Source organism: Pseudomonas cedrina subsp. cedrina (assembly GCF_001983175.1).
In the GTDB taxonomy this organism is placed as follows: domain Bacteria; phylum Pseudomonadota; class Gammaproteobacteria; order Pseudomonadales; family Pseudomonadaceae; genus Aquipseudomonas; species Aquipseudomonas cedrina.
In genome coordinates this window covers 166,759-211,249 of sequence record NZ_MNPW01000013.1, presented here as the reverse complement: position 1 = coordinate 211,249, position 44,491 = coordinate 166,759, and the positions used below count along the sequence as shown (strand labels likewise).

Annotated in this window: 38 protein-coding genes (1 of these 38 cut by a window edge); 16 read left to right on the top strand and 22 right to left on the bottom strand. The window is 61.1% G+C overall.

Annotated elements, in window-relative coordinates; all coding sequences use genetic code 11:
• Positions 1-337: 337 nt before the first annotated feature.
• From BLL36_RS25010 to BLL36_RS24995, 4 genes are read right to left on the bottom strand one after another with little or no spacing between them, the layout of a single operon-like run.
• On the bottom strand, positions 338-1,111 hold the full coding sequence (locus BLL36_RS25010) for an enoyl-CoA hydratase (protein WP_076954275.1): 774 nt from the start codon (positions 1,109-1,111) through the stop codon (positions 338-340).
• A gap of 11 nt (positions 1,112-1,122) precedes the next feature.
• On the bottom strand, positions 1,123-2,250 hold the full coding sequence (locus tag BLL36_RS25005) for an acyl-CoA dehydrogenase (RefSeq protein ID WP_076954274.1): 1,128 nt from the start codon (positions 2,248-2,250) through the stop codon (positions 1,123-1,125).
• A gap of 9 nt (positions 2,251-2,259) precedes the next feature.
• Entirely contained in the window at positions 2,260-3,444 is a 1,185-nt protein-coding gene (locus BLL36_RS25000) for an acetyl-CoA C-acyltransferase (protein ID WP_076954273.1), read from the bottom strand.
• A 12-nt stretch (positions 3,445-3,456) separates the two neighbouring features.
• Positions 3,457-4,224, bottom strand: a complete 768-nt coding sequence (locus BLL36_RS24995) for an SDR family NAD(P)-dependent oxidoreductase (RefSeq protein ID WP_076954272.1) — start codon at positions 4,222-4,224, stop codon at positions 3,457-3,459.
• 188 nt (positions 4,225-4,412) lie between these two features.
• On the opposite strand from BLL36_RS24995, the gene BLL36_RS24990 reads away from it, so the two are divergent.
• The 4 genes from BLL36_RS24990 (at position 4,413) to BLL36_RS24975 (ending at position 13,087) form a co-directional block, all read left to right on the top strand.
• Positions 4,413-5,471, top strand: coding sequence for a tetratricopeptide repeat protein (locus BLL36_RS24990; RefSeq protein WP_076954271.1), 1,059 nt, complete (start codon positions 4,413-4,415; stop codon positions 5,469-5,471).
• A gap of 142 nt (positions 5,472-5,613) precedes the next feature.
• Positions 5,614-7,113, top strand: a complete 1,500-nt coding sequence (locus tag BLL36_RS24985; protein WP_076954270.1) for an ATPase domain-containing protein — start codon at positions 5,614-5,616, stop codon at positions 7,111-7,113.
• A complete protein-coding gene (locus tag BLL36_RS24980) occupies positions 7,113-8,792 on the top strand; it encodes an ATP-binding protein (RefSeq protein WP_076954269.1) in 1,680 nt (559 codons plus the stop codon). Before BLL36_RS24985 ends, BLL36_RS24980 begins: the two co-directional genes overlap by 1 nt.
• Positions 8,793-8,932: 140 nt before the next feature.
• Positions 8,933-13,087 (top strand): hypothetical protein, encoded by a 4,155-nt coding sequence (locus tag BLL36_RS24975; RefSeq protein WP_130925996.1) that lies wholly within the window; start codon positions 8,933-8,935, stop codon positions 13,085-13,087.
• Between the two features lie 51 nt (positions 13,088-13,138).
• Here BLL36_RS24975 and BLL36_RS24970 read toward each other — a convergent pair whose 3' ends face one another.
• From BLL36_RS24970 to BLL36_RS24950, 5 genes are all read right to left on the bottom strand, one after another.
• Complete coding sequence (locus BLL36_RS24970) at positions 13,139-13,516, bottom strand: response regulator (RefSeq protein ID WP_049713300.1); 378 nt, start codon at positions 13,514-13,516, stop codon at positions 13,139-13,141.
• 78 nt (positions 13,517-13,594) lie between these two features.
• Positions 13,595-14,788 carry a hybrid sensor histidine kinase/response regulator gene (locus tag BLL36_RS24965; protein WP_076954267.1) on the bottom strand — a complete coding sequence of 398 codons (1,194 nt, stop codon included), beginning with the start codon at positions 14,786-14,788 and terminating at the stop codon, positions 13,595-13,597.
• Positions 14,782-15,381 (bottom strand): chemotaxis protein CheB, encoded by a 600-nt coding sequence (locus BLL36_RS24960; protein WP_076954266.1) that lies wholly within the window; start codon positions 15,379-15,381, stop codon positions 14,782-14,784. The genes BLL36_RS24965 and BLL36_RS24960 overlap by 7 nt, the downstream gene beginning before the upstream one ends.
• Entirely contained in the window at positions 15,378-16,208 is an 831-nt protein-coding gene (locus BLL36_RS24955; protein WP_186689325.1) for a CheR family methyltransferase, read from the bottom strand. The genes BLL36_RS24960 and BLL36_RS24955 overlap by 4 nt, the downstream gene beginning before the upstream one ends.
• A gap of 15 nt (positions 16,209-16,223) precedes the next feature.
• Entirely contained in the window at positions 16,224-19,721 is a 3,498-nt protein-coding gene (locus BLL36_RS24950) for a response regulator (protein ID WP_076954282.1), read from the bottom strand.
• 239 nt (positions 19,722-19,960) lie between these two features.
• Here BLL36_RS24950 and BLL36_RS24945 point away from each other — a divergent pair, with 239 nt between their 5' ends.
• Both BLL36_RS24945 and BLL36_RS24940 read left to right on the top strand, forming a co-directional pair.
• Positions 19,961-20,320 (top strand): response regulator, encoded by a 360-nt coding sequence (locus BLL36_RS24945; RefSeq protein WP_076954265.1) that lies wholly within the window; start codon positions 19,961-19,963, stop codon positions 20,318-20,320.
• Between the two features lie 145 nt (positions 20,321-20,465).
• Positions 20,466-21,866 carry a DUF1254 domain-containing protein gene (locus BLL36_RS24940; protein WP_076954264.1) on the top strand — a complete coding sequence of 467 codons (1,401 nt, stop codon included), beginning with the start codon at positions 20,466-20,468 and terminating at the stop codon, positions 21,864-21,866.
• 53 nt (positions 21,867-21,919) lie between these two features.
• On the opposite strand, the gene BLL36_RS24935 is transcribed toward BLL36_RS24940, so the two are convergent.
• Together BLL36_RS24935 and BLL36_RS24930 are read right to left on the bottom strand one after the other, a co-directional pair.
• Entirely contained in the window at positions 21,920-22,591 is a 672-nt protein-coding gene (locus BLL36_RS24935) for a DUF3313 domain-containing protein (protein WP_076954263.1), read from the bottom strand.
• A gap of 106 nt (positions 22,592-22,697) precedes the next feature.
• Positions 22,698-23,192, bottom strand: coding sequence for a hypothetical protein (locus BLL36_RS24930; protein ID WP_076954262.1), 495 nt, complete (start codon positions 23,190-23,192; stop codon positions 22,698-22,700).
• A gap of 188 nt (positions 23,193-23,380) precedes the next feature.
• On the opposite strand from BLL36_RS24930, the gene BLL36_RS24925 reads away from it, so the two are divergent.
• Positions 23,381-24,073 carry an aspartate/glutamate racemase family protein gene (locus tag BLL36_RS24925; protein ID WP_076954261.1) on the top strand — a complete coding sequence of 231 codons (693 nt, stop codon included), beginning with the start codon at positions 23,381-23,383 and terminating at the stop codon, positions 24,071-24,073.
• Here the strand turns inward: BLL36_RS24925 and BLL36_RS24920 are convergent.
• The 3 genes from BLL36_RS24920 to BLL36_RS24910 form a co-directional block, all read right to left on the bottom strand.
• On the bottom strand, positions 24,070-24,582 hold the full coding sequence (locus BLL36_RS24920) for a GNAT family N-acetyltransferase (protein ID WP_076954260.1): 513 nt from the start codon (positions 24,580-24,582) through the stop codon (positions 24,070-24,072). The genes BLL36_RS24925 and BLL36_RS24920 overlap by 4 nt on opposite strands.
• An 80-nt stretch (positions 24,583-24,662) precedes the next feature.
• On the bottom strand, positions 24,663-25,805 hold the full coding sequence (locus tag BLL36_RS24915) for a glycerate kinase (RefSeq protein ID WP_076954259.1): 1,143 nt from the start codon (positions 25,803-25,805) through the stop codon (positions 24,663-24,665).
• 90 nt (positions 25,806-25,895) lie between these two features.
• Positions 25,896-27,002 carry a sugar diacid recognition domain-containing protein gene (locus BLL36_RS24910; protein ID WP_076954258.1) on the bottom strand — a complete coding sequence of 369 codons (1,107 nt, stop codon included), beginning with the start codon at positions 27,000-27,002 and terminating at the stop codon, positions 25,896-25,898.
• A gap of 162 nt (positions 27,003-27,164) precedes the next feature.
• Here BLL36_RS24910 and BLL36_RS24905 point away from each other — a divergent pair, with 162 nt between their 5' ends.
• Positions 27,165-28,475, top strand: coding sequence for an MFS transporter (locus BLL36_RS24905; RefSeq protein WP_076954257.1), 1,311 nt, complete (start codon positions 27,165-27,167; stop codon positions 28,473-28,475).
• A gap of 230 nt (positions 28,476-28,705) precedes the next feature.
• Here the strand turns inward: BLL36_RS24905 and BLL36_RS24900 are convergent, their stop codons facing one another.
• Positions 28,706-29,410 (bottom strand): SDR family oxidoreductase, encoded by a 705-nt coding sequence (locus BLL36_RS24900; protein ID WP_076954256.1) that lies wholly within the window; start codon positions 29,408-29,410, stop codon positions 28,706-28,708.
• 98 nt (positions 29,411-29,508) lie between these two features.
• Here BLL36_RS24900 and BLL36_RS24895 point away from each other — a divergent pair, with 98 nt between their 5' ends.
• The 3 genes from BLL36_RS24895 to rarD all read left to right on the top strand — a co-directional run bounded on the left by BLL36_RS24895 (position 29,509) and on the right by rarD (position 32,575).
• Positions 29,509-30,411 (top strand): LysR family transcriptional regulator, encoded by a 903-nt coding sequence (locus tag BLL36_RS24895; RefSeq protein WP_076954255.1) that lies wholly within the window; start codon positions 29,509-29,511, stop codon positions 30,409-30,411.
• A gap of 80 nt (positions 30,412-30,491) precedes the next feature.
• Complete coding sequence (locus BLL36_RS24890; protein WP_076954254.1) at positions 30,492-31,499, top strand: aldo/keto reductase; 1,008 nt, start codon at positions 30,492-30,494, stop codon at positions 31,497-31,499.
• Between the two features lie 194 nt (positions 31,500-31,693).
• Positions 31,694-32,575, top strand: coding sequence for an EamA family transporter RarD (gene rarD / locus BLL36_RS24885; protein WP_076954281.1), 882 nt, complete (start codon positions 31,694-31,696; stop codon positions 32,573-32,575).
• Positions 32,576-32,706: 131 nt separating this feature from the next.
• Here the strand turns inward: rarD and hppD are convergent, their stop codons facing one another.
• Positions 32,707-33,789, bottom strand: coding sequence for a 4-hydroxyphenylpyruvate dioxygenase (hppD, locus tag BLL36_RS24880; protein WP_076954253.1), 1,083 nt, complete (start codon positions 33,787-33,789; stop codon positions 32,707-32,709).
• Between the two features lie 243 nt (positions 33,790-34,032).
• Complete coding sequence (locus tag BLL36_RS24875; RefSeq protein WP_076954252.1) at positions 34,033-34,956, bottom strand: DMT family transporter; 924 nt, start codon at positions 34,954-34,956, stop codon at positions 34,033-34,035.
• A 76-nt stretch (positions 34,957-35,032) separates the two neighbouring features.
• On the opposite strand from BLL36_RS24875, the gene BLL36_RS24870 reads away from it, so the two are divergent.
• From BLL36_RS24870 to BLL36_RS24860, 3 genes are all read left to right on the top strand, one after another.
• A complete protein-coding gene (locus BLL36_RS24870; RefSeq protein ID WP_076954251.1) occupies positions 35,033-35,902 on the top strand; it encodes a LysR family transcriptional regulator in 870 nt (289 codons plus the stop codon).
• A 98-nt stretch (positions 35,903-36,000) separates the two neighbouring features.
• Positions 36,001-37,542: an EAL domain-containing protein gene (locus tag BLL36_RS24865; protein WP_076954280.1), complete on the top strand. Its 1,542-nt coding sequence runs from the start codon at positions 36,001-36,003 to the stop codon at positions 37,540-37,542.
• 197 nt (positions 37,543-37,739) lie between these two features.
• Positions 37,740-38,105: a histone-like nucleoid-structuring protein, MvaT/MvaU family gene (locus BLL36_RS24860; protein WP_076954250.1), complete on the top strand. Its 366-nt coding sequence runs from the start codon at positions 37,740-37,742 to the stop codon at positions 38,103-38,105.
• 110 nt (positions 38,106-38,215) lie between these two features.
• Here BLL36_RS24860 and BLL36_RS24855 read toward each other — a convergent pair whose 3' ends face one another.
• Positions 38,216-38,752, bottom strand: coding sequence for a DUF4946 domain-containing protein (locus BLL36_RS24855; RefSeq protein WP_076954279.1), 537 nt, complete (start codon positions 38,750-38,752; stop codon positions 38,216-38,218).
• 197 nt (positions 38,753-38,949) lie between these two features.
• Here BLL36_RS24855 and gloA point away from each other — a divergent pair, with 197 nt between their 5' ends.
• Positions 38,950-39,471, top strand: coding sequence for a lactoylglutathione lyase (gene gloA, locus BLL36_RS24850; protein WP_076954249.1), 522 nt, complete (start codon positions 38,950-38,952; stop codon positions 39,469-39,471).
• A 49-nt stretch (positions 39,472-39,520) separates the two neighbouring features.
• Here gloA and ahpF read toward each other — a convergent pair whose 3' ends face one another.
• The 3 genes from ahpF to BLL36_RS24835 form a co-directional block, all read right to left on the bottom strand.
• On the bottom strand, positions 39,521-41,086 hold the full coding sequence (ahpF, locus tag BLL36_RS24845; RefSeq protein ID WP_076954248.1) for an alkyl hydroperoxide reductase subunit F: 1,566 nt from the start codon (positions 41,084-41,086) through the stop codon (positions 39,521-39,523).
• 130 nt (positions 41,087-41,216) lie between these two features.
• Positions 41,217-41,780 (bottom strand): alkyl hydroperoxide reductase subunit C, encoded by a 564-nt coding sequence (ahpC, locus tag BLL36_RS24840; RefSeq protein ID WP_003191303.1) that lies wholly within the window; start codon positions 41,778-41,780, stop codon positions 41,217-41,219.
• A gap of 143 nt (positions 41,781-41,923) precedes the next feature.
• Positions 41,924-42,856: a site-specific integrase gene (locus BLL36_RS24835; RefSeq protein WP_076954247.1), complete on the bottom strand. Its 933-nt coding sequence runs from the start codon at positions 42,854-42,856 to the stop codon at positions 41,924-41,926.
• A 171-nt stretch (positions 42,857-43,027) separates the two neighbouring features.
• On the opposite strand from BLL36_RS24835, the gene BLL36_RS24830 reads away from it, so the two are divergent.
• Positions 43,028-44,035 (top strand): DNA-binding protein, encoded by a 1,008-nt coding sequence (locus BLL36_RS24830; protein WP_076954246.1) that lies wholly within the window; start codon positions 43,028-43,030, stop codon positions 44,033-44,035.
• Here BLL36_RS24830 and gorA read toward each other — a convergent pair whose 3' ends face one another.
• Positions 44,036-44,491: the 3' portion of a glutathione-disulfide reductase gene (gorA, locus tag BLL36_RS24825; protein ID WP_076954245.1), read on the bottom strand. The gene runs 903 nt beyond the window's last position; only the last 456 of its 1,359 coding nucleotides appear in the window; its start codon lies off the right edge, out of view; the stop codon is at positions 44,036-44,038.

Genomic DNA, 44,491 nt, shown 5'->3' with positions numbered 1-44,491 from the left:
CCGAAGGTACCTAAACCCAAAGAGTGGCTTGAAGGCAAAGCTGCGAATGCCCACGTGTCGACGGATCGGGTGCTCAAGGCCGCTAAAACCAAAAGACCTTGAAAGGGCTGGCCGTAAGGGCGGAACCCTAAGCCGCCGTTACCGCAGCAACGGATATGTACTCGGTCAAACCCAAAAAAACGGTCGGCCCGTAGGCCGCCCTCGCCACACACCGTCGAAAGTTGTGTAGATACCTATGCTGCGATGGCATCGCCTCGGTGAGACTGATGAACCGAGTCGTCTGCATCGCAGGCAAGCCAGCTCCCACATTTTGATCTCCACAGTTCTTGAGAACGGGTTACTTGTCCCTGAACTCCGGCGCCCGCTTGGCCACGAATGCCGCCATGCCTTCCTTCTGATCCTGCGTCGCAAATGCCGCGTGGAACACCCGGCGCTCGAAGCGCACGCCTTCGGACAGGCTCACTTCAAACGCGCGGTTCACGCTTTCCTTTACCATCATGCTGATCGGCACCGACTTGCCGGCGATCAGGGTGGCGACTTTCAGCGCTTCTTCCAGCAGCTCATCGGCCGGCACGATTCGCGCGACAATCCCGCAGCGCTCGGCTTCAACCGCGTCGATAAAGCGCCCGGTCAGGCACATTTCCATGGCCTTGGCCTTGCCGACCGCGCGGGTCAGGCGCTGGGTGCCGCCCATGCCCGGCAATACGCCAAGGTTGATTTCGGGCTGGCCGAACTTGGCGTTGTCACCGGCCAGGATAAAGTCGCACATCAGGGCCAGTTCACAACCGCCGCCGAGGGCGAAGCCATTGACGGCGGCAATGATCGGTTTGCGGCGGTTGGCCACACGGTCACTGTCGCTGAACAGGTCGTCGAGGTAGATCTGCGGGTAGGTCAGCTCGGCCATTTCCTTGATGTCGGCACCGGCGGCGAAAGCCTTCTTCGAACCGGTCAGCACGATGCAGCCGATCTCGGGGTTGGCTTCCAGTCCGTCCAGCGCGTGGTTCAACTCGCTGACCAGTTGCGCGTTCAGGGCGTTCAAGGCTTGGGGGCGATTAAGGGTGATCAGCCCGACGCGGCCCTGGACGTCGAGCAAAATGGTTTCGTAACTCATGTAGTGGCTCCTTAGAGATTGCGTGAGATGACCATGCGCTGGATATCGCTGGTGCCTTCGTAAATCTGGCAGACCCGCACGTCGCGGTAGATCCGCTCAAGGGGGAAGTCGTTCAGGTAACCGTAACCGCCCAGGGTTTGCAAGGCGCCGGAGCAGACTTTTTCGGCCATTTCCGACGCAAACAGCTTGGCCATCGAGGCTTCCACCAGCGCGGGCTTGCCGCTGTCGCGCAGGGCGGCGGCGTAATGCACCATCTGCCGGGCTACCGCGATTTGCGTGACCATGTCTGCCAGGCGGAAAGCTACCGCCTGGTGTTCGATGATGGGCTTGCCGAAGCTTTCGCGCTCGCGGGCGTAGTCGCGGGCCGCTTCAAACGCGGCGCGGGCCATGCCCACTGCCTGCGAGGCAATGCCCACACGGCCGCCTTCGAGGTTGGCCAGGGCAATCCTGTAGCCTTCGCCCTCCTGCCCGAGCCGGTTGGCAACGGGCACCTTCAGGTCCTCAAACAGGATCTGGCAGGTATCGGAGGCATGCTGGCCGAGTTTGTCTTCGACCCGCGCCACGCTGTAGCCCGGCGAATCGGTCGGCACGATAAACGCGCTGATCCCGCGCTTGCCGGCCGCCGGGTCGGTCACGGCAAACACAATTACCACCCCGGCGTTCTGCCCGGAGGTGATGAACTGCTTGCAGCCGTTGAGCACGTAGTGGTCGCCGTCCAGGCGCGCGCGGGTTTTCAGGCCGCTGGCGTCGGAGCCGGCCTGGGGCTCGGTGAGGGCAAAGGCGCCGAGCATGGCGCCGCTGGCCAGGGGCTCGAGGAACTGCGCTTTCTGCTGGTCGTTGCCGAACGTGAGGATCGGCACGCAGCCGACCGAGTTGTGCACGCTCATGATGGTGGAGCAGGCACCGTCGCCGGCGGCGATTTCTTCCAGCGCCATGGCGTAGGCCAGGTAGCCGGTGTCGCAACCGCCCCACTGTTCCGGCACCAGCATCCCGAAAAAGCCCAGTTCGGCCATTTCAGCGATGGCTTCCTTGGGAAAGCGGTGTTCGCGGTCCCATTCGGCGGCGAAGGGTTTCAGGCGCTCCTGGGCGAATTGCCGGGCCGCGTCGCTGATTTGCAGCTGTTCGTCATTGGGCAGCATCGGGGTTCCTCAATACAGGCATTCGACGGCCATGGCCGTGGCTTCACCGCCGCCAATGCAGATGGCGGCAACGCCACGCTTGAGGCCGTTCTGGCGCAGGGCCGAGAGCAGGGTCACCAGGATCCGCGCACCGGAGGCGCCGATCGGATGGCCCAGGGCGCAGGCACCGCCGTGGATGTTGACCTTGGCGTGGGGGATCTGCAGTTTGCTCATGGTCACCAGGCTCACCACCGCAAAGGCTTCGTTGATCTCGAACAGGTCAACGTCATCCAGATTCCAGCCGGTCCGGGTCATCAGTTTGCGGATAGCCCCCACCGGCGCTACCGGGAACAGTCCCGGCTCATCGGCGAAGGCCGCATGCCCGTGGATCACTGCCAAGGGCTTGAGCCCGCGTTTCTCGGCCTCGGACTGACGCATCAGCAACAAGGCCGCCGCGCCGTCCGAGATCGAGCTGGAGTTGGCCGCAGTCACCGTGCCGCCTTCGCGGAACGCGGGTTTCAGGCTGCCTATCTTGTCCAGCCTGGCCTTGGGCGGCTGCTCATCATGCAGGACTGTCTTCTGCTCTTTGCCCACGGTGACCTGCAGCGGAACAATCTCTGCGGCAAAGTTGCCGTGGGTAATGGCCTCTTGCGCGCGGGTCAGCGAGGCGATGGCGAATGCATCCTGGGCTTCTCGGCTGAAGCCGTTATGCAGCGCGCAGTCCTCGGCAAAGGTGCCCATCAGGCGGCCTTTATCGTAGGCGTCTTCCAGGCCGTCGAGGAACATATGGTCGAGCACCTTGCCGTGGCCCATGCGGTAGCCGCTGCGCGCACGGTCCAGCAGATACGGGGCGTTGGACATGCTTTCCATGCCCCCGGCGATGACCACGTCAACGCTGCCGCCCATCAGTGCGTCATGACCCAGGATCGCTGCCTGCATGCCCGAGCCGCACATTTTATTGAGGGTGGTGCAACGCGTGGCCTTGTCCAGCCCGGCGCCCAGGGCCGCCTGGCGTGCAGGTGCCTGGCCGAGGCCTGCGGGCAGTACGCAGCCAAACAACACTTCGTCCACGGCATCCGTGGCGATACCGGCACGCTCGACTGCGGCTCGAATCGCGGCGGCGCCCAGCTGCGGCGCGGTCAGGCCCTTGAGGTCGCCCTGGAACCCGCCCATGGGCGTACGCACGGCGCTGACGATAACGATGGGATCTGTCATGGAAAAACCTCCTTACCTGGCCGCCATGCGCAGGGCGCCGTCGAGACGGATCACCTCGCCATTGAGCATGCTGTTTTCAATGATATGCCGCACCAGCGCGGCGTATTCGTCGGGTTTGCCCAGGCGTGGCGGAAACGGCACGCCCGCGGCCAGGGATTCGCGCACCTGCGGGGTCATGCCGGCCATCATCGGCGTTTCGAAAATGCCGGGGGCGATGGTCATCACGCGAATGCCAAAGCGCGCGAGTTCCCGCGCGGCCGGCAATGTAAGGCTGGCAATTGCGCCTTTGGACGCGGCGTAGGCGGCCTGGCCGATCTGCCCGTCAAAGGCCGCCACCGAAGCGGTATTGATGATCACGCCGCGCTCGCCGTCGGCATTCGCCTCGGTCTGCGCAATGGCCGCCGCCGCCAGGCGCAGCAGGTTGAAGCTGCCGATCAGGTTGACGTTGATCACCTGGGCGAAGCTGGCCAGCCCATGGGGGCCGTCCTTGCCGAGGATTTTTTCGCCACGCACCACGCCGGCGCAATTGACCAACCCATGCAACCCGCCAAACGCTGCAACCGTGGCCTGCACGGCGGCCTCGGCCGCCGCTTCCTGGCTGATATCCGCGACGGCGCTGCGGGCGTTATCGCCAAGCTCCCGGGCCTTGGCCGCCACCGCATCCGCATTGAGGTCCACCAGCATCACCTTGGCACCCGCATCAATCAGCATCCGGGCGGTCGCCGCGCCGAGGCCGGAAGCGCCGCCGCTGACCAGGAAGATCTTGTTTTCAATCTGCATTATGGTTTCCTTGAACGGTCCGAATGGGTGGAATACTCGCTCCGGGGCGCCACGGCGGCAATGGTCAAAGCCTTCAAGCTGGCTGACTGTTTTGGCCATGGTTTCTACATAATGCGGGTTTGACACCTGCGGTGGTCTGACCGAAGCTGACGGCTTTGCATTCACTGCCCAAGTTCTCGGACGCCTGCATGTCAAAGTCACGCCGTTACTCCATCCTCGGCCTGTGCGCCCTGCTCTCCATTGCGCTGATCACCTGGTATTTCTCCCGCTCCACGCCGGCCGCGGTTGCGCCCGCGATTGCCCAGGGTTATTCCAAAGCCTTGAAACAGGCGCACAACGGTGAGCCGGGAGCCGCCCGCGTGCTGTACCAGCAACTCGGCCGACCGGACCTGTCGCCCGAGCGCCGCGCTGCGTTGCATGCCGAACTGCCCAACTACCCCAGCCCCCAAGCCTTGAAACTGGCCGGTAAAGACCTGAGCAGCCCATCACCGCAGGTTCGCGAGGCCGCCATCCATAGCATTGTCGGCCTGGTGCCCACCGGCCAGCGCACGCTGTTGCTCGGCCCGGTGCTGGATGATCCCGAACAAACCGTCCGGTTTGCCGCCGCCAACGCCTTGCTTGGCCTGTCGCCCGACACCCTGAGCCTGTATTTCGGGCCGTTGCAGCAAGTGCTGGATGAGTTTGTGAAAACACTCAAGGCCCAGCCTGAAACCGCCGAAGGCTGGATTCAACTGGCGCGGCTGTACATCCACAGCGCCCAGTTACCGGATGCCCAACATGCCCTGGAACAGGCCATGCGCCTGCAGCCGGACAACCTGCAGGCCGTGGTCGCGCAGATCGAGCTGCTGGATAAACAGGGCAAGACCGACGAGTCGCGCCAGCTGTTGGCGCGCCAGCTGGCGGCGCACCCGGAATCGGCTTATCTGCAACATGCGCTGGGGATGTGGCTGTTGCACCATGGCGAGCGGCCCTATGCCCTGCTCGGCCTGTCCAAAGCCGTGGAACTGGAACCGGACAATCAGGATTACCGCTACGACCTCGCCACCACCCTGCACGCTCAGCAGGAACTCGAAGCCGCCCAACGCCAACTCGAAGAAATCCTCCAGCGCCACCCCGCCAACCGCAAGGCGCGGGTGTTGCTGATCAGCTACTGGAAGGAAAGCGGCCAATTGCAAAACGTGCAGGTGCTGCTCGCGCAACTTGAGCAGCAGAACCCGGATGATCCCGCGCTGCAGCAAGGTCTTTAGCCCTGCGCCGGCGACGCTCAAGAACACGCCTGCGTTGTGCAATTTCTACAAAACGTTGAACGGCCACGGGCCGCTACGGTCAAGAGAATATGGCGCGCCCAAGGCGGTGCGCTCTTATTTGTTTGTGACCTGAGGGCACTCCTTGTCTATACCCAACGAGCTGTTCAGTGAAAAGGCGGCCACCGGCATTGAAGGTCTTGATGACATTCTTTCCGGCGGGCTATCGCGCGGCCACTTGTTCCTGCTGGAAGGTGAACCGGGTACCGGTAAGACCACCGTCGCCCTGCATTTCCTGCAGGCCGGCGCGAAAAACGGCGAGACGTCGTTGTACATCACTCTGTCCGAAACCGAGCGCGAACTGCGCCAGGGCGCCAAGTCCCACGGGTGGGATCTGGACGACAATATCCATATCTTTGAGCTGACCCCACCTGAAAGCCTGCTCAACGCCGAGCACCAGCAAAGCCTGTTGTACTCCTCCGACCTGGAGCTGGGCGAAGCCACGCGGCAGATTTTTGAAGCCGTGGAGCGCTTCAAACCGACCCGCGTGGTGCTCGACAGCCTGTCGGAGATCCGCTTGCTGGCGCAGAGCTCACTGCGTTATCGCCGGCAGATCCTGGCGATCAAGCACTACTTCGTGCGCTACGAAGCTACGGTGCTGTTGCTTGACGACCTGACCACCGAATCCCTCGACAAAACCGTGCACAGCGTGGCCCACGGGGTGATTCGCCTGGAAGAACTGACCCCCAACTACGGCGCTGAACGCCGCCGGGTGCGGGTGGTGAAATACCGTGGGCAAAAGTACCGTGGCGGTTTCCATGACTTCACCATCATGGGCGACGGTATACATGTGTTCCCGCGCCTGGTGGCGGCCGAACATCGTGGCGGTTACAACCGCCAGACCCTGTCCAGTGGCATCCCTGAAATGGACGCCTTGCTCGGCGGCGGTGTCGAGACGGGCTCAAGCAGCCTGATCCTGGGCCCGGCCGGTACCGGCAAATCCTTGATCTCGATGATCTTCGCCGCCGCCGCTGTAGGCCGTGGCGAAAAGGCGGCACTGTTCATTTTTGATGAAGAGCTGGGCTTGTTGTTCGAGCGCATGCACAACATGGGGATTGACCTTCAAGCGATGCAGGCCACGGGCAACCTGTTGATCGAGCAGGTGGACGCGGCCGAGCTGTCGCCGGGCGAGTTCTCCCACCGGGTACGGCGTTGTGTGGATGAACTCGGGATCAAAACCGTGGTGATTGACAGCATCAACGGCTACCAGGCATCGATGCCGGAGGAAAACGCGCTGATCCTGCACATGCACGAATTGTTGCTGTACCTCAACCGGCGCGGCGCGGCGACGTTCATGACCGTTGCTCAGCATGGCCTGGTCGGCGACATGCAAACGCCGGTGGACATCACCTACCTTGCCGATACCGTTATCCTGCTGCGTTACTTCGAGGCGCTGGGCAAGGTACGCCGCGCGATATCCATCATCAAGAAAAGAACCGGCTCCCATGAATCGACTATTCGCGAATATCGCATTGGCAATACTGGCATGACAGTCGGCGAGCCACTCGAGAACTTCCAGGGCGTGCTGCGGGGTATCCCGATCTACATGGGCGCTGGATCACCGTTGCTCAAGGACGAGGACTAGTGCCTACCCGTTCCCTTGCTTCCGAACGCGCGCTCATCCTTGCGCCATTGGGGCGTGACAGTTCCCTGGCGCAGATGATGCTCGGTGAGGCCGGTTACGTCGGCGTCATTGCCGACAACCTGGAAAGGCTCTGCGAGATGCTGACGCAAGGCGCCGGGCTGCTGATCATTGCTGCCGAAGCGCTGCGCGGCGCCAATCTGGAGCCGTTGCTGGAGCAGTTGCACGAGCAGCCCGCCTGGTCGGATTTGCCCATCGTGCTGATGACCCATCATGGCGGCAGCGGACAAAACGGCTCATCGCACTTGAGCGGGCTGTTGGGCAACGTGACGTTCCTGGAGCGGCCCTTCCACCCCGTCACGCTGATCAGCCTGGTCAGCGCAGCGCTGCGCGGCCGGCGTCGCCAGTACGAGGCGCGCGACCGCCTGGTCGACCTGAGCCAGAGCGAGCTGCGTTTGCAGCGCACATTAGAGACCTTGGAGCAGCAGGTCGAAGAGCGCACCGCGCAGCTGCGCAGCAACGAAGAAGCGCTGCGCCAATCGCAAAAAATGGAAGCCGTCGGCCAATTGACCGGCGGTATCGCCCATGACTTCAACAATATGCTCACCGGTATCATCGGCAGCCTCGAGCTGCTGCGCAGACGCGTGGCCCGGGGCAAATTGGATGACCTCGACAGCCTGATCGACCTGGGCGTCACTTCCGCCAACCGCGCTGCCGGCCTGACGCACCGCCTGCTGGCTTTTTCCCGTCGCCAGTCGCTGGACTCCAAACCGGTCAATATCAACGAACTGGTCAGCTCGATGGGCGAGTTGCTGCAACGCAGCATCAATGAAAGCATCAAGCTGGACATGCGCCTGATCGATCAACTATGGACAGCCGAAGTCGACCCCAACCAACTGGAAAGCGCCCTGCTCAACCTGGTGATCAACGCACGCGATGCAATGCCCAGTGGCGGCAGGCTTACGGTCGAAACCACCAACCGCCACCTGGACAGCGTATTCACCGCCGCCTATGGCTCCTTGAGCCCTGGCGACTACGTGGAACTGAGCGTCAGCGACACCGGCTGCGGCATCCCGGAAAATATCATGGGCCGCGTCTTCGACCCCTTCTTCACCACCAAGCCCATTGGTCAGGGAACAGGGTTGGGTCTGTCGATGATCTATGGGTTCGCCCGTCAATCCCATGGCCATGTGACCATTTACAGCGAGGTCGACAGGGGCACCACCGTCAGCCTGTTCCTGCCACGCTATATGGGCGAGATCATCAACCCTGAAGCGCCCAACCCCACGCTGGCGCCGTTCGCCAACCGCGGTGAAACCGTATTGATTGTCGAGGATGACCCGGCGGTGCGTGTCCTGGTCAGTACCGTGTTGAAGGAACTGGGCTACGCCTATGTCGAGGCTGGCGATGCCCACAGCGCAGTGCCGATCATCGAGTCGGGCCAGCGCATCGATTTGATGATCAGCGATGTAGGGCTGCCTGGGATGAACGGCCGGCAACTGGCGGAAATCGGTCGCCAGATTCGACCTGAGCTGAAGGTGCTGTTCATCACAGGCTATGCCGAACACGCGGCGGTGCGCGGCGGCTTCCTGGACCCGGGCATGCAGTTGATTACCAAACCCTTTACGTTCGACCTGTTGACGGCCAAGGTACGGGAGATGATCCGGCAGGCCGGCGCCTGAACGGCAACCAGATCACGCAGATGGTAACGATCTGATGTAAATAAGCATGGAATCGGGCAGTCACTCAACGACACCAACAGGCTGCGCTGTCCCGTCGAGACGGACCGCGCGCCTTCTGTAGCTTGACTGAGTGATTGCCGATGAGAACGACCTCTAGCGCCCATGGCCTGCCTGCTGTTCCCGTTACCATGCAGGTGGTTGAAACCGTACCGCTGGTGCCTCTTAGGCAAAGCACGTCGCACGCGGCCAAGCCGTCACCCCTCCTTGACAACGTCCTCGAAACCCAGAAAGCACTGCAAGGCAATATCGCTAACCGGCAGGCGTTCCGGCGCACATTGCTGGGCGAAGGGTTGAAAGAATTCGTTGAATTAAGCCAAACGGCCCGTGAAAGGGCCGCATTACCGTTCTCCGATCGGAACCACCTGAGCCAGGACGACTACCGACAGCAGATCAAGGACGTCATCGAACGTTGCCTGCATGCCACTTCGATGCCAATCGACACGGACTCCGCCTATCGTACCGAGAGAGGCATGGAACCTGGCAGCGAGGTCAGCCTCATGCGCTTTATCGAGGACAACGGCTGGCGCGTCCCCACGACCTACGATGAGCTGAAGAACCTGTTCGATTCTCTTGGAACGGTTGCGCCGACCACCCCGCCGCACGGTAATTTCAGCGGTGCCCTGGCCTGGCCCGTGCCATTGAGTCATGAGGACCAGTTGGGCCTCTATTACCATCCGATCCAGACCCTGCCAGGGGTTGAGCAGGATGGGCTGTTCAACGTGCTGACCCGCCACCTTGCGCTGGACAAGGCCACGCTGGCGCAACCGCGCAAGGTGCTGGAACGGCTGATCGCCTCAACCGCCGGGCAGGCATTGGGTGAAACACTGCAACGTAAATATGGGGGCGTGGTCACTACGTCGTCCAACGCTGACTGGTTGCTCGCGGCGCTGCACGCCTCCCTTGACGCACAAACCCTGCTGGGCTCTACGCCAACGCCAGCACGTAACAGTGTCGCCGGGTTTGACCTGGCCAAGGCCGATTACATCGGCAAGCCACCCGGAGCGGTTCTCCAGGCATTCACCACACACCTGGCCAGCCAGCAACACATTAGCCCCGAACTGGCGTCAGTGGCCGCACATTTGCTGCTTTCACGCCGGGCACCGGCTTTTCTGGTGAAGGACATCCCCGCAGGCGTGCAATGCGGCTCCCACGCCTGGGTCACGTTGCAGGTCGCTGTCGCGCGCCTGGAAGCCAAGGCTCCGGGCTCAACCGCGCGGATGAATTATGCCCAGGTCATGCGACACGCCGACCACGCCCCGATCACAGTAGAAGACCAGGCAGTGGAATACGCGGCCCAGCAGGCGGCGCTCAAGGACTGGGGGGTTGCCAACGGGGTCATCCGCGGTAATGCCAACGATCAGTACACAGAAGATCAGTTGAGTGCACTGCACACTGCATTCAATGCCCAGATCCAGGCGCTACGTGCCGGTTCTGAAGCCTACGCCAGTGAAATGCCGACGCGCCGGGAACTGGCGCTCAAGCACCTCAAACAGGCGTATGGCAGTGCAATCCCTTTCGAGAAACGCTGCATTTCACTGTACAGGGATAGCCGCGACCACCCTGGCCCCTACTCGTTGCTCGACCTTTATCTGCAGCAAGGAAACCTCGACGGCATAGGCGCTTCATGGGTCTCGAGCAGTGCGGATGTGCCGCTCAAGCAACTGTCTAGCAGCTATCGATTGCCCAATGTCGAAGCAGAATTTTCGAGCACCTTCGCAGGCTACTGCGAGGCGATGGACAAGGCCATCGCGACGCAGACCGCACACCTGATCGCAAGCCTGCCGTTGGATGACCGCCAGCACCTCGAGTCGGGAAAACTGACCATCGCCCGAAAGATATCCATCACTCGCGGCGGTTACCCGCCATTCCCCGAACGGCGAAAGCCGAACGATCACAGCCTTTATCTCAAGACCGAGCACCAGGGCGAGGTACGTACGTACGTGCTCAATCTCAAGGACAACATGATTCAACGCCAGGACGAACACTGGGAACTCGGCGATAGCCTGGGCGGCGACGGCCAGGTCTACGGACGCTTTGAGAAAGTCGCAGACAGCCCGGTCGGACCTGCGATGGAAGGCTACCCACCGAGCTATTCCAGCGCGCGGACAGCCTTGATAGGTTCGGCCATGGTCAAGGATGCGAACATCCGCCATTACGAAGGCGAAGCGCGCGGCAGGACCACGTTTGAGAGCGAGGTGCCGTTTTACAAAGCCGGACGAGAATTCTTGCTCAACCTTATTCCTTTGCGGTCGGCCATCGTTAATTTCCAGCAGGGCAACATAGGCGATGGCATCGCTGACTTAGCTTTCGACGCCTTCGGGTTCATGCTCGGGGCCGGTTCCGCAGCCAAAGGTGTCAAGGCATTGCAAGCGGGCGCGTCGTTAAGTGCTCGGGTTGCACGGGGCGGCAGGATTATGGGGCGCGCGGCAGTCGGCGCCCTGAACCCCCTGGACGGCACCGGCCAACTGCTGTTCAACCTGGCGCGTGGTGGGCAAAAAAGTACGCTGCACGCCTACCGGCTTCTTCGGGGCAGCGCAGACAGCTATGACTTGCTCAAGGCCAGCAAGCACTTCGATGCGGGCGCGGTGGGCACCTATAAGCTGCAAGACACTATTGTCGAAGGGACGGCAGTGCTGACCAACGGTAAATGGTATGCCTTCGACAACGTGAACGGTCGCCCTTACGGCAAAGCTCTGGATGATTTCCAGCCTTCATTACGCGCCACCGAAGCCCAATTGGGCACCTGGGGCAACGCGGCCCCGGTTGTTTCGCAGGACTCGGCTGACTTGCGTAAGCGTTGGGACGAGCTGGTTAAACAGCACAAAAACGCTGATGACCCCGCGGATTTCCTGCATGGATACAACGAAGGCGATCCCCGGGCCGTCAAGGGTTTTCGCTCGGCAATGAAAACTGAAGACATCAGGCAACTAGCGACCAGCGGGCGGTTGACCCCAGAAGAGATCGGCACCCTCGCGCGCCATGAGGAACGACTGGCGGTGCAACACGGTTTCAAGGGGGTCGATAGTGTGTATGAACATGTCAGCTCCGCCGGTGGCCGCTTCATACCCGCGCCGCAGGTGTTCTACCTCAGCCAGACCAATCCGCTGTCCCAGGGCCAGTGCGCGGCCATGTCGCGGCTGATGGCCAGCGCCATGGAGCAAGGCGCAGAAGCGACGTTCATCGGCAACCTGTTCACGGCCGCCGCCAACCCCGCCACCCAGGCATCGCGAGAGTTCGTCGCGCAATTGACGGCGGTACAGAAACAACTGATGGGCCCAACCCTGTTTCATGCTGCCAGGCCACGCCGAAAATTGGGTTACAAAGACGTTATTGCCGAGCTCACCAATACCCGCGAGCCCCGGAGCCTCATGCTTGGCACGCCGGGCCACGCAATGGCGGCGGGTACATTGGGCGAGGGGTCGAATAAAAAATTCTATTTCTACGACCCCAATTTCGGCGTCGCCATGTTCGACAGCCCCGAGGCGATGAAACGTGGCCTGGAGAAACTGTTCACGGATAAAAAGTTGCCGGTTCAGTACACGACCCACAGTGCCGACCCGAGCAAGTTGGAGTTCGAAGTCAGCGTCTACGATGACGCGTGGAAAAGTACTACCGGGGTCAGCGATAAAACCGTCAAGGACCTCACCGAAGTGCCGCTACTTGCCCCATCGAAATCGGTCACTGCGCCTGACGTGCCAAAAAAACCGCAGATACCGGTGCCACCACCCACGGTCATAACACCACGGCCAGTCGAGGTGCTGATGGGGCAGTCCCACACACTCACCGATCAAGTGTCCACCCTGAAAACGACCAGCCTCAGCGACTGTTCGGCGCTGGTCGTGCTGTCAAACCTCAAGGACGGCGTTTACCAGAAGCGGACGTTGGTGCATTTGACCGGGAGCAACCTGGGTCAGCCGGTCAATGGCACGAGCAATGGGTTCGCCTGGCTGCAACAGGCCAACAAGGATCTGGAAGGCGGTGGCAAGGTCTTGTTCGTCGGCGGCACCGATACCAAAAGCGTGGTAGGTGTAGCGGTCGTTATCGGACAGCAGGGCGAACAGTCAGGGCAACCCCTGCTGGACTTGCTGCAACGTAAGGATGTGTCCGTCACTTACGCCAGCTCCGCCGGCGTAGAGGTTTACCCGGACGGTACATTCAAGCTCAACGACAACGACGGTGCCGGCGTATTCAGCCAAAGCAAGGTCAAGGAAATAATCGATTTTGCCAAGGACTGATACGGGATCAGCTTTGCCAGGGTTCGCCCCAGCCCTGGCAGGCTCGGCGGTTCAGGCCAGCAACCGCTGGATATGCTCTTGCAGCGTATCCAGGTCGAACGGCTTGGCCAGGATCGGTGCATTGCGCGTAATGGGGCTGTTGCAGTCGAGGATTTCCTGCGGGTACCCACTGATAAAGATCACTTTCAGTTCCGGTCGCAGCTTCATCGCCGGCTCGGCGATCTGCACACCGGAGATGCCGCCCGGCAGGCGATAGTCGGTGACCATCAGGTCCAGGTGCGGCTTGGTCGCGAGGATCTCGAAGGCCTGCTCCCCATCGATCGCTTTCAATACGCGATAGCCCAGGCCCGCCAGGTATTCGCCCAGCACAAACATAATGGATTCGTCGTCCTCGACGATCAGAACGACATCTTGCGCATCTTCACTCATGGGAAGCCTTTGTCCGGTCAATTGCTGCAATTACGACCCTGGGGTCACGCAGAGGTTGCGTCGAGGTGACGATTGATTTCATGTCGACGCTTCGAGCGGCAAACACACGCGGAACAAGGCGCCCTCGCCTATGCGGCTCTCGACTTCGATGGTACCGCCATGGGCCGTGACGATCTGCTCGGAAATAAACAGCCCCAGGCCCAGGCCGGCGGCCACCTGGCTGGCGGAGACACGCTCGAACTGCTGGAAAATCCGCTTCTGGTTTTCCTCGCTGATCCCAATCCCGTGGTCGCGCACTTCCACCCGGGCTTCGCTGTGTTCGCTGTACACGCGCACCTCCACCGGGCTCTTGGCCCCGTAGCGCAAGGCGTTGGTCAGCAAGTTGGTGATCACCTGCTCGATACGGAACTCATCCCAATGGCCTTCCACGGGGCCTTCGATAGCCAGTTGCATGGAAGACTCGGCGGCCGCCACCTGAGGCGCGAAATTCTCCACCAGGTTGCTCACCAGTTGCGCCAGGTCGAAACGCGCCGGGCGTATCGATAATTTGCCGGTGCGGATGCGCGACACGTCGAGCATGTCTTCGATCAAGCGGATCAGGCTCTGGATCTGGCGTTCATCGCGGTCGACCATGGCGCGCATCTTGTCCAGGGTGAACGCCGCGGCGTTGTCCCGCGCCAGGTGCATCTTGCGCAGTTGGGTCTCGAGAATCAGCCCGTTGAGGGGCGTGCGCACTTCGTGGGCAACGATCGACATGAAGTCATCGCGCATGCGCACCGCCTGCTCCAGCTCGGCCTGAGTGGACTGCAGGCGCGTGAGCAGCAACTCCTGCTCGCGACGGCTGCGCTCGAGGGCTTCCACCTGCTGCTTCATGGCTTTGCTCTGGCGATACAGGTCGACGAAAATGTTGACCTTGCTCTTGACCGCATGGATATCCAGCGGTTTGTGCAGGAAGTCCACGGCGCCGCTTTCATAGCCCTTGAAGGCGTAGTTGAGTTCGCGCCCGGCGGCGCTGACGAACACGATCGGGATGTTCTTGGTCTTTTCGGTGCCGCGCATCAGCTCGGCCAGTTCGAAACCATTCATGCCGGGCATCTGCACGTCGAGAATCGCCATGGCGAACTCGTGTTCCAGCAACAGGGACAAGGCCTCGTCGGCGCTCAAGGCCTTGAATACCTGGCGGTCCTCGCGCTTGATCAGCGCTTCGAGGGCCAGCAGGTTTTCCGGCAGGTCGTCGACGATCAGCAGTTTGGCCTGGATAGGACTTAACATGGGGAATATTCCAGGGAAGCCAATAATGAGCCAATGCGGCTCAACGTAAGAATATGGTCGGGTGTATGCAGCGCCAGGGCTGCCAGAGGCATGACCGCGACCCGTGCTTCAGTGGGCTCTTGCACCACCGTGGTTCCACCCTGGCGCTTGACCTGCGCCAGGCCCCGCGCGCCGTCCTGGTTGGCGCCGGTCAACAGCACCGCCAGCAAACCCGCGCCATAGGCATCCGCCGCGGATTCGAACAGATAGTCGATGGACGGCCGCGAGTGGTGCACACGGTCTTCCTGGCTCAACGAGAGGCTGCGGTCGTGCTCTACCGACAGGTGGTAGCCGGGCCCGGCAAAATACAGGGTGCCAGGCTTGATCGACTCTTTGTCACGGGCTTCCACCACGGGCAGCGCAAGGCGTCGCGCAAACACCTCGGCCAACTGGCTGCGGCGCTCGTCCGGCAAATGCAGCACGGCAATGATCGGCAGGCCGAAGCCCTTGGGTAACCCACCAAAAACACTCAGCAACGCCTCGACACCGCCGGCGGACGCGCCGACGACGATGGCTTCAATCCCGCGAATGGGGCTGGATGCAGCGTCGTTCATGATTTTCGGTAGATCCGTTCCTGTTTGACCAAAGGCTCGAATTGTTTGCTGTAGGCGGAAAAATCCAGGGTTTCCTTGCTGCCCAGCACCAGGAAGCCGCGATGGCACAGCGACTCATGAAACAATCCAAACGCGCGATCCTGCAATTTTTTATTGAAGTAAATCAATACATTACGACATGAAATTAATTGAGTTTCTGAGAATACACTGTCCGTCGCCAGGCTGTGATCGGCAAAGGTGACATTCTCGCGCAGCGTCTTGTCGAAAATCGCGTAATCGTAGGCTGCGGTGTAGTAGTCGGCAAATGAACGCTGCCCGCCGGCCTGCTGATAGTTGGCAGTGTAGGCCCGCACGTTCTCCAGGGAAAAGATGCCCTGCTTGGCCTTGTCCAGCGACGCCGGGTTGATATCGGTGGCGTAGATGATCGTGCGCTCCAGTAAACCTTCCTCGCGCAGCAGGATGGCCATGGAGTACACCTCCTCCCCCGTGCTGCACCCGGCGATCCAGATCTTGATCGACGGGTAGGTCTTGAGCAGTGGCACCACTTCCCGGCGGATCGCCAGGAAGTGCGACGGATCGCGGAACATCTCGCTCACCGGGATCGTCAGGAACTGCAGCAACTGCATGAACGCCGCCGGGTCGTGCAGCACACGCTCCTGCAAAGCGGAAATGGTCGCGCAGTCGAATTGACGCAGGGCGTGGGCCACGCGGCGCTTCACCGACGCCCCGGAATAATCCCGAAAGTCGTAGCTGTACTTGAGGTAAATCGCCTCGATCAAGAGACGCAGCTCAATGTCGCCGCTTTTTTCCAAGAAGCTTTTTTCCAAGAAGCGTTGCTCCACTTAAATGCGTTCCATCTTGGGTAGCCATACGCGAATCAATGAAAACAGACGATCCAGGTCAATCGGCTTGGCCAGGTAATCGTTGGAACCGGCCGCAAGGCAGCGTTCCTGATCGTCCTTCATGGCCTTGGCCGTCACGGCGATGATCGGCAGTTTCTTCCAGCGCGGGTCCTGGCGGATCAAGGCCGTGGCCTCGTAGCCATCCATCTCCGGCATCATCACGTCCATCAGCACCAGATCGATGTCCTCGACTTCATTGAGTTTGTCGATGGCTTCACGCCCGTTACGCCCGATCACCACCACCGCGCCTTTGTGCTCCAGGGCACTGGTCAGGGCAAAGATGTTGCGCACATCGTCGTCCACCAGCAGGATCTTGCGGCCCTCGAACACCTTGTCACGGCTGCGCGCGGTCTTGAGCATCTTCTGGCGATCATGGGACAGCTGGGATTCGACTTTGTGCAGAAAGAGTGTGACCTCGTCCAGCAAGCGCTCCGGCGAGCGGGCGCCCTTGATGATGATCGAGCGCGAATACTTGCGCAGCTCGTTCTCTTCATCGCGGGTCAGGTTACGCCCGGTGTAGACGATAACCGGCGGGAACGAGCAGATGTCCTCGGTGGCCATGCGCTTGAGCAGCTCGTTACCGAGCATGTCCGGCAGCTTGAGGTCGATGATCATGCAGTCGTAGACGTGGGTGCGCAGCAGGTCGAGGGCGGCCTGGGCGTACCCGACATCGGTGATTTCGATATCGTCGTCACCGATCAGACGGGCAATGCTGTCACGTTGCAGGTCGTCGTCTTCCACCAGCAGCACGCGCTTGACCTTCTGGGTCAGCTTGGCTTCCAGGCGGGCGAACACGTCCTTGAGTTCTTCGCGGGTGGTCGGTTTGACCGCATACCCAATGGCGCCCATGTGCATGGCGGCTTCGACGCGGTCTTCCACGGAAATCACATGCACCGGGATGTGCCGGGTATTGGCATGTTCTTTCAGGCGTTGCAGCACCGTCAGCCCGGAATGGTCCGGCAGGCGCATGTCCAGCAGGATCGCGTCGGGAATATATTCCTCGGCCAGGCTGTAGCCTTCGTCCGCGCCATGGGCCACCAGGCAGTTGTAGCCCAGTTCGTGGGCCAAGTCGAAGAGGATACGGGCGAAGTTCGGCTCGTCTTCCACCACCAGAATGCAGCGGGTGGTGAACGGGGCCTTGTCGCGATCATCGGCGAAACGCGGGATTTGCTTGGTTTCGACCACCGGCAGCGGCGCCGCCTTGATCGGCGCGGGCGCGGGTGCTACCACCACTTGGCGCGGCTGCTCGACCGGCGCGGCGTCTTCCTCGCGCTCGACATACTGCTCCGGCAGGACCAGCGTGAACACGCTGCCCTTGCCGGGTTCGCTGGCGACGCTGATGTAACCGCCGAGCAAGGTGGCCAGGTCGCGCGAGATCGACAGGCCCAGGCCGGTGCCGCCGTAACGGCGGTTGGTGGTGCCGTCGGCCTGGCGGAAGGCCTCGAAGATGCTTTCCTGCTGGTCCGGCGCAATGCCGATGCCGGAATCGCGCACGGTAAAGGCAATGCCCTCCCCAGGTGCGCGCGACACCGACAGGCTGACTTCGCCCTGTTCGGTGAACTTGATCGCGTTGGACAGCAGGTTCTTGAGTATCTGCTCCAGGCGCTGGCGATCGGTAAACAGCATGCCCGGTGCGTCTTCCTGCACCTCGACCTGGAAGGCCAGCTTTCGATCGGCCGCCAGCGGTTCGAACATGCCGCGCAGGCCGTCGACCAGTCGCGCCACGCTGGAATTTTCCGGACGCACCTCGAGCTTGCCGGCTTCGACCTTGGAAATATCCAGGATGTCGTTGATCAGGTTGAGCAGGTCGTTGCCGGCCGAATAGATCGACTCGGCAAACTTGACCTGTTCGGCGCTGAGGTTTTCCTGGGGGTTCTCGGCCAGCAACTTGGCCAGGATCAGCGAGCTGTTGAGCGGCGTGCGCAGCTCGTGGGACATGTTGGCGAGGAATTCGGACTTGTACTTGCTGGAGCGCTGCAATTCGTCGGCGCGGTCTTCCAGTTCCAGCTGCACGCGGTTGAGTTCGATGTTCTTGCGGTCCATGGCGTCGCGCTGTTCGGCCAGGGTTTCGGTCTGTTCCGCCAGTTGCTCGTTGGTTTGCTCCAACTCGGCCTGTTGGGTTTCCAGGTGGGCCTGGGACTCCTTGAGGATGCGCGACTGTTCTTCCAACTCTTCGTTGGCCGTCTTGAGCTCTTCCTGTTGCACTTGCAGCTCTTCGTTGAGCTGCTGGGTCTCGGCGAGCACCTCCTGCAGGCGCTGGCGATAGCGCGCGGCTTCGATGGAGGTGCCGATATTGCCGGCAATCAGCTCCAGCAGCTCTTCATCACGCTCCTCAAGCGGGCGCAGGAAGCCCAGCTCGATCACACCGTTGACGCGGTCATCATCCGTGGTGGGCACGACCAGCACACTGCGGGTATGCCCTTCGCCCAGGCCGGAGCTGACCTTGAAGTAGTCCACCGGCACATCATCGAGGCGAATCAGGCGATCCAGCTGGGCCGACTGGCCGATGATGCCTTCGTCGCTGTAGATCGCCTGCTCCTGCTGTTCCTGGTCACGGGAGAAACCATAGGTGGCCACGCGCCGCAGGCCGCCGTGTTCTTCACGTACATACAGCGCGGCCACGGCCGAGCCCATGTACTGGGCAAAGAACTGCAGGATGTTGCGCCCGAGCATGTTCAAGGTGAGCTGGCCGAGCACCTGTTCGGCCAGTTCAGTCTGGCCGTTGCGCAGCCAGGCTTGCTGTTCCAGGCGTCGAGCGATCTTCTTTTGTGACGCGAGGTTTGCGCTGTAACTGTCTGACAAGGCTACCAAATTCTTTCGACCGATATACGCCAGCAAGCCGCTCAGGCCGAGCACAAACACCAGGTACAAAGTGACGCTGATCACCGTGGTGCGCGTGACTTCGGCATTGCGCGTGATGCGGAACTGCTGCTCCATCGCCACCGCATCGTCGTATTCCCTACGGATTTCGTCAGTCAGGCGCTTGCCGCGACCTGCCTTGACCGCGCTGCGGTAATCGCCGCTGTTGCGCTGCATATCAATCATCGACTGGGCGTATTTGTTCCACTCCACCTGCAAGGCTTCCAGGCGCTTGAGGCGGTCCACCTGCTGGGGGTTATCCGCCACCAGCTCCTGCAGGTTGCGCAGGTCGGCAATGATGCGCGGCTTGGCCACCTCGTAAGGGTCGAGGAAGTGCTCATCACCGGTGATCAGGAACCCGCGCATGCCGGTTTCCAGGTCGACGGTCAGCTTGGACGTCTCATTGAGGTTATTGATCACCCGGTCGGTGTGCTCGACCCATTGGATCACCGACAACAAATAGGTGATCAGGCAGACGAAAAACACCGCACTGAGCACGCCCACACCCAGGGGCAGCGCAACGTTTCGGCTCAGTAGGGTACGAAAGCTCTTTTCATCGACGGACGACGCGGGAGTCATGGGCATGCCTTGGCCAAAGGTGGAAAAACCGGAAGTTTGCCCCAAAGTGGCAGGCAAGACCATTTTTCCAGGACGGTTTTGTACAGATTCCTACGAAAGAACCGGCTATTCTCTCTGGTCTTCTGTATCGCATTGTTTTTACGGCCGGCGGGAACTTGTCATGAGTGCGCGCTTACTCAAGGAAGAGGCCTGTCAGAACGGCCGCGTGTAAACCTCGCCTTTTTTGGGAAACCCATATTATGTCCGCAGTCACCTCCACCATCCTTGTCGTCGAAGACGATGCCATCGTGCGCATGCTGATCGTCGATGTTCTGGAGGAGTTGGAATTCAGCGTACTGGAAGCCGCCGATGCCGAAGAAGCGCTGGCGCAGGTGCGAAACACCGCACAGGTCATCGACTTGATGATGACCGACGTCGGCCTGCCGGACATGGACGGCAAGCAACTGGCAACCAAGGTGCGCGAACTGCGCCCTGCCCTGCCGATCCTGTTCGCCAGCGGTTATGCCGAAAACATTGAGGTGCCGGCCGGCATGCAGGTGATCGCCAAGCCGTTTTCCATCGATCAGTTGCGTGACAAGGTCAAGTCCATGCTGCCTTGACGCTAGCGTCGCTCGAATGCCGCCTGCCTGGGCGGCATTTTTGTGTCAGGTGCGTAGAGATTTGCGTGACCTGCGACGCGGAAAACCGGAAACTCTGCGCTTTATCGCCCGCCCCATAAAAGCACTCTTGGAAGGACGCAACATCATGATTGGAAAACCGACGCGCCTGCTGTTGGCGAGCCTCTCGATACTCGTCAGCACCGGCGCCTGGGCCGACTTCACCGCGACGCCGAGTGAAGCGCGGGCCATTGCCAAGGACGCCTACCTGTATGGCTTCCCGGTGGTGGAGATGTACAAGACGCTCTACACCCAGGCCGTCGACAAGGGCGGTGCCAACTTCAAGGCGCCGCTGAACCATATCGGCCATGGCGCGCAGGCGCTGACCCCGAAAGACACGGCCGTCGCGACACCCAACCCGGATACGTCGCTCTCCTTCGTCTGGATGGACCTGCGCACCGAGCCCCTGGTGCTGACGCTGCCCAAGATAGAAGACAACCGTTATGACTCGGTGCAGTTGATCGACCTCTACACGCATAACATCGCGTACCTGGGCACCCGCAGCACCGGCAACAACGGCGGCCACTACATGATCGCCGGCCCCGACTGGAAAGGTCAGCAGCCCGTGGACGTGGACCGGGTGGTCTACAGCGAAAGCAATATCGCCTACGCCCTGTATCGCACCCAGGTGTTTGATGAAAAGGACCTGAACAAGGTCAAGCAGATCCAGAACGGCTACACCGTGCAGCCGCTGAGCCGCTACGTGAAGCAGGCGCCACCGGCCAGGGCCGCCCGCATCGAATGGCCCAAGCCCACGGCGACCATGAGCGACAGCCCGCAACTGTTCCGCTACCTGAACTTCATGCTCGCCTTCGCGGCGCCCCAGGACAGCGAAAAAGAGCTGCTGGCACGGTTCGCCAGTATCGGTATCGCGCCGGGGGCCCCGTTCAAGGTCAACCAACTGAGCGCCGAACAGCGCAAAGCGCTGGAAGATGGCATCGCCGACGGCCAGGCAGCGTTTGCCGCGTTCAAAAAGGAGCGGGTTGACACACGCCAAGTGTCCAGCGGCGAGCTGTATGGCAGCCGCGACCGCCTGAAAAACAACTATCTGTATCGTTATGCCGGGGCCAACCTGGGTCTGTTCGGCGGTTCCAGCGACGAGTTTGCGTCCTTTACCTATGTTGACGACAGCGAGGGCAAACCCGCCAACGGCGCGCGCCATAGCTACACCGTGCATTTCGCCAAGGACCAATTGCCCCCGGCGGATGCGTTCTGGTCCCTGACCCTGTACGACGCCAAGACCCACCAACTGGTGCCCAACCACAAGAAACGCTACCAGATCAATTCGCGCATGCTGCCGGACCTCAAGTGGGACGCCGACGGCGGCCTGACGCTGGCGCTGCAGCATCACGAACCGCCGAAGGCTGAACAGAGCAACTGGCTGCCGGCGCCGCCCGCGCCCTTCTACGCGGTACTGCGCATGTACCTGCCTGAGCCGCAAGTGAACAGTGGCCAGTGGAAGCTGCCGCCGTTGACGCCGCTCAAGTAGCGCCACCTGGCCGGCGGTTGCCACAGCCCGCCGGCCAGACTTGCGTTTAGAGTTCAGCGTTTTTTCAGTTTCAGGTAGGACTGGTGCAAGTCCGCCGCCCAGCCATCGACAACCCCTTTCATATCGTCGGCCCGCATCACTTGCGAGTCGTTGGCCAACGGCTTGCCGGTGCCTTTGCGCACCACTTGGGCCAACACTTTGCCGCTGGCGCCATCAAGGAACTGCGCCTCGGTGCCCAACGTGGTTTCCTGGTCGCGAATGCCTGTACCGGTACTGACCGCCGCCGCCACCAGTGCCACGGGAACAAACTCATAGGGCTTGAGCCCTTCGGTCTTGCTGCTGACTGCGGTGATTGCCGCGCGCACCACGATCACGCCTGGCCCGGGCCCGTCAGCCAGAGGCAGCGACTTGGCCAACTCGCGCTTGAGCGCGCGGTTGAAGTCATCGTTGATACCACGCAGGGTGCTGTCCGGAATCTTCGCGGTGGCCTGGGGCTTGGGGTAGAACTGCGTCGGTTCGACGTACACCGCGCTGTAGCGGCTCAGGTCGAGCTTGGGATCGACCCAGCGCATCACTTCGGCGCCGGACGGCGACTTGGCTTGCTTGAGTTGACTGTAGTCGGAGAGAAACCCGGAGTATTCATCCGGTTGCGTCACCTTGCTGGCGCAGCCCGCCAGCCCAAGCGAGGCGACGCACAGCACGGTCATCATTTGCCCAAGTCTCATCTTCGAACTCCCTGGCGGTCGGCGTTGGAACGTTGAGCTGTAGGTATAGCCAATTCCTGGAAAATAGCTCTGTTTCCTACGCCGGCTCGACAGGTAGGCGCAAACCTCAGGCGCGTTCGCGCGGAATCAGGCTCTGCAACTGCGAGGCCAGGAAGTTGGCGTCGAAGCCAAAGGTGTCCGGGTCTTTCAGGCCGTTGGTCTTCTTCCACAGCCAATCGTTTTTATCCGCGGGCAGCACCAGTGAAACGCTGCCGTGGCGTGCCGCGGTCAAGCCCATGACAGACACAGAGATCAAGCCGCCGGCGCCCATCACGTCCGGCACGAACTCCACGGATTTGCCGGTGATCTGCACGGTGAGTTTCTCGGTCTTGAACGGCGACGTCTCCACCGGCACGCTCGGGCCGCTGGCCACGTAGGCTTCACGATGAACGTCCAGCAGCCCCACGGTCTTCACCGGCGCCAGCCACAGCTCGATCTGCCCGAACAGCTCAGCGAGCTTTTGTGCCCAGCGGGCCGACTGCAGGTCGAATTGCTGTTTTTTATGCGCTTCGCTATCGGCGTAATGACGAAGCATCTCGCCCAGTTGCTGTACATCGTCCATTGCGGATTTCCTTGGGTGAACCAAATTTCAAAGCCCGATCATGGCAGATGCGGCGGCTCAGCGTACGGCTTAAAACCTGGGCCAGCCAGGCATCACACACTGCACCGGTCATTTGGCGGTCAACTGCGTATGACGAATCCGCCGCCGATGGGTAAGGTGAAGCGACTTTCCTTTGTCAGGAGCATCGCATGCGCACCATTGGTCTTATTGGCGGCATGAGCTGGGAGTCCAGCGCCGAGTACTACCGCATCATCAACCAATGCGTGCGCGACAGGCTTGGCCCGCTGCGCTCGGCGCAACTGTTGATGTACAGCGTGGATTTCGGCCCGGTGGAACAGGCTCAACATGCCGGTCGCTGGGATGACGCCGCGCTGATCCTGGAAGCGGCCGCGCGTCGCTTGCAGGCCGGTGGTGCCGAGTGTGTGGTGCTGTGTACCAACACCATGCACTTGGTTGCGCCGCGTATCGAAGCGGCGGTGTCGATTCCGTTTCTGCATATTGCCAATGCCGCCGGCGCGGCGGCGGTGCAGGCCGGCACGCTCACGGTCGGCCTGCTCGGCACTGCGTTCACCATGGAGCAGGATTTTCTCAAAGCGCGCCTGACGGCACAGGGCCTGACGGTGCTGGTGCCTGAGGCGCAGGAGCGCCAGGCCGTGCACCGGATCATTTATGAGGAGTTGTGTGTCGGCGTGATGAGCGATGCCTCACGCAAGGTCTACCAGGGCGTGATCCAATCCCTGGCCGCACGCGGCGCCCAGGCGATCATCCTCGGCTGCACGGAGATCAGCCTGCTGATCAAACCCGAACACAGCGACCTGCCGCTGCTCGACACCACCGAGCTGCATGCGAAGGCTGCGGTGGCGTTTGCCTTGCAGGACTAAGCCGGCGTGCGCAGGCGTGCCATGCTCACGGTGTCGACAAACCGGCCGTCACGCACGGCGTAATCGCGCAGCACGCCCTCGACCTCAAAACCGAACTTGCGGTACAGCGCCTGCGCCGCCTGGTTGTCGGCGTACACCGTGAGTTCCACGCGGTGCAGGTTCATCCAGTTGTCGGCCACGTCCAGCGCGGCCGTCAGCAGACGCGAGCCGATCCCCTTGCCCTGCCATGCCGTCGCCACCCCCATGCCGAACGAACCGACATGGGCCTGGCGCACGCGCAGGTACTGTTCCAGGCCAAGCTGGCCGACCACTTCACCGCCGTGCACAGCCACCAACTGCAGCCGTCGCTCATTGTCCATCACCAGGCGCTTGCGCCACACTTCTATGGACTGGAAAGGCATCTGCAATACCTGGCGGCACACGGCCGGCTCGTTATAGAGCGCAGCGACGCCTTCAAGGTGGGCTTCGGTGAAGCGCTGGATGACGATAGCGGGTTCTGGCGGGTGCATTGTGTTTCGTCCTTTGAAAAACAAGTGGCCAAGTACTTTAAAGCATTGACAGCTATCCCGGCAGCAGGGTTGTCGGCGCTCTATCGAGCTCGTGTTGCCACGCGCCAGAGCCGCGCGATATCGGCCGCTCGCGCCTGCAACAAGCGCGGTGCCTCGCTGCATGCCTGCTCCAGGCTCGTGGGGCCGGATGGCAAGGCGAAGGCGGCGTCCACACCATGGGCATACATCTGTTCGTAGCCCTCGCCGAGGGTACCGGCGATGACGATCACCGGCACGCCATGTTGTTGTGCGATGCGCGCCACGCCAAAGGGGGTTTTGCCGCGCAGGGTCTGGGCGTCGAAGCGGCCTTCGCCGGTGATCACTAGGTCGGCGCCGCGCACGGCTTGCTCCAGGCCGACCAGTTCGGCCACCACCTCTACACCGGCGCGGAACTGCGCGCCCAGAAAAGCCTTCGCCGCAAAACCCAGGCCGCCGGCGGCGCCGCTGCCGGGTTCGTCGCGCACATCCTTGGGCAGCACCTTGGCGCAATGGTCGGCGAAGTGACCCAGGGCGGCGTCCAGCTGTTGCACCTGCTCGGGACTGGCGCCTTTCTGCGGGCCAAAAATAGCAGAGGCACCGTGGGGCCCACACAGCGGGTTGTTTACGTCGGCGGCGATTTCAAAGCGGACCTGGGCCAGGCGTGGGTCGAGCTGTTCCAGCTCGATGCGAGCCAGGCCGGCCAATGCGAGGCCGCCGGGTGCGAGGCTGCGGTTTTCGGCGTCGAACAGCTGCACGCCGAGGGCCTGCATCGCACCCGCGCCGCCGTCGTTGGTGGCGCTGCCGCCGATCGCCAGAATGATGCGCTGCGCACCCTGGTCCAGAGCGGCGCGGATCAGCTCGCCGGTGCCATAGGTGGTGGTTTTGCAGGCATCACGTTGCCCCGGCGGCACCAATTGCAGCCCACTGGCTTCGGCCATTTCGATGATTGCGGTGTGGCTGTCGGCCAACCAGCCCCAATGCGCTTGAACCGGTGCACCCAGCGGGCCCCGCACAGTGTGATGGCGCAACTGGCCATTGCACGCCGCCAGCACCGAATCCACCGTGCCTTCACCACCGTCCGCCATCGGGCATTGGGTCACCTGTGCGTCCGGCCAGACCTGGGCCAACCCTGCCGCAATGGCGTGGGCGACGCCTTCGGCGCTCAGGCTGTCCTTGAACGAGTCGGGGGCGATGATGACTTTCATGGGCGTTCTCCAGTTTTTATCCACCCATGCTGCCAGTTGGCAGGGCCGCTGACGCCGGTCCGATGCACAAGTACGGATACACTTTGTTGTTCATTGCGACAAAGCCTGGGGCAGCAGCTGTACGCCCAGGTAGAGCGCGAGCATGCCGTCCAGGGTCAACGGGTCGACGCCGCTGAGCTCGGCAATGCGCTCCATGCGGTAGCGCAGGCTGTTACGGTGAATGCCCAGCGCATCGGCACATGCCTGGCTTTGCCCGTCGTGTTCGCACCAACTGCGCAACGTGGCCAGCAGCTGTCCATTAGCGTCCTTGGCGAGCACCTTGCGCAGGGGGTTGAGCAACTCGTCGAGGGCGTCGTCGTTTCGATGACGCCAGAGCATCACGGGCAAGCGATAGCGGTTGAGCGTCAGCAGGCGCGACTGCGGCAGCACATCGCGGCCATAGGCGAGTAAATCTGTGACGCGTCGATAGCAACGCCGTAGCCCCGACAGCCCCTGCGCTTGCCCGCCAACGGCCACGCGCAGGATGTTCCAGCCGAGGCCTTCGAGTTTTTCCAGCAGCCGTGGATTGTCCACCGGTACCGCCGCCGGCCGGCACCACAACAGCGAGTACTGCGCCGAGCTGACACACCAGCTGTCCGGGTAGCGCGAGGCCAGCCAGGCGCTCAAAGCGTCCGCCGATTGCCCCGCACCCAGCTCGAACAGGTAGGGCGTGCGCGCCAGTTGCGGCTTGAGCCCCAGTTGCTGGGCTTCGTCCACCAGGCGCGGCGATTCACCGGCGTCGGCCAGCAGCAAGGCCAGCAGGTCATCGCAGCGCTGGCGTCGCCATTGTTGCTCGGCCTGCTGGTGGCGGTGGCTGACGAGCATTTCGGCGGTCATGCGCACCAATTCGGCGTAGGTACGCAGGCCCTCCGGTTCGCCGGTGATGCCCAGCACGCCGATCAGGCGCCCGTCATGCATCAGCGGCAGGTTGATCCCCGGTTGCACGCCCTTGAGGTGCTTGGCGGTCTGGCCGTCGATTTCCACCACGCGGCCATTGGCGAGCACCAGTTGGGCGCCTTCGTGCCGGGTATTGATCCGCTCAGGTTCACCGCTGCCGAGGATCAGGCCCTGGCTGTCCATGACGTTGACGTTGTAGGGCAGGATCGCCATGGTCCGATCGACGATATCCTGCGCCAGGTCATGATCAAGCTCGAACATGCGATTTAAGTTTCCTTGAATGCGTGGTTGTTCACCGGCACAGCGCAAAGCTCGGGTGGCTGTGCGCGAGCACAAAGACAGCGGCCTGCCGGGTGGCCGAGACTCAATGGGCGATCAACGTTACCCTCGCATCGCGAAAAATCATAATAAAGAGAGATTGCCATGTCACAGAGCGCCGCGACCCCCTTGGCCACCGATGACGATAAAAACGCCATCTACAAGCGCATCACCCTGCGCTTGATCCCCTTCATTTTCATCTGCTATCTGTTCAATTACCTCGACCGGGTAAACGTCGGCTTTGCCAAGTTGCAGATGCTCGACGCCTTGAAATTCAGCGAAACCGTATACGGCCTCGGCGCCGGGATCTTCTTTATCGGCTACGTGCTGTGTGGCGTGCCGAGCAACCTGGCGTTGAACAGGTTCGGTCCGCGGCGCTGGATTGCGTTGATGATGATTGTCTGGGGCACGCTGTCCACTTGCCTGTTATTCGTCACCACGCCGACGCACTTCTACACCCTGCGCCTGTTCACGGGCGCCGCCGAGGCCGGCTTCTTCCCCGGTGTGGTGCTGTATCTCTCGCAGTGGTTCCCGACGTTCCGCCGTGGGCGGATCATGGCGCTGTTCATGTCGGCCATCCCGGTCTCCGGATTGCTCGGCAGCCCGTTCTCCGGCTGGATCCTCAACCACTTCGCCGCCGGCCAAGGTGGCCTGGCAGGCTGGCAGTGGATGTTTCTGCTGCAAGGCATCCCCACCGTGATCCTCGGCGCCCTCGCCTACTTCCTGCTCAGCGACAGCTTCGCCCATGCCAAGTGGCTCAAACCCCATGAGCGTGCGGTGCTGGAAGCCGACCAGGCGACCGACTTGGCGAACAAACCCAAAACCAGCACCGACTCCCTGGCCGAGGTGTTCAAGAATCCGGCGATCTGGGCGTTCGGCCTGATCTACTTCTGCATCCAGAGCGGCGTGTACGCCATCAACTTCTGGTTGCCGTCGATCATCAAGAACCTGGGGTTCAGCGATAACCTGGTGATTGGCTGGCTCAGTGCGATTCCCTATCTGCTGGCAGCGTTGTTCATGCTGCTGGTGGGGCGTTCCGCCGACTTGCGCAAGGAGCGCCGCTGGCACTTGGTGGTGCCGATGTTGATGGGTGCTGTCGGCCTGGTGATCGCAGTGAATTTCGCCACTACCCCGGCCGTTGCAATCCTGGGCCTGACCATTGCGACTATGGGTGCCCTGACCGGCTTGCCGATGTTCTGGCCAGTGCCTACCGCCATGCTCAGTGCGGGCGCGGCGGCGGGTGGCCTGGCGTTGATCAACTCCATGGGCCAGATGGCCGGCTTCCTCAGCCCGTATATCGTCGGGTTTGTGAAGGATGCCACCGGGTCCACGGATATGGCGTTGTACCTGCTGGCGGCGGTGATTGTCGGCGGCAGCGTGTTGGCGCTGCGGATGACGCGTACCCTCAAAGGCTAGTGAGATCAGTGTGGGAGCCGGGCTTGCCCGCGATAGCCATAGGTATCTACACATCGATCGTTCCCACGCTCTGCGTGGGAATGCATCCCGTGACGCTCCGCGTCTCCTTGCGCATTACTTGAAACAGGCGCCGGCTTCGGGACGCAGAGCGTCCGGGGCGGCATTCCCACGCAGAGCGTGGGAACGATCGCCATCGCAGGCAAGCCAGCTCCCACCTGGTCGTACAGTGTTTACAGGAGACCGCCGCCGTCGATGTCGATCACGCTGCCGGTCATGTAGCCATTTTCCATGGCCAGCACATACCCCGCCGCCACTTCCTGCGCCTGCCCTACTCGCCCCACCGGCAATGCACCGCCCGCCTTGGCGAACATCGCCAGGCGCTGGTCTTCGGCCAGCCCTGCATACGCGGGGGTATCAATCACCCCAGGGCTGATCACATTGACCCGTCGTGGCGCCAGCTCTTTGGCCAGTTGCTTGCCCAATGCTTCTGTCGCGGCGTTGATGCCGACCTTGACGAATTGTCCCGGCACCAGCTTGCGCCCCAGTTGCCCGGACGTCAGGCTGATGCTGCCGTGTTCGTCGAGAAACGGCAGTGCCAACTGGATGGCCCGCAGCGAGCCCCAGAGTTTCACGTTGAAGTTTTCCTGCGCCTCATTCAGGTCGGTTTCGATCAATGGCTTGGCACGCACACTCGGCCCCGAGGTGTAGACCAGGTGATCAAAACGCCCCACGCGCTCGAACAGACGTTGCAGGGACGCGGCATCGGTGACATCCACCGGTTCGCTGCGCAGGCCGTTTTCAACGCCGGACGCCAAGCGTCGCCCGGCCAGCACCACCTGTGCGCCGCGCGCAGCGGCGGCCTTGGCCACTGCAGCACCGATACCGCTGCTGCCGCCGATCACAATGACCGTTTTGCCGTTGAGAGGAGAAGTCATGGGAGATTCCTGGGAAGAAAGTGAGCGTTCATCTTCCCAGCTTGGCAATCGACGAAAAATCCGGGTAAAACGACAAGATCTTTAAAGGATTTTTACAAATGAGCTCGATCCTCGACCTTGAAGTCTTCGCGCGCACCGCCGACACCGGCAGCCTGTCGGCCGCCGCACGTGGCCTGGGTTTGACGCCGGCGGCCGCGAGCATTGCGCTCAAGCGCCTCGAAACCCGACTGGGCATTCGCCTGCTGGCGCGCTCTACCCGCAGCATGCGCCTGACCGAAGAAGGCCGGCGCTACCTGGACAGCGTGCGCGTGGCGCTGGCGGCCTTGTCCGAAGGCGAACAGGCGCTCAAGCAGCAAGGCCAGGGCCTGACTGGGTTGCTGCAGTTGGCCGCACCGTCGGACTTCGGGCGCAATGTGGTGCTGGGTTGGCTGGATGAATTCAAAGCGCAGCACCCGAATATTCGCTTGCAGTTAATGCTCAACGACAGCAACGCCGACCTGTTCCGCGAAACCGTGGACATCGCCCTGCGTTTCGGCGTGCCCCAGGATTCCAGCCTGGTGGCGCTGCCCATTGCGCCCGAGCATTGCCGCGTCGCGTGTGCCAGCCCGGCGTACCTGGCGCGCCACGGCATGCCCCGTGAGCCGATGGAACTGGCCCGGCACAGCGCGCTGCGGTACATGCGCCAGGGCCAGGTGAGCAAAACCTGGCGCTTTCGCCAGGGCGCGCAGTTGCAAGAGGTCGACGTGAGCGGGGATTTTCTCAGCGATGACGGGGAAATCGTGCGGCGCTGGGCGTTGGCGGGCCACGGTATCGCGTACAAGGCCAGGCTCGATGTGGTCGGGGATATTGCCGCCGGCCGGTTGGTGCCGCTGTTCGAGGATTGGACGGGGGAACCTGCGCCGTTCAACCTGATGTGCCCCCACCGCCTGCAAGTATCGGAACGGGTGAAGGTGCTGCATCGCTTTTTGCTCGAGCGGTGTCAGGCATTGCTGGGCACCTGAAGAAATCCCCGCAGGGCTTGTCCCAGAGCCTCTGAGTCTGGTATTGCATGGAGCACATTTGCTGCCGTGAGGAGTTATCCATGATTTACCGCACATTGGGCCAGTCCGGTTTGAAGGTCAGCGCCTTGACCCTGGGCACCATGATGTTTGGCGAACAGACCAGCACCGAGGACTCGCTGCGCATCATCGGCAAGGCCTGGGACCAGGGCATCAATTTTATCGACACGGCGGACGTCTACACCGCCGGGCGCTCCGAGGAAATCGTCGGTGAGGCCATCGCGCGGCAGCGTCAGGACTGGATCGTGGCCTCCAAAGTCGGATTCGGCCCGGCCGACGGAGTGCCCAACCGCAGCGGCCTGAGCCGCAAGCGCCTCTTTAATGCGCTGGACGCCAGCCTGGCGCGGCTCGACACCGATTACCTGGACATCTACTACCTGCACCGCGAAGACCACAACACCCCGCTTGAAGTGACGGTGTCGGCGATCGGCGACTTGATCCGCCAGGGCAAGATCCGCTATTGGGGCCTGTCCAATTATCGCGGCTGGCGCATCGCCGAAGTGATCCGCGTGGCTGAACGCCTGGGGGTGGACAAACCTGTCATCAGCCAGCCGCTGTACAACATCGTCAACCGCCAGGCCGAGGTGGAGCAGATCACCGCCGCAGCCGCCTACGGCCTGGGCGTGGTGCCTTACAGCCCACTGGCCCGTGGCGTGCTCAGCGGCAAATACGCCCCGGATGTCACGCCCGAGGCCGGCAGCCGCGCGGCGCGCCAGGACAAACGCATCCTGGAAACCGAATGGCGCGTGGAATCGCTGCGCATCGCTCAGCAGATCCAGCAATACACCCAGGGACGCGGCGTGGGGATCGTGGAGTTTGCGATCGCCTGGGTGTTGAACAATTCGGCGGTCAGCTCGGCGATTGTCGGGCCGCGCACCGAGGCGCAGTGGGACGCCTACATCGGCGCCCTGGACGTGAAGATCACGGCTGAAGATGAGGCCTTCATCGATGCGCTGGTGACCCCGGGGCATTCGTCCACACCTGGCTTCAATGACGTGGGCCACTTTGTCTCTGGCCGAATCGCGCTGTAAGCACAGGATTCAATCTGGGGACTGTCGAGCTCCGGCGAGGCGGCCCTCACATTCTATCGGCATTGTTCAAACCGACCCTCTTGGGTCATTTTCCGTCCCTTGCCCCAAAACAGCGCACCCCTCGCCCACTAAAAGCACCATAATCCGTCACCTATCTTTTTTGTTTGTTTCAAATCGGCTTTCGCGAGGACAGTGTGTCTAAAGGTGTTGTGTTATCGGTCTTGGCCTCGGTGCTGTTTGCCGTGATGTATTACTTCACATCATTGCTGACGCCCTTGAGCGGCCTGGAAATTTTCGGCTGGCGCATGTTGCTCACCATGCCCTGCATGACGGTATTCATGATCGTCAGCGGCGAATGGCGGCGTGTGTGGCAGCTGGTGCGCAGGCTGGCTGGCAAACCGCGCCTGATCGGGGGCGTGCTGGTGTCTTCAGCCTTACTGGGTGCGCAGTTGTGGTTGTTCATGTGGGCGCCGCTGAACGGGCGCAGCCTGGATGTGTCGGTCGGCTACTTCCTGCTGCCGCTGACCATGGTGCTGACCGGGCGCCTGGTGTGGGGTGAACAGCTGTCGTACCTGCAGAAGATCGCGGTGTTCTTCGCCGGGCTCGGGGTGCTCAACGAGCTGTACCAGGCCGGTGGTTTTTCCTGGGCCACGCTGGTAGTGATCATCGGTTACCCGCTGTACTTCATCGTGCGCAAGATCCTCAAGACCGATCACCTCGGCGGACTCTGGCTGGATATGGCATTGATGCTGCCGGTGGCCTGGTGGTTTGTGCAGAGCGGCGAGCAAGGTTTTGCAGTGATGGACGCACACCCGAAGCTGTACGCATTAATCCCGATGCTCGGCCTGATCAGCGCATCGGCGCTGGTGAGCTACATCATTGCCAGCCGATTGCTGGCGTTCAGCCTGTTCGGGCTGCTCAGCTACGTGGAACCGGTACTGTTGCTGGGCGTGGCGCTGATTCTGGGGGAAGGGATCAAGGGCGGCGAATGGCTGACCTACATCCCGATCTGGCTGGCGGTGATGGTGCTGGTCTTTGAAGGGTTCAAGCATTTGGTGCGTCAACGCAAAGCCTGATAAAGGCAGCGGACTTGGCCTGATGCCGATCAGAAATGTGGGAGCGGGCTTGCCCGCGATGATGTCAGCCCAGCAAACATTGATGTTGGCTGGCCCACCGCTATCGCGGGCAAGCCCGCTCCCACACGGATTTACGCCTCGTCGGTGTTCAATACACCACGACGCACCTGGTCGCGCTCGATGGATTCGAACAGCGCCTTGAAGTTGCCCTCGCCAAACCCATCGTCGCCCTTGCGCTGGATGAACTCGAAGAACACCGGGCCCATCAGGGTTTCCGAGAAGATCTGCAGCAGCAGGCGCTTGTCGCCTTCGACGGAAGAACCGTCCAGCAGGATGCCGCGCGCCTGCAACTGATCCACCGGCTCGCCGTGATTCGGCAAGCGGCCTTCGAGCATTTCATAGTAAGTGTCCGGCGGCGCGGTCATGAAGCGCATGCCGATCTTCTTCAACGCGTCCCAGGTCTTGACCAGGTCATCGGTCAGGAACGCCACGTGCTGGATGCCTTCGCCGTTGAACTGCATCAGGAACTCTTCGATCTGCCCGGCGCCCTTGGATGACTCTTCGTTCAGCGGGATGCGGATCATGCCATCCGGCGCGCTCATGGCCTTGGACGTCAGGCCGGTGTACTCGCCCTTGATATCGAAGTAGCGTGCTTCGCGGAAGTTGAACAGTTTTTCGTAGAAGTTGGCCCAGTAGGCCATGCGCCCGCGATAGACGTTGTGGGTCAGGTGGTCGATGACCTTGAGGCCGGCACCTTGCGGGTTGCGCTCCACGCCTTCGAGGTAGACGAAGTCGATGTCATAGATCGAGCTGCCTTCCCCGAAACGGTCGATCAGGTACAGCGGCGCACCGCCAATGCCCTTGATCGCCGGCAGGTTGAGTTCCATCGGGCCGGTTTCGATGTGGATCGGTTGTGCACCCAACTCAAGGGCACGGTTGTAGGCTTGTTGCGAGTCCTTGACGCGGAACGCCATGCCGCACACCGACGGGCCGTGCTCGGCCGCGAAGTAGGAGGCGATGCTGTTGGGTTCGTTGTTGAGGATCAGGTTGATCTCGCCCTGGCGATACAGGTGCACATTCTTCGAGCGGTGGCTGGCGACTTTCGTGAAGCCCATGATCTCGAAGATCGGTTCCAGGGTGCCTGGGGTCGGCGATGCGAACTCAATAAATTCAAAGCCCATCAGGCCCATTGGGTTTTCGTATAGATCTGCCATGGTGGCACCTCATCATTCTTGTAATAAAGACTGTTATTTGCGAGCAAGGATGAGGTTGCGGGGTGGCGCGCAGGAAAGGCCTCGCACGCTGCGGGCGAGGAAGTCACCAAAGATGAGGGCGCAGCCAAATAGCTTCATGGTGTCATCAGTCTCTGACGGCTTAGGCTTGCGTGAGCGCAAGTCCATATTCTTGTATGCGTAAATCGATTCTACACAGCGTAACCGTATTTGTCCGTACTCTTATCAAATCCCCATTGCCTTGGCCTTCGCAAGGGGTTTGTTGCACAGGTAGATACCCAACAGGATCACGGCCCCGCCGGTCATCATTGGCAGGGTCAACTGTTCACCCAGCAGCAACGCGCCACAGATCACGGCGGTGAGCGGGTTCAGCGCAATAAACACGCCGGCGCGTGTCGCGCCGATTTGGCGGATGCCGTCGTAATAGCCGATATAAGCCAGCGCCGAGCCCAACACACCGAGGTACATCAGGCTCAGTACTTGGGGGGAATGCAGGCGGCCCATGGCCTCCAGGCTGAAACGCCCCATGACCAGCGTAACGACGATGAGCATCAGGGTGCCCAACAATATCGACCAAGTCACCGTCTGCAACGGCCCGAGGCTCTGGTTCAGTTCGCGGGAAAGCAGCGAGTAGACGCCCCACCCCGCTACGCAGCCGAAAATCAGCAGGTCCCCACGCCAGGTGCCGGGTGCTTCGCTCAGCACCTGGGGGCTGTGACTGACGATAACCAGGGCGGCGCCCATCAGGCATAGCGCAATACCCGTGACCTTGCCGGCACTCAGGCGCTCCTTGAATAACCACCATGACGCCAGTGCGATGACCGCCGGGTTCAGCGCCACGATCAGCGAGGCCCGGGATGCATTGATGTACTGCAACCCATAGAAGAAACACAGGTTGTAGAAAAAGATGCCGGAGAAACCCAGCATCGCCAGGTACGTCATCTGCCGCAGGCTCGGGCGGGCCAAGGGGATGCGCGCGAACCCCATAAACGCGAGCAACGCCAGGCTGGCCAGCGCAAACCGCAGGCTGGCCGCCAGCAAGGGGTCGACTGCCTCGCTCAGGTAGCGACCGGCCACGAACGTCCCGCCCCAGATCATGGTGACGGCGGCCAGCTTCAGGTAAGTGATGCGGTCCGAAGGTAAATGCACGGGAGTTGACTCTTATGACTTGGGATTGGCCCATTCTTCTGGTAATACGTCCTCATCGTAAAATGAGTGATGACTCATGACCTTGACCCAACTCGAAATTTTTTCCCTGGTCGCCGAACTGCAAGGTTTCACCAGCGCGGCCCACCGCCTGGGTATCAGCCAATCGGCGGTGTCCCATGCAATCAAGGGCCTGGAGCAGGAACTGGGAGTGTCGCTGTTCAGGCGTCACCAAACCCAGGTGGAACTCAGTGATATTGGCGCGCAGTTGCTGGGCCGCGCCCGGGCCATGCTTGGCCTGGCCAACACCTTGCAGCAGGAGGCGGCGGATGCGCGGGGCATGAAACGCGGCACGCTGCGCATCGGTTCCTTCGGGCCGACCGCCTCGACCTGCCTGCTGCCGAAAATCCTCAGCCGGTTTCGGCTGCAATACCCAGGTATCGAAGTGCATATGGACGAGGGGCCGGACAGGCAAGTCATCCAGTGGCTCGACGAGCGCCGTATCGACATCGGCTTTGTGGTGCTGGAACAGGAACGCTTCGACACCTTCGCCCTGTTCGAAGACCAGATGGTGGCGCTGTTGCCGGCAGGGCATCGGCTGGCCGCGCGCGAGCAGGTGAGCCTCAAGGACTTGTGCGACGATCCATTCGCCCTGACCGAGGCCGGCTCCGCTGAACTGGTGGTGCGCCTGTTCAACGAGGCGCGGTTGACGCCGAACGTGCGTTATCGCTGTTCGCAGTTGTTAAGCACCCTGGAGACCGTCAGCCTGGGCGATGCCGTGAGTGTGGTGGCGCAGGCATCCTTACCGATGGCGGGTGATCCGCGCTATGTGCAGCGAGCGCTGTCACCGCGAGTGCCACGTCGGGTTGGCCTCGCCGTACTCGACCGACGCCAGTCTTCGCCGGCGACACTCGCCTTTATTCGTATTGCCCAGGGCCTGGCGCTGTAGCGCTGCATACTGGCCAAATGGCTAGGTACCGCGAGCTAATTTGGAGCGAGCCATCTATCATCGATTGAATCTGACCTTTGCAACAGGCCGTTCACTTCATGCCCCTGACCGTCAACGGCCCGCGAAAACGCGCCAGTCGTTACCTGATCACCTCCTTGAGTGCCTTGCTGCCCGTTGCGCTCGGGGTGGTCATCTTGCATTGGCAAGCCGAGCGTACCCTGCAACAAAACACCGCCCAGACCGCCCAGGAAGCAGTGCGCCAGTTCGACCTGATGCTCGACAACGCCGCACTCGCCGCCCAGGCGCTGCTGCCTTTGGCCGGGCAACCATGCGACAACGCCACGCAATTGGCGCTGCGCGAACAGGTTACACGCGGGCCGTTCGTACGTGCGACCACCTTATCCTGGCAAAAAAACATCTATTGCAGTTCTTTGTTCGGCGGCAATTATGAGTCGCCGGTCAACCCGCAAGACTATGTGGATGGCCAGTTATGGCTGATGAATGGCAATCCGGTTACGCCGGACACCGCCGTGCTGGTTTATCGGCTGGTAGACGGCGATAAAGCAGCTTTTGCGTCGATTGACGGTTATCACCTGACCAACACGCTGCGCCTGATCAGCCGTTATGCCCACCTGATGCTGCAAGTGGGCCCGCATTGGCTGGCGGCCGATGGCACGGTACATGAGAGCCCGCTGCCGGTATTTGCGGTGGCCCATCACCAGTTGGCATCCGAGCGCTATCGCTACCGTGTCGAGGCGGGCATGCCGGCCGGCGAGGTGTGGCGCTACATGCAAGCCCGATACCCAGCGCCGTTCAGCCTGGTGGTGTTCTTTGGCGTGCTGGCGGGCCTGTTGGCGCATTGGCTGCAAAAGCGCTCATCGGCACCGACCCATGAACTGCAACGGGCGCTGGGCGCCAACGAGTTCATTGCTTACTACCAACCGGTTGTACGCGGCGATACCCGCGAATGGGCCGGCTGCGAAGTGCTGATGCGCTGGCAACACCCGAAGGAGGGGCTGGTGCGCCCCGACCTGTTTATTCCGCTGGCCGAGCACTCGGGGCTGATCGTGCCGATGACCCGCGCCCTGCTGCGCCAGACTGCCGCGCAACTGGCACCTCACGCAGCGCGCTTGCGTCCTGGGTTCCACATCGGCGTGAATATCACCGCCCGCCATTGCCAGGACCTGGCGCTGGTGGATGACTGCCGTGAGTTTCTCGGTGCGTTCGCCGTGGGCCAGGTGACTCTGGTGCTGGAGTTGACCGAGCGCGAGCTGATCGTGCCCAGCGATATCACGCGCCAGCTGTTCGACGCGCTGCATCAACTGGGGGTGATGATCGCGATTGATGACTTTGGCACCGGCCACTCAAGTCTGACTTACTTGCGCAACTTCAATGTGGACTATTTGAAGATCGACCAGAGTTTTGTCGCCATGATCGGCGCCGATGCACTCTCTCGGCATATTCTGGACAGCATCATAGAGTTATCCGGCAAGCTCGACTTGGGCATCGTTGCTGAAGGTGTGGAAACCGCTGAACAGTGCGAATACCTGGCCGCACAAGGTGTGGATTTCCTGCAGGGCTATCTGTTCGGCAGACCGTTGCCGTGCGAAGAGTTCATTAAATTACTGGGCAGCCATTGATTAGCCATACACTCAACGCGCTGAAATAATGTTGTTTAGACAAAAGACGTGATTTACTCACGGCGGATTAACTACTACAATTTTCCTGCCTGTGCAGCATTCGCAGGACGACTTCTTTCCTGGGTCGCCTTAAAGCGCTTGGCTTATAGCTTTGTCTGCCGTTGATATCAGCCAACTACACTATTGGAGTACAGATTTTGTCCAGACTCGCCGAATTTCGCGCAGCAGAAAAAGCCCTTCAAGAGCAGCTTGCGCAGCTGGAATCCCTGAAGAACGATGCCGGCCTGAAAAAGGAAATCGAATTCGAAGAAAAGCTTCAAGCCCTGATGAAGTCCTACGGCAAAGGCCTGCGCGACATCATTTCCATCCTTGATCCAAACCCGGGCAAGTCCAACGTCAGCGCCGCTGCCGCACCAAAACAGCGCCGCGCACGCGTGGTCAAGGTTTACCAGAACCCGCACACCGGCGAGCTGATCGAAACCAAGGGCGGCAACCACCGGGGCCTCAAGGCCTGGAAAGAAGAGTACGGCGCCGCCACCGTAGACTCCTGGCTTCGCGGCTGATCGCACCGCACTAACAAAAAGCCCCGCACATGCGGGGCTTTTTTATTCAACGATTCCAAAACGAATTAAATAACTTTTCATCGTGTTCAGAATCATCGGACATTGCACAACTAAAGTTTCAGGCTATCGCGCACCGAACTGACTTCATCCTTGCTTGCCTCGTAGGCATCAGCCTGCCCTGCGTATGAAAAAACATAGGCTTTATCGGTATCGACCGCACCCACTAATGTTTGAGAAAGCACATGGCGGCCGTTTTCTGTAATCACACAAGTAGTTTCCAGCGCGTCAAGACGGCTCAATGTTGTCGGGCGCATCTTGCTGCACACACTTTGATAACCGCCCTGGGCAAAATCCTTCTGGATGGACTTGCGCATCTCCAAGAGCACGCCTTGCAGGTTAACCTTGTGCCCCGCTTCAATTGGCGTACCGGTCAATTCCATGACCATCAAGGTGGCGCCATTTTCATCGCTCTTGATTGCTCGCTGCCGAGACGCCGGCTGAGGCTTTGCAGGGGCCGCCTCGTCAGGCACCACGTCTTCGATCTGCCAGCCGCTGGGCCAATGAATTTGCGGGTCGGCCGCCAGTACGAAGGAACTGCCCAACAGCAAACACACAGCACTCAACAGTGGTTTACGAAATTCGATCATTGCCAACACTACCCAAGGTTCAAGCACAGAAGTCTGAGCCTCGGCACCCTTGGGTCGCAAGGCCTGCGTGGGCTTTTTCATTTGGCGCCCGGCGCAGGCCTTGCGTATCATGGCCGGGTTGCACGGATGCCAGCCGCAAGCCAAGGAACCGCTCATCTCTTAGAGCAGCGTTTGCCCCACTTTTTTCTGGAGGGCCCATGAGCCTGCACGAACTGAACACCTTCCCGGGCGTCACTGCCCAACCTGACAGCGCCACCACGAATTTTGTGTTCAACCACACCATGCTGCGGGTCAAGGACATCACCAAGTCGCTGGATTTCTATACCCGCGTCCTGGGTTTTTCCCTGGTTGAAAAGCGCGACTTCCCGGAAGCCGAATTCAGCCTGTACTTCCTGGCCCTGGTGGACAAATCCCAGATCCCGGCCGACGCAGTCGAACGCACCCAGTGGATGAAGTCGATCCCGGGCATCCTGGAACTGACCCACAACCACGGCACCGAAAACGATGCCGACTTCGCCTACCACAACGGCAACACCGATCCACGTGGCTTTGGCCATATCTGCATCTCGGTGCCGGACATCGTCGCCGCCTGCGAACGCTTCGAAGCCCTGGGCTGTGACTTTCAGAAGCGCCTGAGCGATGGTCGCATGAAGAGCCTGGCCTTCATCAAGGACCCGGATGCGTACTGGGTCGAGATTATCCAGCCCGCACCGATGTAAATAAAAAACCCCATGATCGCTCATGGGGTTTTTCATTTCCGGTTGGCATTTACGCCGGCGCGGAGGTGCGAATCAAGTGATCGAAAGCGCTCAGGGAAGCCTTGGCGCCCTCGCCCACCGCAATCACGATCTGCTTGTACGGCACCGTCGTTACGTCACCCGCTGCGAACACACCTGGCAGTGAAGTCTCGCCACGGGCATCGACGATGATCTCGCCGCGCGGAGTCAGTTCTACGGTGCCTTTGAGCCAATCGGTGTTGGGCAGCAGACCGATCTGCACAAAGATCCCTTCCAGGTCGATGGTGTTGAACTCACCGCTGTCGCGATCTTTGTACGCCAAGCCAGTGACTTTCTGGCCATCACCTTTCACTTCGCTGGTCAGCGCACTGGTGATCACGTCAACGTTCGGCAGGCTGTGGAGCTTGCGCTGCAAGACAGCGTCGGCGCGCAACTTGCTATCGAACTCAAGCAAGGTCACGTGGCTGACGATGCCCGCCAGATCGATGGCCGCTTCAACGCCGGAGTTACCGCCACCGATCACCGCCACGCGCTTGCCCTTGAACAACGGACCGTCGCAGTGCGGGCAGAAGCACACGCCCTTGGCCTTGTATTGCTGCTCACCCGGTACACCCATTTCGCGCCAGCGCGCGCCGGTGGCCAGGATCACCGTCTTGGACTTGAGGCTCGCGCCGCTTTCGAAACGGATTTCGTGCAAGTCGCCGGCGTTTTTCGCCGGGATCAGGCTGCTGGCACGTTGCAGGTTCATGATGTCCACGTCGTACTGGCGAACGTGGGCTTCCAGTGCGCTGGCCAGTTTCGGGCCTTCGGTTTCCTGTACCGAGATAAAGTTCTCGATGGACATGGTGTCCAGCACCTGGCCACCAAAGCGCTCGGCGGCAACGCCGGTGCGAATGCCTTTACGCGCGGCGTAGATGGCTGCCGAAGAACCGGCCGGGCCACCGCCGACAACGAGGACGTCAAAGGCCTCCTTGGCGCTGATTTTCTCGGCGGCTTTTTCGATGCCGCTGGTGTCGAGCTTGGCGAGGATTTCTTCCAGGCCCATGCGGCCCTGGCCGAAGTTCACACCGTTCAAGTAGACGCTTGGCACTGCCATGATCTGGCGCTCGTCGACTTCCGCCTGGAACAACGCGCCGTCGATGGCGACGTGGCGGATGTTCGGGTTGAGCACGGCCATCAAGTTGAGCGCCTGGACCACGTCCGGGCAGTTCTGGCAGGACAGTGAGAAGTAAGTCTCGAAGCTGAACTCGCCTTTGAGGCTACGGATCTGTTCAATTACTTCGACACTGGCCTTCGACGGGTGGCCACCGACTTGCAGCAGGGCCAGCACCAACGAAGTGAATTCATGGCCCATGGGGATGCCGGCGAAACGCAGGCTGATATCGGCACCCGGGCGGTTGACGGAAAACGACGGCTTGCGCGCATCATCGCCATCGGTGTTCAGGGTAATCAGCGTGGTGAGGCTGACTACATCCTGCAAAAGGGCAAGCATTTCCTGGGATTTCGCACCGTCGTCGAGGGAGGCGACGATCTCGATCGGCTGGGTGACCCGTTCCAGGTATGACTTCAACTGAGCTTTAAGATTGGCGTCCAACATACGGGCGATTTCCTGTTAATTCGGTTTAGTACAGACAAAAAAACGCCCGAGCGAATATCGCCCGGGCGTTTCGAGGGCGGTGCAGCTTACTTAAGGTGCGGCAAATTCCGCCCTGAGGTGTTTCACAGACTTAGATCTTGCCGACCAGGTCCAGGGACGGAGCCAGGGTGGCTTCGCCTTCTTTCCACTTGGCTGGGCACACTTCGCCCGGGTGGGCAGCTACATACTGAGCAGCCTTGATCTTGCGCAGCAGCTCGGAAGCGTCACGGCCAACACCGCCGTCGTTCAGTTCAACGATCTTGATCTGACCTTCCGGGTTGATCACGAACGTGCCGCGGTCCGCCAGGCCAGCTTCTTCGATCAGTACGTCGAAGTTGCGGGAGATGGTCAGCGTTGGGTCGCCGATCATGGTGTACTGGATTTTGCCGATGGCTGGCGAAGTGTTGTGCCAGGCAGCGTGGGCAAAGTGGGTGTCGGTGGAAACGCTGTAGATTTCGACGCCCAGCTTCTGGAACTCGGCGTAGTTGTCAGCCAGGTCTTCCAGCTCGGTCGGGCAAACGAAAGTGAAGTCGGCTGGGTAGAAGAAGACCACCGACCACTTGCCCTTCAGGTCAGCGTCGGTCACATCTACGAAGCTGCCGTTTTTGAATGCGGTGGCTTTGAACGGTTTTACTTGGCTGTTGATGATAGGCATCGTTGACTCTCCGTCAGGGTTTAAAAAGGCTTGATAAGTTGATGAGGTGAATCCTACCCACTCTCTCGGCCGATGGCTCATTGGCAAACCTGATGCTCACGATTGGGTTTCTCTATCAGGTGACTGTATTAATAGAAGAAATCTCAAAGCAGTGGTGGAGCCGCCAATGTCATCCCAAGGAAGGGCGTTGCTTCAACATAGCGCATGGCGGATTTCATGTCGCTCCATCCGACGTAACTCATCAATGACTTCAAATCCCAACCGCTGCGATGGGCCCACGTCGCAAAACCCCGGCGCAGCGAGTGACTGGTGTATTGCTCGGCGGGGATGCCGGCGCGCTCAAGTGCCTGGCGCAGCAGAGGGATCACGCTGTTGGGGTGCAAGCCCTCTTCCCCCAGATTGCCCCACCGATCGATACCGCGAAACACCGGCCCCCGTACCAACGCCGAGGCGCTGAGCCATTCCCTGTAGGCTTGCACCGGGCACAGGCGCAGCAGCGCCGGGGTGTGGTAGGTCTTGCCGAGGTTGTCGCGATCGCTTTTGCTGCGCGGCAGGTACAGGCTGATGCCGGCACCGGGCGTGGCCTGGACGTGCTCGATGTCGAGGCGACACAGCTCATCGCTGCGAAAACCGCGCCAGAAGCCCAGCAGGATCAGTGCAGTGTCGCGCTTGGCGCGCAGCAAGCGTGGCGAGTCGTGTGCCAGCGCCGCCTCTTTCGCTTCTACCTCAAGCGCGGCAACCACCTGCTCCAGATGCTTGAGCTGCAACGGCTCGGCTTGCTTCTCCCGAGCAGGGTGTACGGCACGAATGCCCTTGAGCACCTTGCGCACCACGGGCGCCTTGGTCGGATCGGGAAAACCCTGGCTTGTATGCCACTGCGCCAGTGCCGACAGCCGCAGCTTCAGCGTGTTGACCGCCAACACCCCCGCATGCGCGACCAGATAGCGCGCCACGCTGTCACTGGTCGCAGGCAGGAACCCTCCCCAACTCACTTCGAAGTGCTCGATGGCCGCGCGGTAACTGCGTCGGGTGTTGTCGCGGGTGGCGGCGTTGAGATAACGGTCCAGATCGCTCATGGAGGGGCCTATTCGTACTGCTGGCGGGCGCATTGGCGGATTAAAAGCGTATGACACGGGATAATACGCCAATATCCCATCTGTTAAATCATGAATTTCAACGCATTTTAGTCCGTGATATAGTATGTAAATACATAATACATACCACAGTACTAAATCGACGGAGACCCCATGGCTCGCGGCGGCATAAACAAAGCAGTTGTTCAAACGGCACGCCTGGCGATCCTCGCCCGCGGCGAAAACCCCAGCATCGACGCGATACGCATCGAAATGGGCAACACTGGCTCTAAAACCACCATTCATCGTTATCTGAAGGAGTTGGAGGAGAGCGAAACCCGTCTCACCATCACCGAAGCCCCGATCGATGAAGAGCTTGGCGAACTCGTCGCGCGTCTGGCGCAGCGTTTGAAAGACAAAGCCCAGGAGCCTATCGACCTGGCCCTGGCGCAATTCGAACAGCAGAAAGCCGCCCTGCTCGCCCAGTTGGAGACCCTTGAAGAGGCCCATAGCCAACTCAAGCAACAATTCGACATCCAGGCCGCCGCCCTCGCGGAAGAAAGCGCTGCACTGCAAACCGCCAGCACCAGCCTGCAGACCGAACAAACCCGTAACGCCGGGCTAAGCCAGGCGTGCAGCGATTACGAGCTGCGGATCAACGACAAGGACGAACAGATTCGTTCGCTGGAAGAAAAACACGTGCATGCCCGGGATGCGCTGGAGCACTACCGCAACGCGATCAAGGAGCAGCGCGAACAGGAACAGCGCCGTCATGAAGGCCAGTTGCAACAAGTGCAGGCGGAGTTACGCCAGGCGCAGCAGAGCGCCATGGTGCGCCAGGATGAAATCACCCAACTGCATCGCGACAATGAGCGGCTATTGATCGAACATCGGGTGACCGCTAAGGAATTGGCGGCGTTGCAGGAGCAATCGCGCAAGGACCAGGCCCATCAGCTCAAGCTGAGCGAACAGGTCAGCCTGATTGACAGCGAACGCACCCTGCTTCAGGAGCGTCTACGGGTTGCCTTGCTGGAAAGCCAGTCACGCCAACAGGCGCTGACCGAGCACCAGCACACCAACAAGCGCCTGGAACTGGACCTGATCAAGGCCCAGGCCAGTATCGAGGCGTTGCGCCTGGCGGCCGCCGTTGCAGCGACGCCAGAGGCAACACCCGACGCTTGATCAGCCCGCCACAGGCGTGCGCATGGTGACGAACTCTTCCGCCGCCGTGGGGTGCACGCCGATGGTGTCGTCGAAATGCTGCTTGGTCGCGCCCGCTTTCAGCGCAATTGCCAAGCCCTGGATGATTTCGCCGGCATCCGGGCCGACCATATGGCAACCCAGCACCTTGTCGGTGTCGGCGTCGACGATCAATTTCATCAGGGTCTTTTCCTGGCAGTCGGTGAGGGTCAGCTTCATCGGCCGGAAACGGCTTTCGAACACCTGCACCTTATGGCCCTTCGCTTTCGCGTCTTCTTCGGTCAGGCCAACCGTACCGATGTTCGGCAGGCTGAACACCGCCGTGGGGATCATGGCGTAATCCACCGGGCGATAGTGTTCAGGCTTGAACAGGCGTCGCGCCACCGCCATGCCTTCGGCCAGGGCAACCGGCGTCAACTGCACGCGACCGATCACGTC

What these genes read in the sequence shown, in the direction of transcription:
- BLL36_RS24960 (WP_076954266.1), bottom strand. Translation starts at nt 15,381, where the DNA reads ATGAACGACGCTGCATCCAGCCCCATTCGCGGGATTGAAGCCATCGTC.
- BLL36_RS24830 (WP_076954246.1), top strand. Translation starts at nt 43,028, where the DNA reads ATGGCTCGCGGCGGCATAAACAAAGCAGTTGTTCAAACGGCACGCCTG.
- BLL36_RS24835 (WP_076954247.1), bottom strand. Translation starts at nt 42,856, where the DNA reads ATGAGCGATCTGGACCGTTATCTCAACGCCGCCACCCGCGACAACACC.
- BLL36_RS24995 (WP_076954272.1), bottom strand. Translation starts at nt 4,224, where the DNA reads ATGCAGATTGAAAACAAGATCTTCCTGGTCAGCGGCGGCGCTTCCGGC.
- BLL36_RS24920 (WP_076954260.1), bottom strand. Translation starts at nt 24,582, where the DNA reads ATGCACCCGCCAGAACCCGCTATCGTCATCCAGCGCTTCACCGAAGCC.
- BLL36_RS24865 (WP_076954280.1), top strand. Translation starts at nt 36,001, where the DNA reads ATGCCCCTGACCGTCAACGGCCCGCGAAAACGCGCCAGTCGTTACCTG.
- BLL36_RS25010 (WP_076954275.1), bottom strand. Translation starts at nt 1,111, where the DNA reads ATGAGTTACGAAACCATTTTGCTCGACGTCCAGGGCCGCGTCGGGCTG.
- BLL36_RS24895 (WP_076954255.1), top strand. Translation starts at nt 29,509, where the DNA reads ATGAGCTCGATCCTCGACCTTGAAGTCTTCGCGCGCACCGCCGACACC.
- BLL36_RS24935 (WP_076954263.1), bottom strand. Translation starts at nt 22,591, where the DNA reads ATGAGACTTGGGCAAATGATGACCGTGCTGTGCGTCGCCTCGCTTGGG.
- BLL36_RS24945 (WP_076954265.1), top strand. Translation starts at nt 19,961, where the DNA reads ATGTCCGCAGTCACCTCCACCATCCTTGTCGTCGAAGACGATGCCATC.
- BLL36_RS24930 (WP_076954262.1), bottom strand. Translation starts at nt 23,192, where the DNA reads ATGGACGATGTACAGCAACTGGGCGAGATGCTTCGTCATTACGCCGAT.
- ahpC (WP_003191303.1), bottom strand. Translation starts at nt 41,780, where the DNA reads ATGCCTATCATCAACAGCCAAGTAAAACCGTTCAAAGCCACCGCATTC.
- BLL36_RS24975 (WP_130925996.1), top strand. Translation starts at nt 8,933, where the DNA reads ATGAGAACGACCTCTAGCGCCCATGGCCTGCCTGCTGTTCCCGTTACC.
- BLL36_RS25000 (WP_076954273.1), bottom strand. Translation starts at nt 3,444, where the DNA reads ATGACAGATCCCATCGTTATCGTCAGCGCCGTGCGTACGCCCATGGGC.
- hppD (WP_076954253.1), bottom strand. Translation starts at nt 33,789, where the DNA reads ATGGCAGATCTATACGAAAACCCAATGGGCCTGATGGGCTTTGAATTT.
- BLL36_RS24910 (WP_076954258.1), bottom strand. Translation starts at nt 27,002, where the DNA reads ATGTTCGAGCTTGATCATGACCTGGCGCAGGATATCGTCGATCGGACC.
- BLL36_RS24940 (WP_076954264.1), top strand. Translation starts at nt 20,466, where the DNA reads ATGATTGGAAAACCGACGCGCCTGCTGTTGGCGAGCCTCTCGATACTC.
- BLL36_RS24990 (WP_076954271.1), top strand. Translation starts at nt 4,413, where the DNA reads ATGTCAAAGTCACGCCGTTACTCCATCCTCGGCCTGTGCGCCCTGCTC.
- BLL36_RS24915 (WP_076954259.1), bottom strand. Translation starts at nt 25,805, where the DNA reads ATGAAAGTCATCATCGCCCCCGACTCGTTCAAGGACAGCCTGAGCGCC.
- ahpF (WP_076954248.1), bottom strand. Translation starts at nt 41,086, where the DNA reads ATGTTGGACGCCAATCTTAAAGCTCAGTTGAAGTCATACCTGGAACGG.
- BLL36_RS24970 (WP_049713300.1), bottom strand. Translation starts at nt 13,516, where the DNA reads ATGAGTGAAGATGCGCAAGATGTCGTTCTGATCGTCGAGGACGACGAA.
- BLL36_RS25005 (WP_076954274.1), bottom strand. Translation starts at nt 2,250, where the DNA reads ATGCTGCCCAATGACGAACAGCTGCAAATCAGCGACGCGGCCCGGCAA.
- BLL36_RS24925 (WP_076954261.1), top strand. Translation starts at nt 23,381, where the DNA reads ATGCGCACCATTGGTCTTATTGGCGGCATGAGCTGGGAGTCCAGCGCC.
- BLL36_RS24900 (WP_076954256.1), bottom strand. Translation starts at nt 29,410, where the DNA reads ATGACTTCTCCTCTCAACGGCAAAACGGTCATTGTGATCGGCGGCAGC.
- BLL36_RS24905 (WP_076954257.1), top strand. Translation starts at nt 27,165, where the DNA reads ATGTCACAGAGCGCCGCGACCCCCTTGGCCACCGATGACGATAAAAAC.
- BLL36_RS24870 (WP_076954251.1), top strand. Translation starts at nt 35,033, where the DNA reads ATGACCTTGACCCAACTCGAAATTTTTTCCCTGGTCGCCGAACTGCAA.
- BLL36_RS24890 (WP_076954254.1), top strand. Translation starts at nt 30,492, where the DNA reads ATGATTTACCGCACATTGGGCCAGTCCGGTTTGAAGGTCAGCGCCTTG.
- BLL36_RS24965 (WP_076954267.1), bottom strand. Translation starts at nt 14,788, where the DNA reads ATGTTAAGTCCTATCCAGGCCAAACTGCTGATCGTCGACGACCTGCCG.
- BLL36_RS24855 (WP_076954279.1), bottom strand. Translation starts at nt 38,752, where the DNA reads ATGATCGAATTTCGTAAACCACTGTTGAGTGCTGTGTGTTTGCTGTTG.
- gloA (WP_076954249.1), top strand. Translation starts at nt 38,950, where the DNA reads ATGAGCCTGCACGAACTGAACACCTTCCCGGGCGTCACTGCCCAACCT.
- BLL36_RS24950 (WP_076954282.1), bottom strand. Translation starts at nt 19,721, where the DNA reads ATGACTCCCGCGTCGTCCGTCGATGAAAAGAGCTTTCGTACCCTACTG.